Annotated in this window: 54 protein-coding genes (2 of these 54 cut by a window edge); 42 read left to right on the forward strand and 12 right to left on the reverse strand. The window is 64.1% G+C overall.

The features are described from left to right. Positions 1 to 864: the final stretch of a glutamate synthase-related protein gene (locus tag ACEN9G_RS13640; RefSeq protein ID WP_413340209.1), read on the forward strand. It extends 3864 nt beyond the left edge of the window; the window shows 864 of its 4728 coding nt (coding positions 3865-4728); the start codon falls outside the window, past its left edge; it ends in the stop codon at positions 862 to 864. A gap of 70 nt (positions 865 to 934) precedes the next feature. After that, on the forward strand, positions 935 to 2398 hold the full coding sequence (locus ACEN9G_RS13645) for a glutamate synthase subunit beta (RefSeq protein WP_413340208.1): 1464 nt from the start codon (positions 935 to 937) through the stop codon (positions 2396 to 2398). Between the two features lie 132 nt (positions 2399 to 2530). Here ACEN9G_RS13645 and ACEN9G_RS13650 read toward each other — a convergent pair whose 3' ends face one another. Further along, complete coding sequence (locus tag ACEN9G_RS13650) at positions 2531 to 3802, reverse strand: hypothetical protein (RefSeq protein WP_413340206.1); 1272 nt, start codon at positions 3800 to 3802, stop codon at positions 2531 to 2533. A gap of 105 nt (positions 3803 to 3907) precedes the next feature. Between ACEN9G_RS13650 and ACEN9G_RS13655 the strand changes: the two genes are divergently transcribed. Beyond that, positions 3908 to 4789 (forward strand): NAD(P)-dependent oxidoreductase, encoded by an 882-nt coding sequence (locus tag ACEN9G_RS13655; protein WP_413340204.1) that lies wholly within the window; start codon positions 3908 to 3910, stop codon positions 4787 to 4789. On the opposite strand, the gene ACEN9G_RS13660 is transcribed toward ACEN9G_RS13655, so the two are convergent. Next, positions 4790 to 5806 carry a CapA family protein gene (locus tag ACEN9G_RS13660; RefSeq protein WP_413340202.1) on the reverse strand — a complete coding sequence of 339 codons (1017 nt, stop codon included), beginning with the start codon at positions 5804 to 5806 and terminating at the stop codon, positions 4790 to 4792. Beyond that, positions 5796 to 6440, reverse strand: coding sequence for a dienelactone hydrolase family protein (locus ACEN9G_RS13665; RefSeq protein WP_440965591.1), 645 nt, complete (start codon positions 6438 to 6440; stop codon positions 5796 to 5798). The genes ACEN9G_RS13660 and ACEN9G_RS13665 overlap by 11 nt, the downstream gene beginning before the upstream one ends. Positions 6441 to 6807: 367 nt before the next feature. On the opposite strand from ACEN9G_RS13665, the gene ACEN9G_RS13670 reads away from it, so the two are divergent. The 24 genes from ACEN9G_RS13670 to tatC all read left to right on the forward strand — a co-directional run bounded on the left by ACEN9G_RS13670 (position 6808) and on the right by tatC (position 23894). Next, positions 6808 to 7611, forward strand: a complete 804-nt coding sequence (locus tag ACEN9G_RS13670; protein ID WP_413337560.1) for an ABC transporter ATP-binding protein — start codon at positions 6808 to 6810, stop codon at positions 7609 to 7611. Next, on the forward strand, positions 7608 to 8387 hold the full coding sequence (gene mlaE, locus ACEN9G_RS13675; RefSeq protein ID WP_371763178.1) for a lipid asymmetry maintenance ABC transporter permease subunit MlaE: 780 nt from the start codon (positions 7608 to 7610) through the stop codon (positions 8385 to 8387). Before ACEN9G_RS13670 ends, mlaE begins: the two co-directional genes overlap by 4 nt. A gap of 22 nt (positions 8388 to 8409) precedes the next feature. Continuing rightward, on the forward strand, positions 8410 to 8883 hold the full coding sequence (gene mlaD, locus ACEN9G_RS13680; RefSeq protein WP_413337559.1) for an outer membrane lipid asymmetry maintenance protein MlaD: 474 nt from the start codon (positions 8410 to 8412) through the stop codon (positions 8881 to 8883). Further along, positions 8880 to 9743, forward strand: a complete 864-nt coding sequence (locus tag ACEN9G_RS13685; RefSeq protein WP_413337558.1) for an MlaA family lipoprotein — start codon at positions 8880 to 8882, stop codon at positions 9741 to 9743. Before mlaD ends, ACEN9G_RS13685 begins: the two co-directional genes overlap by 4 nt. Before the next feature lie 77 nt (positions 9744 to 9820). Further along, complete coding sequence (locus ACEN9G_RS13690) at positions 9821 to 10474, forward strand: MlaC/ttg2D family ABC transporter substrate-binding protein (protein ID WP_413337557.1); 654 nt, start codon at positions 9821 to 9823, stop codon at positions 10472 to 10474. Between the two features lie 2 nt (positions 10475 to 10476). Next, positions 10477 to 10752 (forward strand): STAS domain-containing protein, encoded by a 276-nt coding sequence (locus tag ACEN9G_RS13695; protein ID WP_371760708.1) that lies wholly within the window; start codon positions 10477 to 10479, stop codon positions 10750 to 10752. 99 nt (positions 10753 to 10851) lie between these two features. Then, positions 10852 to 11784 carry an ABC transporter ATP-binding protein gene (locus ACEN9G_RS13700; protein ID WP_413337556.1) on the forward strand — a complete coding sequence of 311 codons (933 nt, stop codon included), beginning with the start codon at positions 10852 to 10854 and terminating at the stop codon, positions 11782 to 11784. After that, entirely contained in the window at positions 11781 to 12548 is a 768-nt protein-coding gene (locus tag ACEN9G_RS13705; RefSeq protein WP_413337555.1) for an ABC transporter permease, read from the forward strand. Before ACEN9G_RS13700 ends, ACEN9G_RS13705 begins: the two co-directional genes overlap by 4 nt. 6 nt (positions 12549 to 12554) lie before the next feature. Further along, on the forward strand, positions 12555 to 12791 hold the full coding sequence (locus ACEN9G_RS13710) for a BolA family protein (protein WP_105380128.1): 237 nt from the start codon (positions 12555 to 12557) through the stop codon (positions 12789 to 12791). Between the two features lie 14 nt (positions 12792 to 12805). Then, complete coding sequence (gene murA, locus ACEN9G_RS13715; RefSeq protein ID WP_413337554.1) at positions 12806 to 14056, forward strand: UDP-N-acetylglucosamine 1-carboxyvinyltransferase; 1251 nt, start codon at positions 12806 to 12808, stop codon at positions 14054 to 14056. Positions 14057 to 14106: 50 nt separating this feature from the next. Further along, on the forward strand, positions 14107 to 14781 hold the full coding sequence (gene hisG, locus ACEN9G_RS13720) for an ATP phosphoribosyltransferase (protein WP_413337553.1): 675 nt from the start codon (positions 14107 to 14109) through the stop codon (positions 14779 to 14781). Between the two features lie 5 nt (positions 14782 to 14786). Then, positions 14787 to 16112, forward strand: a complete 1326-nt coding sequence (gene hisD, locus ACEN9G_RS13725; RefSeq protein ID WP_413337552.1) for a histidinol dehydrogenase — start codon at positions 14787 to 14789, stop codon at positions 16110 to 16112. Then, positions 16109 to 16930 carry a DNA-methyltransferase gene (locus ACEN9G_RS13730; RefSeq protein WP_413337551.1) on the forward strand — a complete coding sequence of 274 codons (822 nt, stop codon included), beginning with the start codon at positions 16109 to 16111 and terminating at the stop codon, positions 16928 to 16930. Before hisD ends, ACEN9G_RS13730 begins: the two co-directional genes overlap by 4 nt. Continuing rightward, positions 16927 to 18021 (forward strand): histidinol-phosphate transaminase, encoded by a 1095-nt coding sequence (hisC, locus tag ACEN9G_RS13735; RefSeq protein WP_413337550.1) that lies wholly within the window; start codon positions 16927 to 16929, stop codon positions 18019 to 18021. The genes ACEN9G_RS13730 and hisC overlap by 4 nt, the downstream gene beginning before the upstream one ends. Positions 18022 to 18041: 20 nt before the next feature. Next, positions 18042 to 18632, forward strand: coding sequence for an imidazoleglycerol-phosphate dehydratase HisB (gene hisB, locus ACEN9G_RS13740; RefSeq protein WP_036233394.1), 591 nt, complete (start codon positions 18042 to 18044; stop codon positions 18630 to 18632). 8 nt (positions 18633 to 18640) lie between these two features. After that, positions 18641 to 19282, forward strand: a complete 642-nt coding sequence (hisH, locus tag ACEN9G_RS13745; RefSeq protein ID WP_413337549.1) for an imidazole glycerol phosphate synthase subunit HisH — start codon at positions 18641 to 18643, stop codon at positions 19280 to 19282. Between the two features lie 25 nt (positions 19283 to 19307). Further along, on the forward strand, positions 19308 to 20084 hold the full coding sequence (hisA, locus tag ACEN9G_RS13750; RefSeq protein WP_413337548.1) for a 1-(5-phosphoribosyl)-5-[(5-phosphoribosylamino)methylideneamino]imidazole-4-carboxamide isomerase: 777 nt from the start codon (positions 19308 to 19310) through the stop codon (positions 20082 to 20084). 143 nt (positions 20085 to 20227) lie between these two features. Beyond that, the gene (hisF, locus tag ACEN9G_RS13755; protein ID WP_413337547.1) at positions 20228 to 20989 is read left to right on the forward strand and encodes an imidazole glycerol phosphate synthase subunit HisF; all 762 of its coding nucleotides are present in this window, start codon (positions 20228 to 20230) and stop codon (positions 20987 to 20989) included. An 18-nt stretch (positions 20990 to 21007) separates the two neighbouring features. After that, positions 21008 to 21439 carry a phosphoribosyl-AMP cyclohydrolase gene (gene hisI, locus ACEN9G_RS13760; RefSeq protein ID WP_056126210.1) on the forward strand — a complete coding sequence of 144 codons (432 nt, stop codon included), beginning with the start codon at positions 21008 to 21010 and terminating at the stop codon, positions 21437 to 21439. Positions 21440 to 21446: 7 nt separating this feature from the next. Next, positions 21447 to 21788 (forward strand): phosphoribosyl-ATP diphosphatase, encoded by a 342-nt coding sequence (locus ACEN9G_RS13765; RefSeq protein WP_371763189.1) that lies wholly within the window; start codon positions 21447 to 21449, stop codon positions 21786 to 21788. A 50-nt stretch (positions 21789 to 21838) separates the two neighbouring features. Further along, positions 21839 to 22213, forward strand: coding sequence for a histidine triad nucleotide-binding protein (locus tag ACEN9G_RS13770; protein WP_413337546.1), 375 nt, complete (start codon positions 21839 to 21841; stop codon positions 22211 to 22213). A gap of 97 nt (positions 22214 to 22310) precedes the next feature. Further along, positions 22311 to 22553, forward strand: a complete 243-nt coding sequence (tatA, locus tag ACEN9G_RS13775; RefSeq protein WP_371761917.1) for a Sec-independent protein translocase subunit TatA — start codon at positions 22311 to 22313, stop codon at positions 22551 to 22553. Positions 22554 to 22595: 42 nt separating this feature from the next. Beyond that, the gene (gene tatB / locus ACEN9G_RS13780; RefSeq protein WP_056126151.1) at positions 22596 to 23102 is read left to right on the forward strand and encodes a Sec-independent protein translocase protein TatB; all 507 of its coding nucleotides are present in this window, start codon (positions 22596 to 22598) and stop codon (positions 23100 to 23102) included. A gap of 36 nt (positions 23103 to 23138) precedes the next feature. Then, entirely contained in the window at positions 23139 to 23894 is a 756-nt protein-coding gene (gene tatC, locus ACEN9G_RS13785; protein ID WP_371763190.1) for a twin-arginine translocase subunit TatC, read from the forward strand. A 19-nt stretch (positions 23895 to 23913) separates the two neighbouring features. Here tatC and ACEN9G_RS13790 read toward each other — a convergent pair whose 3' ends face one another. Then, positions 23914 to 24204, reverse strand: coding sequence for a hypothetical protein (locus tag ACEN9G_RS13790; RefSeq protein WP_413337545.1), 291 nt, complete (start codon positions 24202 to 24204; stop codon positions 23914 to 23916). A gap of 38 nt (positions 24205 to 24242) precedes the next feature. Between ACEN9G_RS13790 and ACEN9G_RS13795 the strand changes: the two genes are divergently transcribed. Further along, positions 24243 to 24614 (forward strand): hypothetical protein, encoded by a 372-nt coding sequence (locus ACEN9G_RS13795; RefSeq protein ID WP_413337544.1) that lies wholly within the window; start codon positions 24243 to 24245, stop codon positions 24612 to 24614. Positions 24615 to 24618: 4 nt separating this feature from the next. Here ACEN9G_RS13795 and ACEN9G_RS13800 read toward each other — a convergent pair whose 3' ends face one another. From ACEN9G_RS13800 to ACEN9G_RS13815, 4 genes are all read right to left on the reverse strand, one after another. Further along, the gene (locus ACEN9G_RS13800) at positions 24619 to 26673 is read right to left on the reverse strand and encodes an NHL repeat-containing protein (protein WP_413337543.1); all 2055 of its coding nucleotides are present in this window, start codon (positions 26671 to 26673) and stop codon (positions 24619 to 24621) included. Positions 26674 to 26676: 3 nt separating this feature from the next. Further along, positions 26677 to 28533, reverse strand: coding sequence for a DUF885 domain-containing protein (locus tag ACEN9G_RS13805; RefSeq protein ID WP_413337542.1), 1857 nt, complete (start codon positions 28531 to 28533; stop codon positions 26677 to 26679). Between the two features lie 144 nt (positions 28534 to 28677). After that, positions 28678 to 32850, reverse strand: a complete 4173-nt coding sequence (locus ACEN9G_RS13810; protein ID WP_413337541.1) for an SNF2-related protein — start codon at positions 32848 to 32850, stop codon at positions 28678 to 28680. Continuing rightward, the gene (locus tag ACEN9G_RS13815; protein ID WP_483126709.1) at positions 32847 to 34790 is read right to left on the reverse strand and encodes a dipeptidyl-peptidase 5; all 1944 of its coding nucleotides are present in this window, start codon (positions 34788 to 34790) and stop codon (positions 32847 to 32849) included. Before ACEN9G_RS13815 ends, ACEN9G_RS13810 begins: the two co-directional genes overlap by 4 nt. Positions 34791 to 34933: 143 nt before the next feature. Here ACEN9G_RS13815 and hemE point away from each other — a divergent pair, with 143 nt between their 5' ends. From hemE to ACEN9G_RS13830, 3 genes are all read left to right on the forward strand, one after another. Next, complete coding sequence (hemE, locus tag ACEN9G_RS13820) at positions 34934 to 36016, forward strand: uroporphyrinogen decarboxylase (RefSeq protein WP_413336815.1); 1083 nt, start codon at positions 34934 to 34936, stop codon at positions 36014 to 36016. Between the two features lie 562 nt (positions 36017 to 36578). Further along, positions 36579 to 38585, forward strand: coding sequence for a primosomal protein N' (locus ACEN9G_RS13825; protein WP_413336816.1), 2007 nt, complete (start codon positions 36579 to 36581; stop codon positions 38583 to 38585). A gap of 70 nt (positions 38586 to 38655) precedes the next feature. Continuing rightward, positions 38656 to 40092 carry a dihydrolipoyl dehydrogenase gene (locus ACEN9G_RS13830; RefSeq protein WP_413336817.1) on the forward strand — a complete coding sequence of 479 codons (1437 nt, stop codon included), beginning with the start codon at positions 38656 to 38658 and terminating at the stop codon, positions 40090 to 40092. Here ACEN9G_RS13830 and ACEN9G_RS13835 read toward each other — a convergent pair whose 3' ends face one another. Next, positions 40093 to 40578, reverse strand: coding sequence for an SRPBCC family protein (locus ACEN9G_RS13835; protein ID WP_413336818.1), 486 nt, complete (start codon positions 40576 to 40578; stop codon positions 40093 to 40095). It abuts the gene before it with no gap. 180 nt (positions 40579 to 40758) lie between these two features. Here ACEN9G_RS13835 and ACEN9G_RS13840 point away from each other — a divergent pair, with 180 nt between their 5' ends. After that, positions 40759 to 42819 (forward strand): UvrD-helicase domain-containing protein, encoded by a 2061-nt coding sequence (locus ACEN9G_RS13840; RefSeq protein ID WP_413336819.1) that lies wholly within the window; start codon positions 40759 to 40761, stop codon positions 42817 to 42819. 198 nt (positions 42820 to 43017) lie between these two features. Here ACEN9G_RS13840 and ACEN9G_RS13845 read toward each other — a convergent pair whose 3' ends face one another. Continuing rightward, positions 43018 to 43239: a hypothetical protein gene (locus ACEN9G_RS13845; RefSeq protein WP_413336855.1), complete on the reverse strand. Its 222-nt coding sequence runs from the start codon at positions 43237 to 43239 to the stop codon at positions 43018 to 43020. Between ACEN9G_RS13845 and ACEN9G_RS13850 the strand changes: the two genes are divergently transcribed. From ACEN9G_RS13850 to ACEN9G_RS13890, 9 genes are all read left to right on the forward strand, one after another. Continuing rightward, complete coding sequence (locus ACEN9G_RS13850) at positions 43129 to 45147, forward strand: DUF4214 domain-containing protein (RefSeq protein WP_413336852.1); 2019 nt, start codon at positions 43129 to 43131, stop codon at positions 45145 to 45147. The genes ACEN9G_RS13845 and ACEN9G_RS13850 overlap by 111 nt on opposite strands. Positions 45148 to 45232: 85 nt before the next feature. Then, entirely contained in the window at positions 45233 to 45436 is a 204-nt protein-coding gene (locus tag ACEN9G_RS13855; protein ID WP_413336820.1) for a SlyX family protein, read from the forward strand. 86 nt (positions 45437 to 45522) lie between these two features. Then, positions 45523 to 46692, forward strand: coding sequence for a GNAT family N-acetyltransferase (locus ACEN9G_RS13860; RefSeq protein WP_483126710.1), 1170 nt, complete (start codon positions 45523 to 45525; stop codon positions 46690 to 46692). A 42-nt stretch (positions 46693 to 46734) separates the two neighbouring features. Beyond that, complete coding sequence (locus ACEN9G_RS13865; protein WP_413336822.1) at positions 46735 to 47031, forward strand: DUF3144 domain-containing protein; 297 nt, start codon at positions 46735 to 46737, stop codon at positions 47029 to 47031. 387 nt (positions 47032 to 47418) lie between these two features. Next, on the forward strand, positions 47419 to 47850 hold the full coding sequence (locus tag ACEN9G_RS13870; protein WP_413336823.1) for a hypothetical protein: 432 nt from the start codon (positions 47419 to 47421) through the stop codon (positions 47848 to 47850). 17 nt (positions 47851 to 47867) lie between these two features. Next, positions 47868 to 48464: a TMEM175 family protein gene (locus tag ACEN9G_RS13875; RefSeq protein WP_413336824.1), complete on the forward strand. Its 597-nt coding sequence runs from the start codon at positions 47868 to 47870 to the stop codon at positions 48462 to 48464. Between the two features lie 186 nt (positions 48465 to 48650). Further along, positions 48651 to 50777, forward strand: coding sequence for a M3 family metallopeptidase (locus ACEN9G_RS13880; RefSeq protein WP_413336825.1), 2127 nt, complete (start codon positions 48651 to 48653; stop codon positions 50775 to 50777). A gap of 76 nt (positions 50778 to 50853) precedes the next feature. Beyond that, positions 50854 to 51135, forward strand: a complete 282-nt coding sequence (locus ACEN9G_RS13885) for a DUF4404 family protein (RefSeq protein ID WP_056126187.1) — start codon at positions 50854 to 50856, stop codon at positions 51133 to 51135. Between the two features lie 153 nt (positions 51136 to 51288). Continuing rightward, positions 51289 to 53475 carry a YgiQ family radical SAM protein gene (locus tag ACEN9G_RS13890; protein ID WP_413336826.1) on the forward strand — a complete coding sequence of 729 codons (2187 nt, stop codon included), beginning with the start codon at positions 51289 to 51291 and terminating at the stop codon, positions 53473 to 53475. A 78-nt stretch (positions 53476 to 53553) separates the two neighbouring features. Here ACEN9G_RS13890 and ACEN9G_RS13895 read toward each other — a convergent pair whose 3' ends face one another. Beyond that, the gene (locus ACEN9G_RS13895) at positions 53554 to 54690 is read right to left on the reverse strand and encodes an AI-2E family transporter (protein ID WP_413336827.1); all 1137 of its coding nucleotides are present in this window, start codon (positions 54688 to 54690) and stop codon (positions 53554 to 53556) included. Beyond that, the gene (locus ACEN9G_RS13900) at positions 54687 to 55169 is read right to left on the reverse strand and encodes a cyclic nucleotide-binding domain-containing protein (protein WP_413336828.1); all 483 of its coding nucleotides are present in this window, start codon (positions 55167 to 55169) and stop codon (positions 54687 to 54689) included. The genes ACEN9G_RS13895 and ACEN9G_RS13900 overlap by 4 nt, the downstream gene beginning before the upstream one ends. A gap of 247 nt (positions 55170 to 55416) precedes the next feature. Between ACEN9G_RS13900 and ACEN9G_RS13905 the strand changes: the two genes are divergently transcribed. Then, positions 55417 to 56458, forward strand: partial view of a GGDEF domain-containing protein gene (locus ACEN9G_RS13905; protein WP_413336829.1) — the 5' portion only. The gene runs 113 nt beyond the window's last position; 1042 of the gene's 1155 nt are visible here — the first part of the coding sequence; it begins with the start codon at positions 55417 to 55419; the stop codon falls past the right edge of the window.

Below are 56458 nucleotides of genomic sequence, written 5' to 3' on the forward strand. Positions count from 1 at the left end.
CAGGCCAAGGCCGCGCTGGAGAAGGGCGAGCGCGTCTCGTTCATCTCGCCGGTGAAGAACGTCAACCGCACGGTCGGCGCGATGCTGTCGGGCGAAGTCGCCAAGCGCTACGGCCATGCCGGCCTGCCGGACGACACGATCCACATCCAGCTGCAGGGCACCGCGGGCCAGTCGGCCGGCGCGTTCCTGGCACACGGCATCACGCTGGACCTGGTCGGCGAAGGTAACGACTACGTCGGCAAAGGCCTGTCGGGCGGCCGCATCATCGTGCGTCCGAACACGGAGTTCCGCGGCTGGGCCGTCGACAACATCATCGTCGGCAACACGGTGCTGTACGGCGCGATCGCCGGCGAAGCGTTCCTGAACGGCGTGGCCGGCGAGCGTTTCGCGGTGCGTAACTCGGGTGCAACTGCCATCGTCGAAGGCGTGGGCGATCACGGCTGCGAATACATGACCGGCGGTACCGTCGTCGTGCTGGGCGACACCGGCCGCAACTTCGCGGCGGGCATGTCGGGCGGCGTGGCGTATGTCTACGATCCGAAGGGCGACTTCGAGCAGAAGTGCAACACCGCGATGGTGGCACTGGAGAGCGTGCTGTCGACCAAGGAGCAGAGCGACAAGGCCAGCTGGCACGCACAGACCCGCAACGGCGAGCGCGAGTCGGACGAAGCGATCCTGAAGCGCCTGATCGAGCGTCACTTCAAGCACACCGGTTCGACCCGTGCGCGCAACCTGCTGGACGACTGGGCCAACAGCCGCAGCAAGTTCGTCAAGGTCTTCCCGACCGAGTACAAGCGCGCACTGGAAGAGATGCACAACAGCAGCATGGAAGAAGCCAACGACAAGATCGAACTGGCTGCCTGATGCTCACCGGCGGGCGTCCGACGCGCCCGCCGCATCTCTCTAGACTGAACCGAATACGATAGGAATACAAATGGGTAAGATCACCGGCTTCATGGAATTTCAGCGCCAGGAAGAAGACCACCTGGAACCCGCTGCCCGCCTCAAGAACTACAAGGAATTTTCGATCACCCTGACCGACGCGCAAGCGAAGGTGCAAGGTGCGCGTTGCATGGATTGCGGCATCCCGTTCTGCAACACCGGCTGCCCCGTCAACAACCAGATCCCCGACTGGAACGACCTGGTCTACCACGGCAACTACCGCTACGCCGTTGACAACCTGCATTCGACGAACAACTTCCCGGAATTCACGGGCCGCATCTGCCCGGCACCGTGCGAAGCCGCCTGCACGCTGGGTATCAACAATGAGCCGGTCGGCATCAAGTCGATCGAGCGCAAGATCGCCGACGCCGGCTGGGAACACGGCTGGATCGTCCCGCAACCGGCTGCCGTCAAAACGGGCAAGAAGGTCGCGATCATCGGTTCCGGCCCCGCAGGCCTGGCCGCTGCCCAGCAACTGGGCCGCGCCGGTCACGACGTGACGGTGTTCGAGAAGAACGACCGCATCGGCGGCCTGCTGCGCTACGGCATCCCCGACTTCAAGATGGAGAAGGACCTGATCGACCGCAGGGTTGAGCAAATGCGCGAAGAAGGCGTGAAGTTCCGCACCTCGACCCTGGTCGGCAAAGATTTCCCGGCCACCGTCAGCAACATGGCGCGCGAAACCATTTTCCCGGAAGACCTCGTCAAGGATTACGACGCCGTCGTCATGGCGGGTGGTGCAGAAGCACCGCGTGACCTGCCGGTCCCGGGCCGCGACCTGAAGGGCGTGCACTTCGCGATGGACTTCCTGCCGCAGCAGAACCGTGTCAACGCCGGCGACAAAGTCAAGGACCAGATCAAGGCCACGGGCAAGCACGTGATCGTGATCGGCGGCGGCGATACCGGCTCCGACTGCGTGGGCACGTCGAACCGCCACGGCGCCGCATCGGTGACCCAGTTCGAACTGATGCCGATGCCGCCGGAACAGGAAAACAAGCCGCTCGTGTGGCCGTACTGGCCGACCAAGCTGCGCACCTCGTCGTCGCATGAAGAAGGCTGCGAGCGCGACTTCGCCGTCGCCACCAAGCGCTTCGAAGGCAAGGGCGGTAAAGTGGAAAAAGTCATCGCCTGCCGCGTCGAGTGGAAAGACGGCAAGATGACGGAAGTGGCCAACTCGGAATTCGAACTGAAAGCCGACCTCGTGCTGCTGGCCATGGGCTTCGTTTCGCCGGTGCAGCAGGTGCTGGACGCGTTCGGCGTGCAAAAGGATGCGCGCGGCAACGCACGCGCCACGACCGATGGCGACGTCTGCTACCAGACGTCGGTGCCGAAGGTCTTCACCGCCGGTGACATGCGCCGCGGCCAGTCCCTGGTCGTGTGGGCGATCCGCGAAGGCCGCCAGTGCGCGCGCGCCGTGGATGAATTCCTGATGGGTTCGTCGGTGCTGCCGCGCTGATCGGTTAGCTAAGTCGCAATCAAGGAACGGCCCGGGTCTGCCGCCCGGGCCGTTTTTTATTATCTTGAGCAGGTAATTCGTCTGACTGAAAAACTAATTTGCTTTGATTTCATATTAGAAGTCATACTGTTATTAAAGATGCTGCCAAAAGCTTTGATCTACTAATTTGGCCGAGTTTTTATTTTCAATGGTTAAGTAGAGCGGATTATAAATTAGGCCGTTTGCTTCGCCGTTATTTACTGCATGGGTCATTCGTGTTGCCAAGACAACAGCATTAACACGTGTGTTGGCGCCTCCATCCATTTCGGCTTGCAACAATTTAACGGCTTTTTCTCCGGCTTTTTCAATTTCATTGCTCCAAGAATTATCTGGGATACGTATCCAGATCGCTCCCGGTTTTTCTTTCGATAATTGGCCTACCGCAGACTTAAATGCGTTGACGATTCCGGAAACGCGATCAGAAGGCTTTTCGTTTGCCATCCCTATCACTATCGGTCTCTTCCAAAACGGAAGGTCGTTTTCGTCGACTCTCCCATCGCAGAGCATTGTGACATGATCGAACTCTTCACGAACAAAGAAATTGAACGCTTCCTGCTGGGCTTCCTCATCTGGCCTCATCCAATTGTTGACAACAACTTGGTATTTCCCCGAAGGATCAGTTGAATAGATGAGATCGCCCGTTGCTCGGTCGTATTTTCCACATCCCCCCATCTTGTATTGCTCAATGATAAAGTTTTTTAGTGAGGGAACATCTTTAATTTCAAGGTCATTTTGGGATTTCACAAACACTGCGAAACTTATTTTTTGCGGGCCGAACTCACCCAAAATGCCTTTTTGCAGTCCATCCCATGCTTTTTTTAATTTCTCATCACGCTCTGTGAGCAAATCTCTGCATTTGCATTCAACGTAACCATCAAGACCATCTGCGCGCTTAACGTACAAGTCAGGTGTGCGATTGCTGCCTTCTTCAATAAATCTTACCGAAAATCCTTTGTGACTATACATGGCGGCAACCTCTGCTTCAAAGAACGCAGAGAAAAAGCTGTCCTTCTGTTTTAGGCGGTCAGTCAACTTTTCGAGTCCAGACTCATGTTGGCATCGCTCTAGAATTTTTCCTAAAGTATAGAGCTTTAATATGGATTCGTTGGGAGTGAATTCATGTGTTTCGCGAGCATGGGTAAGGAGCTTTTCTAAATCTAGAGCCCACTCAATTAGAGGGTGCGGATCAGGTTTAAATAAATAGCTATGTTTTCCGTTTTCGGATATTTTCTTAAACTCTTCGATCTTCCGCTTTTCATGTGCCATTTTTTTCATCACCCAATCTCCTCCAATTACAGAGGAGATAACCTGCACTGAACCCATGAGCTCTGGAATAGTTAAGCTTGGTAGCTCGAATTTATTCATTTCTTCTCCAAGTAAATGGGAACTACAGATCAGCTCAGGCAGAGCTAGCTGGACTTATCTGTTAGCATGCATGATTCCGACAATTTGTACAATTTTGGAGACGGCATGAATATCGGCTACGTCGGCCTGGGCGGCATGGGCCATGCCATGGCAAGCAACCTCATTAGTAAGGGCCATACGCTGCGCGTGTGGAACCGCTCGCCCGGCAAGGCGGCCGGCCTCGTCGGGCAAGGCGCCACGCTGGTCGAGCATCCCGGCCAGGCCGTGGCCGGCGACGGCATCGTGTTCACGATGGTGGCCGATGACGCGGCGCTGGAGCAGGTCGTCGGCGGCGCGAACGGCATCGCCGCGACGCTGGGCCCGGGCGGCATCCACGTGTCGATGAGCACGGTGTCGCCGGAGACCACGCGCAAGCTCGCCGCCCTGCACGCCGAGCGCGGCGCCGCCTTCATCGCCGCGCCCGTATTCGGCCGCCCGACCGCCGCGGCCGCCGCCATGTTGTTCATCCTGGCCGCGGGTGACGCCGCCGCGCGCGACAAAGTCCTGCCCCTGCTGGAGACGATGGGCCAACGCGTGTTCCCGCTGGGCGACGATCCGGTCGCGGCCAGCATCGTCAAGCTGAGCGGCAATTTCATGATCATGGGCGTCATCGAGGCGATGGCGGAAGCGGCGACGCTGTGCGAGAAATACGGCGTCTCGCGTTCGGCCATGCTCGACGTGATGACGCAATCGATCTTCGCCACGCCGCTGTACGTCAATTACGGCAAGCTGATCGCGCAGCATGATTACGCCAATCCCGGCTTCAAGCTGTCGCTGGGGTTCAAGGATGCGAACCTCGTACTGGATGCCGCCACGAAGGCGCGCGTGCCGATGCCGCTCGCGAGCATGATGCACGACCGTTTTCTGTCCGCTCTCGCGAAGGACCGCGGCGAGCTCGACTGGACGGCGGCCGCGTTGAACGTGTCGGAAGAGGCGGGTCTCCGTTGATCACTCGTGCGGCGTGACGGCGTCCGGTTCGATGACGAGCATCTCGCCGTCCAGCCGCGCCGTCGTGCCCAGGTCGCGGCACAGCGCCTGCATGCGCGTATAGATCCAGGTGCGTTGCGTGTGGTCGGCCGGCAGCGCGCGGCCGTGGCGGACGAACACCGGGTGCAGCACGATGCGGCGCAGGGCGTCCTCGCCCAGGTGCACTTCGAACAGCAGTTGATGGTCGTTGCGCAGGTCCGCGTCGACGGCGTAGTCGTCGACGAGGTCGCCGGTCGCGTACAGGATCGGCCAGCCCCGGTACAGCTCGATGCCGTGGAAGATGTGGGCGCTGTGGCCGTAGACGATCTTCCAGCCGACGTCGATCGCGGCGTGTGCGAGGCGGCGCAGGTGCGGTGCGGGCGCCGTCACCATGTTCGGACCCCAGTGCAGCGACAACACCGGCCAGCGCACGCCGGCCGCGCGCAGGGGCGCGAGCGCGCGTGCGAAGGCGTCGGTGGCGGCCGTTTCGTCGTGCAGGCCGAGCCAGGCGATGCCGGGGTGATCGTCCGTCGCGGCGAAATCGGCCTGGTGGTCGCAGAACGCCGCCATCCCGACGAGCACGTCGCCGCACGCCACGACGGCCGGGGACAGCGCCCATGCGAGGTCCGGACCGGCGCCGGTGTGGGCGATGCCGTGTGCGTCGAGGATGCGCAGCGTATCGGCCAGCCCTTGCACGTCGTAGTCGAGACTGTGATTGTTGGCGAGGCTGATCATGCGGATGCCGGCGTCAAGCAGCGCCTGGCCGGCCGCGGAGGGCGCCGCGAAGTAATACGCCTTGGGCACGCCGTGCCAGCGCCCGGTACTGTCAGTGAGCGCGCACTCCAGGTTGACGATGGCGACATCGGCCGCACGCAGCAGCGGCGAGATTGCTTCCAGCGGCGCGTGGATGCCGTCGCGCAGCATGACGTCGCGCACGTGGCGGCCCAGCATGACGTCGCCGCCGAACACGAGGCGCAAAGGGCGCAGATCAGGGCTCATGGACGAACCAGCTCGTGAACCAGTCCGCCGCCAGCCGCGCCACCTCTTCCAGCGTGCCAGGTTCCTCGAACAAGTGCGTCGCACCGGGCACGAGCGCCAGCCGTTTTACGCAGCCCAACTCGCCATAGGCCTGCCGGTTCAGCGCGATGACGGGTTCGTCGGCACCGCCCACGATGAGGAGTGTCGGCGCCTCGACGGCGCGCAGGGCGTCGCTGCCGGCGAGATCCGGCCGCCCGCCGCGCGACACGACGGCCGCGATGGGCACCGCCGGGTCGGCCGCCAGCTGCAACGCGGCGGCCGCGCCCGTGCTGGCGCCGAACAGGCCCAGCGGTAACGGGGCCGTCGCGTCCTGCGCGCCCAGCCAGCTTGCTGCCGCGCGCAGGCGGCCCGTCAGCAGGGAGATATCGAATCGGTTATGGTATTGACGGTCTTCGTGCGGCGTGAGCAGGTCCAGCAGCAGCGTACCGATGCCGGCGTCGCGCAGCACGTGCGCCACGTGGTTGTTGCGCGGGCTCAAACGGCTGCTGCCGCTGCCGTGCGCGAACAGCACGACGCCGGAGGGAGTGTCGGGCAGCTCGAGCATGCCTTCCATCGTCGCCGCGCCGCTGTCGATGTGGACCAGGGCTTTTGTCATGATCGTTAGACCATCTGGCAGGGGCAAAGATTCGGCATCCGATTGTTAAATGGGGAGTGACCGAAAGTCCGGCATTTGCCCGTTCCCGAGGTCCGGGACAGGACGCCGAATCGCGATGTAGTGGATCTTCAGGATGTCCCCGTAAAAGGGTTTCTTTCCGGCATTTGTAAAGATTGTTTACTGATGTGAAACAATGTGTTGTATGCATAAGTTATTAAAAACAAGCACTTATGTCGCAAAATATCTGACTCTTCGTTTAGTAATGTTGTAATATCACGTCGATAACATCCCCGGAATCGGGCCGTGTCCTGCAGGCCTTGCCGTTTCTGCACTACAATACGGGATTCTCCAAATACCAATATCCACTGTGTCCAACCTCGTCGAAATTCGCGATCTGCATTTTTCGTATGGCGATCGCCCGATCCTGCAGAACCTGAGCATGGACTTCCCGCGCGGCAAACTGATTGCCGTGATGGGCGGCTCCGGCTCGGGCAAGACGACGGTCCTGCGCCTGATCGGCGGCCAGATCAAGCCGCAGCGCGGCACCGTCGCCGTGAATGGCGAGGTGGTGAACCAGCTCGACACCGAAGGCCTGTACAGGTTGCGGCGCAAGATGGGCATGCTGTTCCAGTTCGGCGCGCTGTTCACCGACCTGACCGTGTTCGAGAACGTGGCCTTTCCGCTGCGCGAGCACACGGAACTGCCGGAAGAACTGATCCGCGACCTGGTGCTGATGCGCCTGAATGCCGTCGGCCTGCGCAATGCCGCGGACCTGAAGCCGAACGAGATCTCGGGCGGCATGGCGCGCCGCGTGGCGCTCGCCCGTGCCGTCGCACTCGATCCGGCGCTGATCATGTACGACGAACCGTTCGCCGGCCTCGACCCGATCTCGATGGGCGTGACCGCCAACCTGATCCGCAACCTGAACGACGCGCTCGGCTCGACGTCCATCCTCGTCTCGCACGACGTGAACGAAACTTTCTTGATCGCCGATTACGTGTATTTCCTGTCCGCGGGCCGGATCGTCGCTTCGGGCACGCCGGACGAGATGCGCCGCTCGACCGATCCGTACGTCAAACAATTCGTGAACGCCGAGCCGGATGGCCCGGTGCCGTTCCATTACCCCGGCAAATCGCTGGCCGAGGACCTGGGCCTGGGAGGCAAGCGATGACCAATCCTCTCGCACTCCTCGGGGGCTTCGTCCTCGACACTTTCGCCCGCGTCGGCTTCGTCACGCGTTCGTTCGGCGGCCTGCTCGGCAAGGCGCCGGGCGCGCTGCGCCGTCCGACCCTGATCTCGGAACAGGTCCACTTCATCGGCAATTACTCCTTGCTGATCATCACCGTGTCCGGCCTGTTCGTCGGCATGGTGCTGGGCCTGCAGGGCTATTACACGCTGAGCCAGTTCGGCGCCGAGGAAAAGCTGGGCCAGCTGGTGGCGCTGTCGCTGCTGCGCGAACTGGGGCCGGTCGTGACGGCGCTGCTGTTCGCGGGCCGCGCCGGCACGTCCCTCACGGCGGAAATCGGCCTCATGAAGGCCGGCGAGCAACTGACCGCGATGGAAATGATGGCCGTCAACCCGATCCAGCGCGTGCTGGCGCCCCGGTTCTGGGCGGGCCTGATCGCCATGCCGGTGCTGGCCGCCGTGTTCTCCGCCATCGGCGTGGTCGGCGGCTACCTCGTCGGCGTGCAGCTGATCGGCGTGGACGAAGGGGCGTTCTGGTCGCAGATGCAGGCGAACATCGACGTGCGCCGCGACATCATGAATGGCGTCATCAAGAGCTTTGTATTCGGCATGGCCGTGACGTTCACGGCCCTGTTCCAGGGCTATGAAGCGCAGCCGACGCCGGAAGGCGTGTCGCGCGCCACCACGCGCACCGTCGTGATCGCGTCGCTGATGGTGCTGGCGCTGGACTTCGTCATGACCGCCTTGATGTTCAACAAGTAATCTGAAGAGTTGGGAAAAATTTATGCATCGTAAATCCATTGACGTCTGGGTCGGCCTTTTTGTCCTGTTGGGTGCGTTATCGCTCCTTTTCCTGGCCCTCAAGGCCGGTAACATGAGCACGATCTCGTTCAGCAAGACCTATTCGATCACGGGCAAGTTCGACAACATCGGCGGCCTGAAGCCGCAGTCGGCCGTCAAGAGCGCGGGCGTGGTCGTGGGCCGCGTGGGCGACATCTCGTTCGACGATAAAAGCTTCCAGGCGATCGTCCGCCTCGATTTGAATCCTGCTTACAAGTTCCCGAAGGACAGCTCCCTGAAGATCCTGACCTCGGGCCTGCTCGGTGAGCAATACATCGGCATCGAGGCCGGTGGCGACACGAACAATCTCGTCGAAGGCGACCGCATCACCCGTACGCAATCGGCCGCAGTGCTCGAAGACTTGATTAATCAATTTATCTATAGCAAGGCAGCCGAAGGAAAGGACAGTAGCAAATGACGAACCGCAATGACTCCGCCTCGCCGCGTACCCGCACTGGCCTGGCGCTGGCACTCGGTGCAGCCGTATTGCTGAGTGGCTGTGCGACGACCGCCAACCCGAAAGACCCGTTCGAGAAGTTCAACCGGGCCATGTTCAGCTTCAACGACACGGTCGACCGCGTCGCCCTGAAGCCGGCCGCCACCGCCTACAAGAACGTTACGCCGACCTTCGTGCAAACGGGCGTGAACAATTTCTTCGGTAACTTGACCGATTTGTGGAGCTCGCTGAACAATTTTGCCCAGCTGAAAGGGCAAGACGGCTTGAACGATTTCATGCGTTTTGCCGTGAACTCCACGCTGGGTCTCGCCGGCGTGCTGGACATCGCCACTCCGGCCGGCATGCGCAAGCATAACGAGGACTTCGGCCAGACCCTCGGATATTGGGGCGTGCCGAGCGGTCCCTACTTGATGTTGCCGCTGCTGGGCCCATCTACGATCCGTGACACCGCGACCTTGCCCGCCGACTGGTGGGGCGATGCGTGGACCCACGTGAACGATGTGCCGTGGCGCACCAGCGGCATCGTCCTGCGTGCGGTCGACCAGCGTGCCAGCGTGCTGGACGCGTCGAACCTGCTGGAAGACGCCGCCCTCGACCGTTACGAATTCATCCGTGACGGCTACATGCAGCGCCGCAACAGCAAGGTGCTCGACACGGACAAGGCGCAGGAACGCGCCGACAAGGTCCACGAAAAACTGGAAAAGGTCCAGGAAAAGGTCGAATCGAAGCTGGGCGTGAAACTGGGCCCGAAACCGGTGCCCGAAGATGGCGCGGAAGAGCCCGCAGCGGCGCCCGTGTCATCCGAACCGGCCAGCAAATAGTTAACGACGGTACAGCCAGGCCGTCCGCGCAGCACGCGGGACCGCTTGGCCAGACCCAACCAAATTAAAGGAAGCGTATGAAGCCCATCGCAAAACTGATCGTGACCGCCGCCGCCGTGGCCATGTCCACCGCCGTTCTCGTCGCGCCGGCCCGTGCCGCCGTCGAGGCACCGGATGCCCTCGTGAAACGCGTCTCCACCGACGTCATCGAGAGCGTCAAGGCCGACAAGGACATCCAGGCCGGCAACAACAGGAAAATCATGGATCTGGTCAACAGCAAGATCCTGCCGTACGTCGATTCGGACAAGATGACGGCCCAGGCCGCCGGCCGCTTCTGGCGCCAGGCGACGCCGGAGCAGCAAAAGCAGCTGGCGGCCGAGTTCCGCACGCTGCTCGTGTACACCTATGCCGGTGCGCTGTCGCAGATCAAGAACGAAACCATCGAGTTCAAGCCGTTCCGCGCCGACCCGGCCGACACGGAAGTCGAGGTGAAATCGCAGGTCAACCTGACCCGCGGCGAGCCGATCACCCTGAACTACCGCCTGGCCAAGGGCCCGCAGGGCTGGAAGATCTTCGACCTGAACGTGCTGGGCGCGTGGCTGGTGGAAACCTACAAGAGCACCTTCGCGTCGGAAATCGGCAAGAACGGCATCGACGGCCTGATCAAGAAGCTGCACGACCGCAACGAGCAGCTGGCCAACAAGCCGCTGACCAAGTCCGCGCAGAAGTAAGCATGGCGGAAGCGAATCCCATGCTCTCGCTGGAAGCCCTGACGTTCGACAACGCGCAAGCGGCGTTGGCGCAGGGCTGTGCCGCCGTGTCCGCCGGCGAAACCGAGTTCGACCTCGGCGGCGTCAAGGCCGCCGACTCCTCGGCCCTGGCCCTGATGCTGGCCTGGCAGCGCCGCGCGCAGGGACAGGGGCGCAGCCTGAAGTTCATCAATGTGCCGGCCAACGTCGATGCGTTGGCAAAGTTATACGGCGTCGACGGCTTGTTGGGCCGCGCGTAACCGCACCGCCGAAAACGCCACGGCCCGGAACGCCGTGGCGTTTTCTTCTATAATGGCTCGTTTCACCCGCACGGTTCCGGTCCTTCGGATCCCCAACGCATGACAGCAGCCATCCAGATCGACAGCGTCGAGAAAAGCTACAAGGGCTTCAAGGCCCTCAAGGGCGTTTCACTGAACATCGAACAAGGCGAATTCTTCGGCCTCCTCGGCCCGAATGGCGCCGGCAAGACGACCCTGATTTCGACCATCGCCGGCCTCATTCGTCCGGACGTCGGCAGCGTGCGCATCCACGGCCGCGACGTCGTGCAGGATTTCCGCGAGGCGCGCATGAAGCTGGGCGTCGTGCCGCAGGAACTCGTGTTCGACCCGTTCTTCACCGTGCGCGAGACCCTGCGCCTGCAATCCGGCTATTTCGGCCTGAAGAACAACGATCCATGGATCGACGAGGTCATGGAAAACCTCGACCTCACGCCCAAGGCGGACGTCAACATGCGCGCGCTGTCCGGCGGCATGAAGCGCCGCGTGCTCGTCGCCCAGGCCCTCGTCCATAAACCGCCCGTGATCGTGCTGGACGAACCGACGGCCGGCGTCGACGTCGAACTGCGCCAGACACTGTGGAAGTTCATCGCGCGCCTGAACCGCGAGGGTCATACGGTCGTCCTGACGACGCACTACCTGGAAGAAGCGCAGGCCATGTGCCAGCGCGTGGCCATGCTCAAGACGGGCAACGTCGTCGCGCTGGACACCATGTCGCAGCTGCTGCGCCGCGTATCCGGCTCGTCGCTTGTCGTGCACCTGAAGCACGGCGGCCTGCCGGAAGGCCTGCGCCACCTCGTCGCGCACGATGAACGTGATGAAGGTAAAAACAGCGGCGGCAACAAGTACACCCTCCGCGTGAACGAGTACAGCGAGGTGGAAGGCATCCTCGCGCGCCTGCGCGAATCCGGCGCCGAGATCGACGAGATGCAGCTGCAGCAGGCCGACCTGGAAGACATTTTTATCCAGATCATGGAAGGGAGCCCGGTACGATGAACGCGTTTTCCGTGGGTTTCCGCACCCTGTTTTATAAAGAAATCCTGCGCTTCTGGAAGGTCGCGACGCAGACCATCGCCGCGCCCGTCGTCAGCGCAATGCTGTATCTGCTGATCTTCGGCCACGTGCTCGATGGCCGCGTCGAGATGCTCGATGGCGTCAGCTACACGTCGTTCCTCGTCCCCGGCCTCGTGATGATGAGCGTGCTGCAGAATGCGTTCGCGAACTCGTCGTCGTCGCTGATCCAGTCGAAAATCACGGGCAACCTCGTGTTCATCCTGCTGCCGCCGCTGTCGCACGTGGAGATCCTGTCCGCATACGTGACGGCGTCCGTCGTGCGCGGGCTGGCCGTCGGTTTCGGCGTGTTCATCATCACGGCCTGGTTCGCGCACCTGTCGTTCGTCGCGCCGCTGTGGATCATCGTGTTCGCGCTGCTGGGCGCCGGCATCCTGGGCACCCTGGGCGTCATCGCCGGCATCTGGGCGGAAAAATTCGACCAGCTGGCCGCATTCCAGAACTTTTTGATCACGCCTGCAACATTTTTGGCCGGTGTGTTCTATTCCATTAAGAAACTTCCGCCGTTCTGGCTTGCAGTCTCGCATTTCAACCCGTTCTTTTATATGATTGACGGGTTCCGCTATGGTTTCTTTGGCCAGTCCGACGTGTCGCCCTGGTTAAGCCTGGCAATCGTCGCCATCTTCTTCGGGCTTCTTTCCGCAATCGCAATCAATCTGCTTCGCCGCGGCTACAAGCTGCGTCACTGAAAAAACATGGTTACTACACCCGAACTCATCCACGGCTACATCCAAAAGGGCCTGGAATGCACCCACCTGGAAGTGGAGGGCGATGGCCAGCATTTCAGCGCCGTCATCGTCTCGCCCGCGTTCGCCGGCAAGAGCCGCATCCAGCGCCACCAGATCGTCTACGCCGCCCTGGGCGACCGCATGCGTGAGGAAATCCACGCGCTGTCGATGAAGACGCTGACCCCGGACGAATACGGTAACTGAGCCAAGGATAATCGATGGACAAGCTCCAGATCGTCGGCGGCAAGCGCCTGAACGGTGACATCCCCATTTCGGGCGCCAAGAACGCGGCGCTCCCGATCCTGTGCGCGGGCCTGCTGACGGCCGGCGACCTCGCCCTGTCGAACGTGCCGCGCCTGCACGACGTGCGCACGATGCTGCGCCTGCTCGAGCAGACCGGCCTGAAGGTCACGCAGGACGACGAGAACGTCGTGCTGAACGGCTCCGCCATCAACACCCTCGTCGCACCTTACGAATTGGTGAAGACGATGCGCGCATCGATCCTCGTGCTGGGTCCGATGCTGGCGCGCTTCGGCGAAGCCAAGGTGTCGCTGCCGGGCGGCTGCGCGATCGGTTCCCGCCCCGTCGACCAGCACATCAAGGGCCTGCGCCAGATGGGCGCCGACATCACGATCGAGGGCGGCTACATCTACGCGAAGGTATCGCGCCTGAAGGGCGCCCGCATCCACACGGACATGATCACCGTGACGGGCACGGAGAACCTGCTGATGGCCGCCACGCTGGCCGACGGCGAGACGATCCTGGAAAACGCCGCGCGCGAACCGGAAGTGACGGACCTCGCGAACATGCTCGTGGCGATGGGCGCGAAGATCGACGGCATCGGCACCGACCGCCTCGTGGTCCAGGGCGTCGACAGCCTGCACGGCACTGAACATGGCGTCATTTCCGACCGCATCGAAGCGGCGACGTTCCTGTGCGCCGTGGCGGCGACGGGCGGCGACATCCGCATCACCCGCACCCGCACCGACATCTTCGACGTGGCCATCGACAAGCTGCGCGAGATGGGCGTCCAGCTGACCGTGGAAGGCGACAGCATCCGCGCGCGCATGGACGGCCGTCCGCAACCGGTGTCGTTCCGTACCACGGAATACCCGGGCTTCCCGACCGACATGCAGGCCCAGTTCATGGCCGTGAACACGATCGCGAACGGCTCGAGCCGCGTCACCGAAACCATCTTCGAAAACCGCTTCATGCACGTGCAGGAAATGAACCGCCTGGGCGCGCAGATCTCCACCGAGGGCAACACGGCCTTCATCAAGGGCGTCGACCGCCTCGTGGGCGCGCCCGTGATGGCGACCGACCTGCGCGCCTCGGCCTCCCTCGTGATCGCCGGCCTGGCCGCCGAGGGCACGACCCTCGTCGACCGCATCTATCACCTCGATCGCGGGTATGACCGGATGGAGGCGAAGTTGTCGGCGGTGGGCGCGGATATCGTCCGTATTAAATAAAACAACGTCGTTCCCGCGCAGGCGGGGACGACGGAAACGAACGCAGTCACATGAATGACACTACTCGGGACAGCTCGCAGCTGATCCTCGCCCTCTCGAAGGGCCGCATCTTCGAAGACACGCTGCCGCTGCTGTCCGCGGCCGGCATCGAGGTGCTGGAAAATCCGGAAACCTCGCGCAAGCTGATCCTCGCCACCAACGATCCCGGCATCCGCGTGCTGATCGTGCGCGCCAGCGACGTGCCGACCTATGTCCAGCATGGCGCCGCCGACTTCGGCGTGGCCGGCAAGGACGTGCTGCTCGAGCACGGCGGCGAAGGGCTGTATCAACCGATCGACCTGCGCATCGCCTGCTGCCGCATGTCCGTGGCCGCCAATGCCGGCTTCGACTACGACAACGCCGTGCGCCAGGGCGCGCGCCTGCGCGTGGCCACCAAGTTCGTGCACACGGCGCGCGAGCACTTCGCCAAGAAGGGCGTGCACGTCGACCTCATCAAACTGTATGGATCGATGGAGCTGGCGCCGCTGGTCGGCCTGTCCGACGCCATCGTCGACGTCGTGTCGACGGGCGGCACGCTGCGCGCCAACAATCTCGTTGAAGTCGAAAAGATCATGGAGATCTCGTCGCGCCTCGTCGTCAACCAGGCCGCGCTGAAGCTGAAGCGCGAGCGCCTGCAACCGATCATCGACGCGTTCGACCGCGCGTCCAAGCAGCAGCAATGCTAACGACCATGTCCATCACGATCCGCAAACTCGATTCCGCCGCCGACGGCTTCCAGCAGACCCTGAACACGCTGCTCGCGTTCGAAGCTGAGACCGACGACGCCATCGAAACCGCCGTGGCGAAGATCCTCGCCGACGTGAAGGCGCGCGGCGACGCCGCCGTGCTGGAATACACGAACAGGTTCGATCGCATCCCGAATGGCGGCGCCACCAGCATGGCCGCCCTCGACGTCGGCCAGGCCGAGCTGGATGAAGCACTGGCATCGCTGCCGGAATCGCAACGCGCGGCACTGCGCACGGCCGCGGAACGCATCCGCGTGTTCCACGAGCGCCAGAAGCAGGAACTGAACGGTTTTACGTACACCGAGCCCGACGGCACGGTGCTGGGCCAGCGCGTCACGCCGCTGGACCGCGTGGGCATCTACGTCCCGGGCGGCAAGGCCGCGTATCCGTCGTCCGTGCTGATGAACGCGATCCCGGCGCAAGTCGCGGGCGTGAAGGAAATCGTGATGGTCGTGCCGACGCCGGACGGCGTCAAGAACCGCATGGTGCTCGCGGCCGCCGCGATCGCCGGCGTTACGCGCGTGATCACGATCGGCGGCGCGCAGGCCGTCGGCGCACTGGCTTACGGCACGGCGACCATCCCGCCGGTGGATAAAATCGTCGGCCCGGGCAATGCGTACGTCGCCGCCGCCAAGCGCCGCGTGTTCGGCACGGTGGGCATCGACATGATCGCGGGCCCGTCGGAAATCCTCGTGCTGTGCGACGGCACGACGGACCCGGACTGGGTCGCGATGGACCTGTTCTCGCAGGCCGAGCACGACGAACTGGCGCAGGCGATCCTGCTGTGCCCCGACGCCGACTACATCGCCAAAGTGGAAGCGAGCATCCACAAGCTGCTGCCGACGATGCCGCGCAAGGACACCATCGCCACGTCGATGACCGACCGCGGCGCGCTGATCAAGGTGCGCGACATGGATGAAGCGTGCGCGATCGCGAACGCCATCGCGGCCGAGCACCTGGAGATCTCCGCCGAGGAACCGCAGCAGTGGGCCGATAAAATCCGTCATGCAGGCGCGATGTTCCTGGGCCGCTTCTCGTCCGAATCGCTGGGCGATTATTGCTGCGGCCCGAACCACGTGCTGCCGACGTCGCGCACGGCGCGCTTCTCGTCGCCGCTGGGCGTGTACGATTTCCAGAAGCGCTCGTCGATCCTGTTCGTGTCGCAGGCCGGCGCGCAAACGCTGGGCCGTGTCGCGGCCGAACTCGCGTACGGCGAGGGCCTGCAGGCGCATGCGCGCAGCGCAGAGCTCAGGATCCAATCGGAATCATGACGGCCTGGCTCGATCAGGTCTTCTGCGAGGATGCGCTGGCCGGCATGGCGCGCATCCCCGACGGCAGCATCGACCTGATCCTGACGGACCCGCCTTATAATCTCGGCAAGGATTACGGCAACGGCTCGGACCAGCAGAGCGTGGAGGATTACCTCGCGTGGACCGAGCGCTGGATCGATTGTGCGCTGCCGAAACTGAAAGACAACGGCAGCCTGTACATCTTTCTCACGTGGCGCTTCGCGCCCGAGATCTTCGTCATGCTCAAGCGGCGCATGACGATGATGAACGAGATCATCTGGGACCGCCGCGTCCCCTCGATGGGGGGCAGCACCAGGAGCTTCAGCTCGGTGCACGACACCATCGGCTTCTTCGTGAAGCGCAAGGATTATTATTTCGACTTGGACTCCGTGCGTATCCCGTACGACGCCGAGACGAAGAAGGCGCGATCGCGCTCGATCTTCGTGGGCGCCAAGTGGCTGGAGGTGGGTTACAACCCGAAGGACCTGTGGAGCGTGTCGCGCCTGCATCGCGAACATGCGGAACGGGTCGACCATCCGACCCAGAAACCGCTCGAGATCATCGAGCGCATGGTCAAGGCGTCGTGCCCGCCGGGCGGCGTCGTGCTCGACCCGTTCATGGGCAGCGGCACGACGGCACTGGCCGCCAAACGCCTCGGCCGGCATTTCACCGGTTTCGAGCTGAACCCCGCCTACTGCGCGACCATCGCGGAACGTTTGTCCGCTCCCGCGCAGCCGGCCACGAAAAAACGCAAAGGCGCCCGTACGGACGCCACCACCGAAGGAGTGAACCAAGCATGACCAGCATCGACAACCTCATCGCCAACACGATCCGCGAAGACGTCCGTGCCGGCCATATCTACAACGTGCCGGATTCGAGCGGCTACATCAAGCTGGACGCGATGGAAAACCCGTACCAGCTGCCGGATGCGCTGCGCGGGGAGCTGGCCCAGCGCCTGGCGGACGCCGTCCTGAACCGCTATCCGCTGGCGTCGTACAGCACGCTGAAGGAAAAGATCCGTACCAACCTCGGCGTGCCGGCCGGCTTCGACGTCATCCTCGGCAACGGCTCGGACGAGATCATCTCCATCCTGTGCACCGCCTGCTCGCGGCAGGATAAACGCGCGGTCGTGCTGGCACCGAGCCCGGCGTTCGTCATGTTCCAGCGCTCCGCCCAGTTCGCGGGCATGGATTACGTCGGCGTCCCGTTGAAGGCCGACTTCTCGCTGGACCGCGCCGCCATGCTGGCCGCGATCGCCGAGCACAAGCCGAGCCTCGTGTTCCTGGCTTACCCGAACAACCCGACCGGCAACCTGTACGATGAAGCCGACATGGTCGCGATCATCGACGCGCTGGGCGAGAACGGCATCGTCGTGGCCGACGAGGCGTATCACCCGTTCGCCCGCACGAGCTTCATGGACAAGCTGCCGCAGTATCCGAACCTGGTCGTGATGCGCACGCTGTCGAAGCTGGGCCTGGCCGGCATCCGCCTGGGCTACCTCGCTGCCGCACCGGCGCTGCTGGAACAGTTCGACAAGGTGCGGCCGCCGTACAACGTCAACGTATTGACGCAGGTGGCCGCCGAATTCGCGCTCGACCACGTCGAGGTGCTGGACGAGCAGGCCGCCCGTTTGAACGAGGCGCGCACGGAACTGGCCGCCGCCATGGCCGCGCTGCCGGGCGTGACCGTGTTCCCGTCGAGTGCCAATTTCATCACCTTGCGCGTACCCGACGCTGAAAAGACCTGCGCTAAACTGTTCTCAGAACGGGTACTGATTAAAAATTTGAGTAGAATGCATGAATTGCTGGCCAATTGCATCCGTGTTACGGTCAGCACCCCGGAAGAAAACTCCGTATTCCTGAATGCCCTGAAGGCTTCGCTGCAAGCCTGAACACCGCCGAGCACCTAGCAATGACCCGCACCGCAGAAATCACGCGCAACACCAGCGAGACGCAGATCCGCGTCGCGCTCAACCTGGACGGCACCGGCCGCCAGAAACTCAATACCGGGGTGCCGTTCCTCGACCACATGCTGGACCAGATCGCGCGCCACGGCCTGATCGACCTCGAAGTCGAGGCCGTCGGCGACCTGCACATCGACGACCACCACACCGTCGAGGACACGGGCATCACGCTGGGCATGGCGGTCGCCAAGGCCATCGGCGACAAGAAGGGCATCCGCCGCTACGGCCATGCGTACGTCCCGCTGGACGAAGCGCTGTCGCGCGTCGTGATCGACTTTTCCGGCCGCCCGGGCCTGGAATGGCATGTGCCGTTCACCCGCGCGACCATCGGCCGCTTCGACGTCGATCTCACCATCGAGTTCTTCCGCGGCTTCGTCAACCATGCGGGCGTGACGCTGCACGTGGATAACCTGCGCGGCGTGAACGCGCACCACCAGTGCGAGACCGTCTTCAAAGCGTTCGGCCGCGCGCTGCGCATGGCGTCCGAGCTGGATGCGCGCGCCGCGGGCACGATCCCGTCCACCAAGGGCAGCCTGTAAAGAGAATCATGAACAAGATTGTTGTTGTCGACTACGGCATGGGCAACCTGCGTTCGGTTGCGCAGGCCCTGCGCGCCGTCGCGCCCGAAGCCGACGTCCAGATTTCCGGCGACGCGGCCGCCATCGACGCGGCCGATCGCATCGTCCTGCCCGGCCAGGGCGCCATGCGCGACTGCATGCGCAGCCTGCGTGAATCGGGCGTCGAGGACGCCCTGCTGCGCGCGGCGAAAACCCGTCCGATGATGGGCGTGTGCGTGGGCGAGCAGATGCTGTTCGATTCGAGCGACGAGAATGGCGGCGTGCCCGGCCTGGGCCTGTTGCCGGGCAAGGTCGTGCGCTTCGAACTCGACGGCAAGCTGCAGGCCGACGGCTCGCGCTTCAAGGTGCCGCAGATGGGCTGGAACCGCGTGCACCAGAAGCGTGCCCACCCGCTGTGGGACGGCGTCGCCCCGGACAGCTATTTTTATTTCGTGCACAGCTATTACGCGCAGCCCGCCGAGGCGCAGGACGCCATCGGCGAGACCGACTACGGCGGACAATTCTGCTGCGCGGTCGCGCGCGACAACATCGTCGCCACCCAGTTCCACCCCGAGAAAAGCGCGGCCGCCGGCCTGCGCCTGTATCGCAATTTCGTCCACTGGAATCCCTGAGTTACCTAATCAACCGACTACGACCATGCTGCTGATCCCCGCCATCGACCTGAAAGACGGTCACTGCGTTCGCCTGAAACAGGGCGACATGGAACTCGCCACCGTGTTCTCCGAAGATCCCGCCGAGATGGCGCTGCACTGGCTCAAGAAGGGTGCGCGCCGTCTGCACCTGGTCGACCTGAACGGTGCGTTCGCGGGCAAACCGAAGAACGAAGAGGCGATCAAATCGATCCTGCAAGTCGTGCAGGAGTACGCCGAAGACAACGACCTGGACGAGATCCCGGTCCAGCTGGGTGGCGGCATCCGCGACCTGGACACCATCGAGCGCTACCTGGACGACGGCATCACCTACATCATCGTGGGCACCGCGGCCGTCAAGAACCCGGGCTTCCTGCACGACGCCTGCGGCGCCTTCCCGGGCAGCATCATCGTCGGCCTGGATGCCAAGGACGGCAAGGTCGCGACCGACGGCTGGAGCAAGATGTCCGGCCACGAAGTCATCGACCTGGCCCAGAAATTCGAAGGCTACGGCGTGGAATCGATCATCTACACCGACATCGGCCGCGACGGCATGATGGGCGGCGTGAACATCGAAGCGACCGTGCGCCTGGCGCAGTCCGTCAAGATCCCGATCATCGCTTCGGGCGGCCTGCACAACCTGGCCGACGTGGAAGCCCTGTGCGCCGTGCAGGACGAGGGCATCGAAGGCGTGATCTGCGGCCGCTCGATCTACGAAGGCACGCTCGACCTGGCCAGTGCGCAGGAACGCGCGGATGAACTCACCGAGGGCGCGCAGGCGTAATTCGCCCCTCAACCCGTCGTTCCCGCGAAAGCGGGAACCCATGCCGAGTGCGATAACGTCACGTCAGCATGGATCCCCGCCTGCGCGGGGAGTCGGTTCCGGCAATGCCGGGACCGACGAATGAATACCACTAGATAAATTTTATGCTCGCAAAACGCATCATCCCCTGCCTGGACGTCACCGGCGGCCGCGTGGTCAAGGGCGTCAACTTCACCGAACTGCGCGATGCCGGCGACCCCGTCGAGATCGCACGCCGCTACAACGAGCAGGGCGCCGACGAGATCACCTTCCTCGACATCACCGCCTCGAGCGACGGCCGCGACCTGATCCTGCCGATCATCGAAGCCGTGGCATCGACCGTGTTCATTCCGCTGACCGTGGGCGGCGGCGTGCGCAAGGTCGAGGACGTGCGCCGCCTGCTGAACGCCGGCGCGGACAAGGTGTCGATGAACACCTCGGCCGTCACCAACCCGCAACTCGTGTACGACGCGTCGCAGAAACACGGCGCGCAGTGCATCGTGGTCGCCATCGACGCCAAGCAGGTCGCGCCCGGCAAGTGGGAAGTCTTTACCCACGGCGGCCGCAACGCGACCGGCATCGATGCCATCGAATGGGCCCGCAAGATGGAAAGCCTGGGCGCCGGCGAACTGCTGCTGACCAGCATGGACCGCGACGGCACCAAGTCCGGCTTCGACCTGGGCCTGACGCGCGCCGTGTCGGACGCCGTCGGCATTCCCGTGATCGCCTCGGGCGGCGTGGGCGGCCTGAAGGATCTCGCCGATGGCGTGCAGGAAGGCCATGCCGACGCCGTGCTGGCCGCGAGCATCTTCCACTACGGGCAGCACACGGTCGGCGAAGCCAAGCGCTTCATGGCGGACCGCGGCATCCCGATGCGCCTCGACTGATTGATGGAACCGACGACCATGGTGACCCCGCCCACCCCCCCGACGATCCCGGCCCAGCCCTGGCTCAAGAAAGTCCAATGGGACGAGCACGGCCTCGTGCCGGTGATCGCCCAGGAAGCCGCCACCGGCGACATCCTGATGTTCGCCTGGATGAACCGCGAAGCCCTGGCCAAGACCGTGGAGCTTGGCGAGGCCGTGTACTGGAGCCGCTCGCGCAAGAAGCTATGGCACAAGGGCGAAGAGTCCGGCCACGTGCAGAAAGTGCTGGAAATCCGCCTCGACTGCGACGAAGACGTGGTGCTGCTGAAGGTCGAGCAGGCCGGCGGCATCGCCTGCCATACCGGCCGCCATTCCTGCTTCTTCCAGAAGTTCGAGGACGGCGACTGGAACAGCGTCGAGCCCGTGCTGCAGGATCCGGACACCATCTACACCAACCAGAAGAAGAAATAGCGCACACATGAGCACGCAACTGGAACGCCTCGCGGCCGTCATCGAATCCCGCAAGCCGGCCAACGGCGGCGACCCGACGGCCTCGTACGTCGCGAAACTGTTCGCCAAGGGCGACGACGCCATCCTGAAAAAGATCGGCGAGGAAGCCGTCGAGACCGTGATGGCAGCGAAGGACGTGCGCGCCGGCGCGGATGCGTCGAAGCTGCTGTACGAGACGGCCGACCTGTGGTTCCATTCGATCGTCCTGCTGGCGCAGTTCGGCCTCACGCCGCAGCAGGTGCTGGACGAACTGGCGCGGCGCGAAGGCATTTCCGGCATCGAGGAAAAGGCGTCGCGTCCGAAAGACTGAGCCCGGCTGTCACGCCGGCGTCATCCCGTATCGATAGAATGTGAGAGAACATGGATAACTGCATCTTCTGCAAGATCGTCGCCAAACAGATCCCGGCCAGCGTGGTGTACGAGGACGACGAGCTGCTCGCGTTCAAGGACATCAACCCGGCCGCGCCCGTCCACCTGCTGGTGATCCCGAAGCAGCACGTGGCCAGCCTGTCCGACTGCACCGACGCGCATGCGCCCGTGCTGGGCAAGATGCTGGCGCTGGCGCCGAAGCTGGCGCTTGAACACGGCATCGCGGTGAAGACCGGCCCGGACGGCGAGCGCAGCGGCGGCTACAAGACGCTGTTCAACGTCGGTCCGGACGGCGGGCAGGAGGTGTATCACCTGCACCTGCACGTCTACGGCGGTCCGCGTCCGTGGCGTGGCCTGGGAACGTAATTCCCTAAAGGAAAGAGGGCATTCCGGCCCTAAACCGCTTATACTGGCGTAGCTTTAGCTTACGCTGATCGGGCTGCTGCCCGGCAAGGAGAAAACAATGGGTTCGATGAGTCTCTGGCACTGGTTGATCGTGCTGGTCGTGGTGGTGGTGGTGTTCGGTACGAGCAAGCTGCGCAATGCGGGCTCGGACCTGGGCAAGGCCGTCAAGGGTTTCAAGGATGGCATGAAGGGCGAGGAAGACGGCAAGACGCCTGCCAGCCAGACGGCGCAACAGACCGCGCAGCAGGTGGCCGACAAGTCGACGATCGACGTCGATGCGCGCGAAAAAACGCGTCACTAAGCGCGCCACTAAGCCCGCCACTAAGCCCATGCCTGACCCCGCATGATCGATCTCGGTCTTACCAAACTCGCCATCATCGGCGCGGTGGCGCTGGTTGTGATTGGCCCCGAGAAACTGCCTAAGGTGGCGCGCATGGCCGGCACCCTGTACGGCCGCGCCCAGCGCTACCTGCACGACGTGAAGTCGGAGGTCTCGCGCGAGATCGAAATGGAAGAATTGCGCAATCTGCACAAGGATATCCAGGACAGCGCGCAAAGCTTCAAGTCCGAGGTCGAGACGTTCAAGTCCGAGGTCGAGAACACCGTCTCGACCCACATGGACGAGGTCGAGTCCGCCTGGCGCGGCGACACGGCCGTAATGCCGACGACGGCCTCGACGGACGACATCGAGCGCAAGGCGCGCGACTTCCGCCGCAAGAAGCTGGCGAAGACGTCGAGCATGCCGGCCTGGTACAAGAACCGCCAGGGCACGCGCCAGCATGTGCTGTCCGGTGCCGCACGCGTGCGCAAGTTCCGTCCCGGCGCCACTTCCAACACCAAATTTTTCTGATGACGGCCGCCGTTGGGCGCCGCCTCCTAGCGCCAGATGACTGAAGAAACCGCGGGCGAAGAAACCTTCATCTCCCACCTGGTCGAGCTGCGCGACCGCCTGATCAAGGCGACGTACGGCATCGTCCTCGCCTGTATCGTGCTGATGCTGTGGCCGGGCCCGGCACAGATCTACGATTTCCTCGCCGCCCCGATGCTGGCCGCGCTGCCGGCCGGCTCCAAGATGATCGCCACCGGCGTCGTCTCGCCGTTCCTCGTGCCGATGAAGGTCACGCTGCTGATCGCCTTCATCCTCGCGCTGCCGTGGGTCTTTTATCAGGTGTGGGCGTTCGTCGCACCGGGGCTGTACGCACACGAAAAGCGGCTCGTGCTGCCGCTCGTGATCTCGTCGTCGTTCCTCTTCATCGCGGGCGTCGCGTTCTGCTACTTCTTCGTGTTCGGCCGCGTGTTCCACTTCATCGGCAACTTCTCGCCGACGTCCATCGCCGTGATGCCGGACATCGAGAACTACCTCGACTTCGTGATGTCCATGTGCCTTGCGTTCGGCGCCACGTTCGAGGTGCCGGTCGTCGTCGTGATCCTCGTCCGGATGGGCATCGTCAGCGTCGAGAAGCTGCGCTCGATCCGTCCGTACGCCATCGTCGGCGCGTTCGTCATCGCCGCCATCGTCACGCCGCCGGACGCCGTCAGCCAGCTGGCGCTGGCCATTCCGATGTGCCTGCTGTTCGAGCTCGGGTTGCTGATGGCGCCGATCTTCGTCAAGGCGACACAGGCGCCGCAGGAACAGTCCTGATCGCCGCTATTTTTTCGCGCTATTTTTTCGATTTTGCGGCCACTTCTTTTTTCAACACCAGCTCGACCGTCAGCTTCGCACTGGCCGGATAACTCGTGCTGGAGATCTTCTTGAAAAAATAGGCGAGGTCGTCCGGATGGCCGTCGTCGCTTTCGGTCAGCCGGTACCAGCGCACCGGTGCATGCCCTGCTGTTGCGACGACACGCTGGCGCCGGCGCGCGGCGCGCCGAAGGCCATGCAGGCAGCGAGTACGACGGTTCCAAGAAGTTTGTTCATCGTGAGTCGTTCGTGAAATCGAAAAACTCAGCATGATACAATTCTTTTTGTTGCGACAAGAATATCGAATCGATGCGCAAGACACTGCTGGCCATCGCCGGGGCGATCGTGGCGTCATGGCTCGCGTTGTTCGTGAACGCTGTTACGCTGCCGGTCGTCTTCCTGCATTACTCCGCCCAGGCCGTCGCGCCCGTGACCTATTTCTTCAACGAAGACAACGACATCGTCAAGGATCACCTGGGGCCCGGAGCAAGCATCGAGTTCCGTACCGCCCGCCGTCTCCATACCGACTACTTCATCGACGTGAGCCTGCCACTCGCCAGCCGCGACGGCGTGGAAATCAGACGGCCGTTCAGCCGCGTCGATGTCTATATCGGGCCCGATACGAAGATCGAGCGCACCGTGGTGAAAACCGACTTCCTGGCACGCGTCGCTTTTGAATGAGTGCTTATTCCACCGTGATCGGCAGATCCCGCCCCTCCAGCGCCACCTGTCCCGCGAAATCCGCCGCGTAGATCCGTAGCACGTAATCGCCCGGCTCGAGACCGTCCACCTTCCACGTGCCGGGCAGTGCCACGCCATCGTGCAGCGTGTTGTTGACGGCATAAGCGAACACCGTGGCCTTGCTGCCGTAGACCGTGATGCCGCTGTTTTCCGCATACAGCAGCTTCACCGCTTCGCGCTCGCGCGGCAGGCGGTCGTAGACCTGCGTGATGCGCGGCGTCTCGAATCCGGCGACGGGGCTGCCGTCCGCATGGAGCAGCTGGTAGCCCAGCTTGTACAGGCCGAGGCGGCGGCGCGCCAGGTTGCCGTCCATCTGGTCGTAGGCGGCGGCGACGATCGTGAGGGCGCCGAGCGTGCGCGCCACGTGCAGGCGCTGGCCCTTCTTGCGCGGCAGGCGCTGGCCGCTCGCATCGTACAGCGCGATGCTCTGGATGCGGGGCGGCACCGTGTCGCGCAGGCCGACGAAGGGCAGGGCCAGCGCGTTGACCGCGCGGCCGCCGGGGTAGTACTCCATGTGCACGTGCGCCATCGGATTGATCGTGCCGAGCGCGTCGCCGACGGCGAACCGCGTGCCGCGCCGTATGCGCACGCGTTCCGGCTTGCCGTTCGCGCCGCGCAGCACCTGGAACCGCGGATCGAGCGCATTGCCCCTGGCGTCGCGGCCCACGCGCATGTGGATGTACGACAGCGGCCCGATGCTCATGCCTTCGCCGAGTTCGCCGAACGCCCAGTTGGGATACGGATCGCCGACCGTCGCCGGCAGGACCGCCAGCACGCGTGCGCCGACGTCGGCGCGGATGTCCAGGCCCGCATGGAAGTGGTCGCGGTTTTCGCCATCGTAGCTGCCGCGCACCTCGCCCAGCACGCCGACGACTTCGTGCGGTTCCGCTTGCGGGCCCACGGGCCAGGGCATCGATGCCACTGCGGGCAGTACCTGCGGCCGCGCCTGCGGGGGTGGCGTGCCCGGTTGGGGCGGGGCCAGCACGAACATCTGCTGCGCCTGGCCATCGGCCACCACCAGCGCACCGTCGCGTTTCACGGCGATGCCGCGCGGCGCATACAGGCGCACGCTGCCGTCGCTCGCATAGCTCGCACCTTCGGGGTGGTCGACGTCCGGCAGGGCGTGATACTGCCCGCTCGGGTCGAACTGGAGGATGCGCCCACCCGCGCCGCTCGCATACAGGTAGCCGTCATGCGTCAGTGCCAGCGCGACGGGACGCCGCAGCAGCGGACGCTGTTCGTCCTCGGGCGCGCGCGCGAGCGTCGTCACTTCGCCATTCTTGTCGATGCGCCGGATCGCATTGTTGCCCGTGTCGGCGACGAACAGCACGCCGTGCTTGTCGACCGCGATGGCGCTGGGTGTGTCGAATCCGGCCGCGGTGCCCATGCCGTCCAGGTGGCCGGGCGTGCCGCTGCCGGCCACCGTCGTCACCGCGCCGTCCTTGCCGATGCGGCCGATGCGGTCGTTGTAGGTGTCGGCCACATACACGTTGCCGTCGCGGTCGACGGCCACGCCGACCGGCCCGTCGAAGCCGGCGGCGCTGCCCGCCAGCGTGCTCACGCTGCCGTCGGGCGCCACCTTGCGGACCGCGTTGTTGTGCGTGTCGGCGACGTACAGGTTGCCGAGGCGGTCGATCGCCAGCGCCGATGGCGTGTCGAATGCCGCGGCGGCGCCGACACCGTCCGCGAAGCCCGCGTGCCCACCGGCGAAGAGGGTCACCTGTCCGTCCGGCGCGATGCGGCGGATGCAGCTGCAGTCGCCACCGTCCGCGACGAACACGTTGCCGTGGCCATCGACGACGGTTCCGAACGGATCGCCGAAGCGGTCCGGCAGCGGCGTCACGCGTGCGGACCATGCGGGCCTGGTCGGCGCGTCGGCGGGACGCCAGAACGCGCGTCCCGGCGTCGCATCCTGGCGCGCGTTGAAGACGTACAGGGCCGCGCCGCCGGCCAGCACGGCGACGCCCGCGAGCGCCGCGACGATCGTGATGCGCTTCACGCGTTACTGCATCAGCTGGCCGATGATCTTCACCGGCGCATTCCCGTAACCGAGGAACTGGTCGTGGAATTGCTTGAGGTCGAAGCGCTCGCCCAGCTGTTCCTTGCGGCGCTCACGGAGTTCCATGATGTCGCTGTAGCCGCTGAAATAACTGGAGAGCTGCACGGACGACAGCTGCGCGCGTTTCCACTTCTCGGCCGCTTCCTGCGGGGTCTGGAACGCCTGGCGCACGAGCAGGTCGATCGCCTGTTCGCGCGTCATGCCCAGCACGTGCACGCTGTAGTCGAGGATCGTGTTGGAGACGCTGCGCAGGTTCCACTTGCACCACATCAGCCACAGCTCCGGCGCGTTGTCGCCATAGCCCGATTCCAGCATCATGCGCTCGCCGTACACGGCCCAGCCTTCGACCATGGCGCCGTTGCCGAACAACGCCTTCACCAGCGACGGCGAACGGTTCGCGTTCATCAGCTGCGTGTAGTGGCCGGGGATCGCCTCGTGGATGTTCAGGATTTGCAGCATCCAGTTGTTGTACTCGCGCATGCTGCTTTCGGCCTGCTCGGGCGTGAGGCCGTCCAGCGGCGTCACGTTGTAATAGGTTTTATCCTTCGGACGGTACGGCCCCGGCGCGTCGATGCTGGCGCCGGCCACGCCGCGCTGGTACAGCGGCGTCTCGCGCACGACGAGCGGCTTGCTCGGGTCGATCGTCACGAGGTTGTTCTTGATGACGTACTCCTGCAGTTGCGGGATCTGGCGGCGGATCTCGGGCAGGAAGTTGGCGGGCGTCGTGTGCTGCAGCGAGAGCTTGTCGATCACCATGCCGATTTTTTGATAACGGTCCGCGGGCTTCGCGGCGGCGCCCATCGTCTTGTCCCACAACTGGTCGGCGAGGCCGTCCATGCGCGTGAGGAGTTCGTCGCGCGCGGCCAGGGCCTTGCGATACGTCTGCTCGCCCGTGCTGGCGGACTGGATCTCGAACGCGAATTTTTGTTCGTACAGGTCCTTGCCGATGCGGAACGAGCGCGCGTTCTGCATCTGCCCCTGCGACTTGTCGAGGTCCGTCAGGAAGTCGACCCACGCCACCACCGCCGTGCCGGCGTTCGCGATGCGCTGCGCGAAGATCGCCTTCTCCTGCGGCGTCAGGATCGATTCCTGCGCGGCCTTGCCGAGGTCCGCCAGCACGACGAGCGTGCCCGGCGCCTGCTGGATCGCGAGCTGCGTGTGTTCGTGCGTCGGGTTGACGATGGACGCTTGCGCGGCCTGGTAGTACGCCGGCACCTCGGCCAGGCGTTTCAGGATCGTGCGCAGGCGCTGGGCCTTCGCGGCGTATTCCGTCGTCAGGATCAGGTCGAACGTCTGCGCCACGTTGTACTCGGCCGGGTTCCATTCGAACTCGCGGAACGTGGTCAGCTGCCAGCGCTCGTAATTCAGCTTGTTGAGGAGGACGGCGAGGTCGGTGCGCTGGTTCGGCGACAGTTTGTCGGCGTTCAGCTTGCCGAACTTGTCGAGCCACTCGTCGATGAACGCGAGCTTTTTCGCGCGCGTGGCGGCGTCGGGAATCGTCAGCCTCGCCGCGGCGTCGAACTTGCCGACGTAGATGCCGTCTTCCGGATCGATGCGCCACAGCGCGGTCACGAATTGCATGGACAGCGAGTCCATGTAGCGGTCATTGCGGTTCTGTGGCGTGGCGGCGGCGACGTGCGCGGCGGCCTTCCGTACCGGCTTGGCGGCGGCTTTGGCCTTCGGCTTGCTCTTGGCTTTGGCCGTGCTGGCCGCCTTGTGATGCGTCTTGGGACGCGCACTCGCCGGCGCCAGTGCGACGCTGGTCAGCAGGACGGCCAGTGCGATTTTCGATTTCATCATGTTCTATCTGCCTGGTTTATGGATGGGCCAGATGGGGGGCGTCAGATTAGCATCATTTGGCGCTTTTGCGGGCGTCTGAAACAATACGTCACGCGCGCGTCGTGACGTGATCCGTCGCCAACGCGCCCGCAACGGCATGCATCCTCACCCGGTTTGCCACTCTTCGACGGATGGCGGACGCGGGCCCGACGACCCTGCGAGCCCCGCCTGCAGCATGGCCAGCATGTCCGCCGGCGACAGGCGCGCGGCGACGTCCGTCCCTTCCAGCAGGCTGTCGGCCAGGTCGCGCTTGTGGCGGTGCAGGTCGACGATGCCTTCCTCGATCGTGTGGCGCGCGACCAGCCGGTAGATCGTCACGGGCCGCTGCTGGCCCATGCGGTGCGCGCGGTCGCTGGCCTGGTCTTCCACGGCCGGATTCCACCACGGGTCCATGTGGATGACGTAATCGGCCGCCGTCAGGTTGATGCCGACGCCGCCCGCCTTCAGCGAGATCAGGAACAGGTCGCCGTCTCCGGCCTGGAACGCATCCACGCGGCGCTTCCGTTCCTGCATTGGAGTGCTCCCGTCGAGGTACTGGTAGCGGATGCCGCGCTCGTCCAGATGCTTGCGGATCAGCGTGAGGTGGTCGACGAACTGGCTGAACACGAGCGCCTTGTGGCGGTTTTCCAGCAATTCATCCGCGAGGCGCGCGAACGTCTCCAGCTTGCTGCTGCGGATGCCGCTCTCCGGCGCGACGAGCGCGGGATTGCAGCACGCGCGGCGCAGCTTCATCATCTCGGCCAGGATCTGGATCTGTTTCTGCGATTGCGGTGCCTCCAGTGCGGCGATGCGTTCGAGCGCTTCGCGCCGCAGCGATTCGTACAGCGCCGTCTCTTCTTCCGACAGCTGCACCGGCAGATTGACCTCCGTGCGCGGCGGCAGTTCGGACAGCACCTGCGCCTTCGTGCGGCGCAGGATGAACGGCTGCGTGAGGCGGCGCAGGCGCGTGCGCGCCGCCAGTTCCGCGCGCTTGTCCGATGCCTTTTCGATCGGGCCGGAGAAGCGCAGCTGGAACTGGTCGCTTGTCCCGAGCAGGCCCGGATTGATGAAGCGGAACAGGTTCCACAACTCGCCCAGGTGATTCTCCAGCGGCGTGCCGGTGGCGACCATTTTGAAATCGCCCGTGAGCGCCATCACGGCGGCCGAGCGGCGCGTGTACGCGTTCTTGATGGCCTGCGCTTCATCGAGCACGATCGTGTGCCAGCGGATGCCGTCGAACAGCGCGGACTCCAGCTGCAGCAGGCCGTAGCTGGCGACGATCACGTCGAACGGTCCAGCGTCCTTCAGCATCGCGGCGCGGTCGCCGGGCCCGAACAGCTTCACGTTCAGCGTCGGCGCGAAGCGCTCCGCTTCCGCCAGCCAGTTCGTCGCGACGGACGTCGGTGCCACGACGAGCGTCGGCCCGCCCGGCGCGCGCGACAGGATCAGCGCCAGCGCTTGTAACGTCTTGCCGAGGCCCATGTCGTCCGCGAGGCAGGCGCCGACGCCCCAGTGCGCAAGGCGCGACAGCCATTCGAAGCCTTCGACCTGGTAATCGCGCAGCTCCGCCTGCAAGGTGTTCGGCAACTGCGGCCGGTATTCGGCGTTCTCCTGCATGTGCTTCAGGTGCGCGCGCCACGCTTTATCCGCGTCGACGCCGCCCGCTTCCAGCGCCATCTCTTCCAGCGCGAAGCTGGCGAGCGGGTGGAAGCGCAGCGCCTCCTGGTCCGCATCGCTGTAGGCAGAGAGATCCATCAGGCGGCGGTGCAGCTCGTGCGTGAGCGCGAGAAACTGGTTGTCGCCGAGGGCAATGAAACGGTCCTCGCGCACGCGTGCGAGCAGCTCGCGCAGGTCCATCACCTTGTTCTCGTCGACCTGCACTTCGCCGTTCGCGGCGAACCAGTCCTTGTCGCGCCGGATCTGGAGGCGCACGGACTTCGACGTGATCTTCTTCGACACGCGGAACGATTCGCCCTCGGGCCACGCGACGACGACCTTCGCTGCATCCAGTTCCTGCAGCTGGACGACGAGTTCCAGGCAGTGGATCGGCGCCGCGAGCAGCCATTCGCCATGCTCGTCTTCCGCGTGCTCCAGCGCCGGCAGGTCGGCCAGCAGCTGGCGTTCGGCCTCGCGTTCGGCATTCAGGTCGCGGCGCGCTTCCGTGCGCACGCCGCCCACGTCGGCGATCACGCTTTCCGCGCCGTCGCCCGGGCGGAAGTAGGGGCCCGCATCGGGCAGCGGCCGCACCATCACCTGGATGCGCAGGCCCTGCTGGTAAGGCAGCAGGTTGATGTGCAGGCGCGGATCGGCCGTCACTTGCTCGATGTCCGCCGCGCTGCCGCCGATATCCGACTGCACGGTGACGATGGACGAGATGGCGCTGATCGCCTGCAGCACGCGCTTCTCCGCTTCCAGCGGCACTTCGAGCCCGTCGCCGACGATGGCGCCGATGCGCCGGTGCTCGTCTTTTACCCGCACGATGCGCAATCTCGTCGGCGTCTCCTTCGTGACGACGACCTCGCCCTGCTGCTCGCGCAAGGGTGGCACCAGCGTGATCATGACCTTGCCGCCGCCGGCGCGCACGACCAGTTGCGGCTCGCCCGGCAGCAGTTCGATGCGCGTGCCCGGCGCATCCATCCAGAACAGCAGCGGGTGGCCGGCCAGCGCGGCCACGGCCTTGTCCAGGTCGAATTCGTAGCGCGTGCCCGTGCCGCTGTAGTAGCGGTAGGCGCCGATGCTGCTGGCGACCTGCACGTCCTGCGCGGTCAGGAAGTCCAGCTCCGCCGCCTCTTCCGCGAGACGCTTGAGGCCCAGCGGACGGCCGCGCGTCCAGCCGCCCTGCACGTCGCGCTTCTGTTCTCTCGGTTCGATGGCGCGGATGCCGAGGTGCGCGTCCCAGCTCACGAGCCACGCGAGTCGCGATTCCTTCACCACCTCCACGTTCACGGCGGGCTGCAGGTTGATGAGGGCGTTCAGCTGGCGCTCCCACGGCTGCTCGCGCTCGAACCACAGCGCGAGGTCGACGAAGCGGTGCCGCTGGCGCAGCGCGATCGCCTGCTTGTCGATGCCGACCATGCCCAGCTGCCCCAGCACGGACGCGATCTGCGCCGCGATGAAGTCGAAGCCCGCTTTCCCCGCTTCTTCGAACTGCTGTTCCAGCATGGCGCGCTGGTCCGCCAGCTGCGGCATGCCGAGCCACCAGTGCAGCAGGGCGCGGAACATCACGGGTTGCAGGCTCGTCTCCCAGTTGCGCGACGGGAGCACCTCCGCATCGACCGTGCCGCCGCGGATCTGGCGCAGCATCGACAACTGCTGGTACACGGCCGTATCGTGGCTTTGCACGGCGCGCGTGGCGCTGTCCAGATACGACTCCACGGCCTTCGCATGCCTGGTGTCGGCGCTCCTCAGCAGCGCCGTCACGTACAGATGGCCGCCGATGCCCTCGAAGATGGCCTTGCGTTTGCCCGTCTCGCGCCGCAGCGCTTTCAACGCCTTGTCGAAGCCGGCCAGCGCGGGTTCCGTGTCGCCGCGCAGCAGTTGCAGCACGCTGCGGTAGTACAGCGTGGCGGATTCGTCGAGGTCGACGAGCAGGTCGGCCGCCGCGTCGAGGCGCCCGCACAGGATCAGGTGCTCCGCCAGGGCCGTGCGCAGCGCCATCGATGCGCCGCCCTGTGCCACATGGTCTTCCGCATACGCGCGGATCGCGGGCGCGCTGGCCGGCTCGCGCTGCACGTGGTTGACGAGGACCGCGAGCACGTCGTCGCGTACAAGCCCGTTGATGCGCTCCATCAGGTCCGGCTCGAACGGCCGCGCGCAGATGTCGACGAGCGGATGCAGGTACGCCGCTTCGTGGCAGCGCAGGCACGCGGCCAGCAGCGGCGCGACGGCTTTCGGGCCATCGCCGGCGAGCAGGGCGAAACGCAGCAGCGCGACGCCCTGGCGGTAGCTGCGCAGCATGGGCGTGCCCTGCCAGTCCACGCGCAGCGGCGTCACCTGCTGGTAGACCTCGCGCAGCTCGTTGAGCCGGCGCGTGCGCAGCGCCCACTGGATGGCGGGCCAGGCGACATCGGCGGCGATCGTGTAGCCGCGCGACGGCAACTCGCCGACCAGGCCATCGGCGCGCAGGCGCTCCATCGGCTCGGCCAGTTTTTGCTCGCCCGCGCTGGCCTCCAGCGGCGCCAGGTGTTCGTGGATGCGCCGCCGTCCCATCGGCTCGCCGGCCAGCGCCAGCAGCGCGAGGATCAGCTTGCGTTGCTCGTCGCAGGCTTCCACGACCGCGTGTAACACCTCATCGCTCATGCAGGGAGATTCTCGATCTCGACGGCTGGCAGGCTTTCGGGGACGGGGATGCCGAACACGCGCAGATAAAAATACAGCTCCGCTTCCAGCGTGCGCACGATGCTGTCCGCCTTGCGGAAGCCGTGGCCCTCGCCGGCCAGCGTGATGTATGCGACGGGCACGCCGCGCGCGCGCAGCGCGGACACCATCACTTCGGATTGCGGCGGCGGCACGACCTTGTCGTCGAGACCCTGGAAGAAGATCATCGGCCGGTGCAGTTTATCGGTGTGGTTGATCGGCGAGCGCTCGGCGTAGACGCGGTCGGCGCTTTCCTTCGGCGCGATCAGGTATTCGTTGTAGTGCGATTCGAACTTGTGCGAATCCGCGTCCAGGCCTTTTAGATCGGACACGCCGTAGTAGCTGGCGCCGGCCTTGAACACGTCGTGGAAGGCGAGGGCGCACAGGGTCGTCAGGCCGCCCGCGCTGCCGCCGCGGATCACGAGGCGCTCGCGGTCGACGAGATCGTTGTCGACGAGGTGCTGGGCACCCGCGACGCAATCCTCGACGTCGACCACGCCCCATTGACCCTTCAGCAGGTCGCGGTAGGCGCGGCCGAAGCCCGTGCTGCCGCCATAGTTCACGTCCAGCACGGCGATGCCGCGGCTCGTCCAGAACTGCGTGGCCAGTTTGAGCGTGCTGGCCGCCATGCTCGTGGGGCCGCCGTGGCCGATCACCATCAGCGGCGGCAGTTCGCCCGGCTGCGGCGCGAAATCCCTGTTCGTGGGCGGGTAGAAGAACGCGTACGCCGTTCTCCCATTCATACTCGGGTAGCGGATGCTTTGCGGGACCGACAGATAGCTCACGTCGGGCAGCTGCTCGATCGAGCGCGCGAGCACGTCGCGCCGGCCGGTCGCGAGATCGATGCACGCGATTTCCGCCGCCAGCGTGGGCGCGCCGCCCAGCAGCGCCACCGTGTCGCCTTCGATCTTCAGTTCGCTGATCTGTTCGTAAGGCGTGGCGATGGGTGTGAGGTGGCCACTGCGCGCATCGAGGCGTGCCAGCTTGCTCACGCCATCTTCGATGAACGTGCAGACGATTTCCGTGGCCGAGCGGAAGCCGTACATGCTGTTCCCGAAGACCCAGTGCGGGCCGCCGAATTCCGCCGCGCGCGGGCACACGGGATCCACGACGCCGTGCTCGTAGCGGTACAGGTTCCACCAGCCGCTGCGGTCGGACACGAAGTGGAGTGTCCCGTCCGGCGACCATTCCGGCTGCACGATCGCTTCGTCTGCCCCGCCGGCGATCAGGCGGCCGTCCAGCGGCGTGCCGTCGTCGCCGATCTCGGCCAGCCACAGTTCGGTGCCCTGCCACGGCATGCGCGGATGGTCCCAGCTCAGCCACGCGAGGTGTTTGCCGTCGGGGGAGATGCGCGGCGACGAATAAAAATCGTTGCCGTCGACGAGCGTGGTGACCGTGCCGTCAGCGCCGAGTGCACTCAGCGTGTTATCCGGATACGTGCCGCCGGCAGAGTGGTCTTCGCGCACGCCGATCAGGCGCCGGTGCGCGCGGTCCAGCACGAAGTCGGCCCAGCGCTCGCCGCCGCCCGCGCTGACGGGGATGGGCTCGCCGCTGCCCGCGCGGTCGAGGCGGTAGACGCGGTTGTCGGCGAAGTTCGAGAACCAGATGTGGCTGTCCGCGACGAGCGTGGCGCCGCCGCCGTACTCGTGCACGCGGGTGCGGACGTTGAACGGGGCCGGCGTCAGTTCGTCGACCTGGCCGCCGCGGCGGCGCAGCAGCGTGTTGCGGCCGCCTTCGCTGGCGCGGCCGGCCAGCCAGAACACGTCGCCGCCGTCGAGCAGCACCTGCGACAGCGGCGTGGCGCCGGCCGCGACGACGGCGGCGGTGATCGGGGAGGTCCAGGTGCCGCAGGGCGCGGCCTGTTTGCGGGTGGTGTCGGTCATGGTCGGTTCTGGAGACGGGCAGCGGGAAGACAGCCATTATAAGTGTCTGCCGCGCGGGGGTATGTCCACGCGGATGCGGTACGGGGGGCCAGTGATGCGATAATAGAGGTTTGCCCACTCAACCCGCGAACGGATTGTCAGCCATGCCACAATTTGCCCCGCTCCAGAACGACACCTTCCTGCGTGCGCTGCTGCGCCAGCCGACGGACTACACGCCGGTGTGGCTGATGCGCCAGGCGGGGCGCTACCTGCCGGAATACCGCGCCACGCGCGCGAAGGCCGGTTCGTTCCTGGGCCTGGCCAAGAATCCGGACTTCGCGACCGAAGTCACGCTGCAGCCGATCGACCGCTATCCGCTGGACGCGTCGATCCTGTTCTCCGACATCCTGACCGTGCCGGACGCAATGGGCCTGGGCCTGTATTTCGAGGATGGCGAAGGCCCGAAATTCGAGCGCACCGTGCGCACGGAAAGCGATGTCGCCGCCCTGCGCGTGCCCGACATGGCCTCGTTGCAGTACGTGTTCGATGCCGTGACGTCGATCCGCACGGCGCTGAACGGCCGCGTGCCGCTGATCGGCTTTTCCGGCAGCCCGTGGACCCTGGCCTGCTATATGGTGGAAGGCGGCGGCTCGCGCGAATTCCACACGATCAAGAAGATGCTGTATTCGCGTCCGGACCTGATGCACCGCATCCTGGAGATCAACGCGGAAGCCGTCGCGCAATACCTGAACGCCCAGATCGACGCGGGCGCGCAGGCCGTCATGATCTTCGACTCGTGGGGCGGCGCGCTGGCCGACGGCGCTTATCAACAGTTCTCGCTCGCGTACATGGAGAAGGTCGTCGCGAAGCTGCAGCGTGAAAAGGATGGCGTGCGCATCCCGGCCATCGTGTTCACGAAGGGCGGCGGCCTGTGGCTGGACGCCATGGCCGATATCGGCGCCGACGCGCTGGGCCTGGACTGGACCGTCAACCTGGGCCGCGCCCGCGCGCAGGTGGGCGACCGCGTCGCCCTGCAGGGCAACCTCGATCCGGCCATCCTGTTCGCCGGCCCGGACCAGATCCGCACCGAAGTGGAAAAGGCGTTGGCCAGCTACGGCACGCCGTCCGCGGGTCATGGCCACGTGTTCAACCTGGGCCACGGCATCTCGCAATTCACCCCGCCGGAATCCGTGACGGCGATGGTCGACGCGGTCCACGACTTCAGCCGCCGCCAGCGCGCCGCCTGATCGTTCCACAGCAGCCGTGCTGCATTTTGTGCAGCACGGTGGCAGGCAATCACACTTATTCACAAAAAATCGGATTCGATCAGCGTGGACTGTAGAAATGTACAGTGCCCGCCAAAATATGGTAAGTGATTGATTTTATTGGATTTAATGCTGGGCCAAGGGCGGCCTGGCGAGGTGCTCCCAGAGGAGTGACCAGTTATCCACCGAAGCTGTCAGCCTATTGTTCACAAAGTTATGCACAGGTTCTGTGAATAATCCGGAAAAGTGCTTGGTTTACCGTGGTTTACGAGTTTTCTTCAAGTGTTGTATCAAGAATTTGCTGCACTGCGCTCAAGTTTTTCACCGGAAAGGCACAGTTATGCACAGAAGCGCGCAAGCGATGGGATATTTCACCCGTTCAAAGTGGAAAATCGTAAGTCATTGAATTTATAGCGAAAATTTCAGACTTTATGTAGAGAATTTCCTAACGTTTTGATCTAGCGTAAACCTTCTCCACGGTCAACTTTTCCATTTTCCACAAAGTTTTCCACAGTTTTCCACAGCTTCTCGACAAGGTACCGGATTGTCCCACTGCATCCTGCAAATCGCGCTCGACACGCCGCTCGACAGCCTGTTCGACTACCGCTGGGCATGCGAACCCGGCAGCGAGCCGGAAGTCGGGCAACTGGCGCTCGTGAACTTCGGGCGGCGCGAGGCGGTCGGGCTGATCGTCGCGGTCAAGCACGAGACGGACGTCCCGGCCGACAAGCTGAAGGATGCGCTCGCCGTACGCAGCCAGTTGTCCCCGCTGCCGGAGCGGTGGATCGCGCTGGCGCGCTTCGCCGCCGCGTACTACCACCGGCCGCTGGGCGAGGTGGCGATGCCGGGCTTGCCGAAGAATCTGCGGCTGTCGACGACGGTGGCGCTGGACCGGGCGCTGAAAAAACTGAACAAGGTCGAAGACGCCCACGATCCCACGCCGGCCGATATGCCCGTCCTGAACGCGGCCCAGCAGCTGGCGGCGGATGCGATCGGCGGCGCGCAAGGATTCAGTCCGCTGCTGCTGTACGGGGTCACGGGCAGCGGCAAGACCGAGGTCTATCTGCAGGCGTGCGCCCAGGTACTCGCGCGCGATGAAGACGCGCAGATCCTGATCCTGGTCCCCGAGATCAACCTGACGCCGCAGCTGGAAGCGAACATCCGCGCACGCTTCCCCGGCGTGATGCTGGCCACGCTGCACAGCAGTCTCTCGGAAGGCGAGCGCATGCTGCACTGGCTCGCCGCGCACACGGGCCGCGCGCGCATCGTGCTCGGGACGCGGCTGGCGATCCTCGCGTCGCTGCCGAATCTGAAGATGATCGTGATCGACGAGGAGCACGACCCGTCGTACAAGCAGCAGGAAGGCCTGCGCTATTCGGCGCGCGACCTGGCCGTGTGGCGCGCGCGCCAACTGGGCATCCCCATCGTGCTGGGCTCCGCGACGCCGTCGCTGGAAAGCTGGCACCACGCGCAGACGGGCCGCTACCGCAGGCTCGAACTGCGCGAGCGCGCCGTGCGCGACGCCGTGCTCCCGCGCGTGAAACTCATCGACATGGAGCGCGACAAGCCGAAGGAGGGCCTCACGTCGGCGCTGATGCAGGCGCTGCGCCTGCGCATGGAACGGGGAGAACAGTCGCTGCTGTTCCTGAACCGGCGCGGCTATGCGCCCGTGCTGTGCTGCGAGGCGTGCGGCTGGATCAGCAACTGCACGCGCTGCACCGCGTTCATGGTCCTGCATCGTCCGGAGCGGCGGCTCCGCTGCCACCACTGCTCGCTCGAACTGCGTATTCCGCACGCGTGCCCGACCTGCGGCAACATCGATTTGCAGCCGCTGGGCCGCGGCACGCAGCGCATCGAGGAAGGCCTGCAGGCGCTGTTCCCGGACGCGCGCATCCTGCGCATCGACGCCGATTCCACGCGCCGCAAGGGCAGCGCGCAGGAGGCGTTCGACACGGTGCACCGGGGCGACGTCGACATCCTGATCGGCACGCAGATGGTCGCGAAGGGCCACGATTTCAAAAGGCTGACGCTCGTCGGCGTGCTGAATCCCGACACGGCGCTGTTCTCGCAGGACTACCGCGCCAGCGAGCGGCTGTTCGCGCAGCTGATGCAGGTCGCGGGCCGCGCCGGTCGCGCCGGACTGGAATCCGAGGTGCTGATCCAGTCGCGCTACTGCCAGCATCCGCTGTACGGCGCCGTGATGCGGCACGACTATGACCGCTTTGCCGGCAGCCTGCTGGAAGAGCGTCACCAGGCGGCGCTGCCGCCCTACATGTACCAGGCGCTGCTGCGTGCCGAGGCGCCCGAGCTGGCGACGGCGATCGAATTCCTCGGGGCGGCGCGCGACGCGGTGCCGTCGGACACGGTCGTCATCAACGAGCCGATCCCGATGACGATGACCCGCGTGCACAACGTCGATCGCGCGCAGCTGCTCGTCGAATCGAATTCGCGGCCGGCGCTGCAGGCGTTTTTGACCGAGTGGGTCGACGTGCTGCGGGCGATGAAGTCGCGGGTGCGGTGGTCGCTCGAGGTGGATCCGCTCGACATCTGAAATTACTCACGTCCAAGCCGAGTTCTTGAAAACAGCGTATCGTCACGCTCGTGAACTTCCCGGAGGTCAGATGAAAAAACTGAAGGTCGATGTCGCCGTGATCGGCGCCGGTACCGCCGGCCTCGTCGCCTACCGCGCCGCGAAGGCGCAGGGGGCGCGGACGGTGCTGATCGAACGCGGCGTGTACGGCACCACGTGCGCGCGCGTGGGCTGCATGCCCAGCAAACTCCTGATCGCGGCCGCCGAGGCTGCCCACATGCTGCACCTGGCCCCCCAGTTCGGCGTCCATCCCGGGACGACCCGCATCGACGGCGTCGCCGTGATGGAGCGCGTGCGGCGCGAACGCGACCGCTTCGTCGGCTTCGTGGTCGAAGGCGTCGACGCGATGCCGGATGAAGACAAGGTGCGCGGCCATGCCCGCTTCGTCGATCCGCACACGCTGCAGGTCGACGACCACACGGAGATCGACGCCCGCCGCATCGTCATCGCCACCGGGTCCAGCCCCACGCGCCTGCCGACGCTGGAAAACGTGGGCCCCGGCGTGATCACGAGCGACGACGTGTTTTACTGGAACGACCTGCCGCGGTCCGTGGCCGTGATCGGCACGGGCGTCATCGGCCTGGAAATCGGCCAGGCCCTCGCGCGGCTGGGCGTGCGCACGCGCGTGTATGCGCGCGGCGGCAGCGTGGCACAGTTGTCCGATCCGGTCGTGCTCAGGACGGCGTCGCGCGTGCTGTGCGAGGAACTCGACATCCATTTCCAGTCGCGCATCCTGAAAGCGGAACAGGACGGCGACGACGTCGTGCTGACGACGGGCCGCCATGACGAGGCGATCACGGAACGCTTTCAATATGTGCTGCAGGCGGCAGGCCGCACGCCGAACGTGCACGACCTGGGCCTGGAAAACGCCGGCATCGCGCTCGACGCCAGCGGCGTGCCGGTCTTCGACCCGCGCACCATGCAGTGCGGGAACAGCCACATCTTCATCGCGGGCGACGCCAACCAGGAGCGCCCCGTGCTGCCGGAAGCGGCCGACCACGGCAAGATCGCGGGCGACAATGCCGGCCGCTTCCCGGACATCCGCCCCGGCCTGCGCCGCGCGCCGCTGACGGCCGCGTTCACGGAACCGAACATCGTCACCTTGGGCGCCAGCTACAAGGCCCTGTGCGCGCCGGGCAAATCGAAGTTCGCGGTGGGGCAGGTGTCGTTCGAGAACCAGGGCCGCAGCCGCGTCATGTTGCAGAACAAGGGCATGCTGCGCGTGTACGGCGAATACCGCACGGGACGCTTCCTCGGCGCCGAGATGATCGCGCCGCGCGGCGAACACATCGGCCACCTGCTCGCCTGGGCCGTGCAGTCGCGCCTGACGGTGGACCAGATGCTGGAGATGCCGTTCTACCACCCCGTGATCGAGGAGGGCGTGCGCACGGCGTTGCGGGATCTCGCCGCCAATCTCGCGAAGGGAGAAAGCGATATCGATCCCGACTCGGTCGAGCCGGGAACCTGATCAGTTGAGCAGCGAAGCGTCCAGCTTCCCTTCGGACGCCAGCTGCCGCACGATCTTGATCGTATCGATGTCGGCTTCCTGATACGCCGACTTCTTGAAATCCTCGTACATGCGGCCCGTCTCGTCGGTCGCCGACGCATTGCCGTCGTCGTACAGGAAACGCACCCACAGCACACCTTCGGACGGCGCCTCGATGGTCATGGTCAGCAGCGACTGGGCAATATCTCCCTGCGCCGGCACTTCGTAGCGCACTTCGTGCAGCGGGTGCAGGACCACCTTGTCGTCGATGACGAGGTCGCCGTAGCGCAGGCGGCGCATGAAGCTGCCGCATTCGCGCTCGCTGATCGTGCATTCGTCCAGGTGCGGCACGAACATCTTCGGATCTTCGGCGCGCAGCACGAGGCCGCGCCACAGTTGTTCGCGTGTCATGGTGTCGGCCAGCGGATTCAGCGGGTCGTTAATCTCGATCAGGTGTTCAAATTTCATGTTGTATTCCTCGTTGGCGCTGCAAGGCCCATCTTAGCGTAAGCGGCGCAGGACCGATGCAAAAGGCACATGTGGAGGCGGCTTGCGGTTTACTCAAGCGGCGTCGTGGATTCGACACGAACGTTACGCATGAGCTCCCAGCTTCGCTACAATGCTGGGCTGTCCCCTCCAATATTTCCAATGTCCAACACCCCGAATTTCGGCCTGAACGGTCCGCAAAGCGAAGCCGTGCTCTATCTCGACGGTCCGTGCCTGGTGCTGGCGGGCGCCGGGTCGGGCAAGACGCGCGTCATTACGCAAAAGATCGCCTACATGATCGAGCACCGCGGCTACGACCCGCGCACGATCGCGGCGCTCACCTTCACGAACAAGGCCGCGCTCGAGATGCAGGAGCGTATCGCCAAGCTGCTCAAGCAACCCAAGCAGGCCAAGCAGCTGACGGTGTCCACGTTCCACTCGCTGGGCGTGAAAATCCTGCGCCAGGAAGCGGCCGGCGTTGGTTTGAAGGACAAGTTTTCCATCATGGACAGCGACGACTGCTACACCATCGTCTCCGACCTGGCCGTGACCACCGACAAGCAGGAAATCCGCCGCATCCAGAACGCCATCTCGCTGTGGAAGAACGGCCTCGTCGACCCCGAGGACGCGATCCGGGACGCACGCGACGAGGACGAGGCCCAGGCCGGCCGCATCTACCGCAGCTATGTCGCGACCCTGCAGGCCTACCAGGCCGTCGACTTCGACGACCTCATTCGCCTGCCGGTGGAATTGTTTCGCAATAACGAGCCGATCCGCGACCGCTGGCAGCGCCGCCTGCGCTACCTGCTGATGGACGAGTACCAGGACACCAATACCTGCCAATACGAACTGGTCAAACTGATGGTGACGGGACTGGGCAAGAAGCCGATGTTCACGGCCGTGGGCGACGACGACCAGGCGATCTATGCGTGGCGCGGCGCGTCGGTGGAAAACCTGCGCACGCTGCAGACGGACTTCCCCGACCTGAAAGTGATCAAGCTGGAGCAGAACTACCGCTCCACGACGCGCATCCTGCAGGCGGCCAACGCCGTCATCGGCAACAACCCGAAACTGTTCGAAAAATCGCTGTGGTCCGAGCACGGCTTGGGCGAGCCCATCAAGGTTCTCGGCATGCCGAACGACGAGACGGAAGCGGACCAGATCGCGATCATGATCTCGGCCGACCATTTCCAGCGCAAGAACAAATGGTCCGACTTCGCGATCCTGTACCGCGGCAACCACCAGGCCCGCGTGATCGAGCAGGCGCTGCGCAAGGAGCGCATCCCGTACACGATCTCGGGCGGCCAGAGCTTCTTCGACAAGGCCGAGATCAAGGACATCATCGCCTACCTGCGCCTGATCGCGAACCAGGACGACGACCCGGCCTTCATTCGCGCCATCACCACGCCCAAGCGCGGCGTCGGCATGACCACGCTGGAAAAGCTGGGCGAATTCTCGCGCCAGTGGAATTGCTCGCTGTTCGAGGCGGCGCGCAAGGGCGGCATCGAAGCGCTGCTGCAGGAGCGCCAGCTGTACCCGCTGCGCGAGTTCTGCCACTGGATCGACGAACTGGAATCGCGCGCCACGCGGCCCGGCCCGTCCGGCAGCGGAGACAATGCCGCCGAGCTCATCGACGACATGATGAAGGAGATGAATTACGAGCACTACCTGTACGAAAACTTCGACGACAGGGCCGCGCAGGGTAAATGGCAGAACGTGCTCGAGTTCCTGAACTGGCTGAAGGAGAGAGGCCGCGGCGGACGTGACCGCGACGGTGAAGAGAAAAACCTGCTGGAACTGACGCAGATGGTGGCGCTGATGTCCATGCTCGAGGGCCAGGACGAGGAGCCGGACGCCGTCCGCATGTCGACCCTGCACGCCTCCAAGGGCCTCGAGTATCCGCACGTCTACCTCGTCGGTTGCGAGGAGGGCATCCTGCCGCACAAGGGCGATCCGGACGACCCCGTCGAAAAGATCGCTGCCCGCATCCAGGAAGAACGGCGCCTGATGTACGTGGGCATCACGCGCGCCCAGCGCAGCCTGCACGTCACGTGGTGCAAGAAGCGCAAGCGGGCAGGCGAGCTCGTGCATTGCGAGCCGTCGCGCTTCATCAAGGAAATGGCACTCGACGTGGGCGATGCGCCGCCGAAGGAAAACGAAGTCCTCACGCCCAAGGAACGTCTTGCCAGCCTGAAGGCGTTGCTGGCCACGCCGAAAGTGTGACGTTCACCCGCAGGGGGTGCGCACGATTGAAATTCTTATTTGACTTCAACTGTTGCGCGGGAAATACTTTCATGAATCAATTTTCAAGCAGCAAGCATCGTTAATTTCATGGCTACCGTATCTGACATCACGACCACGCCCGTGTCCGGGTTGAACCACATCGATGCCCTGCTCGATACCGGTCCAGACTGGAACTATTTAACGGATGAATTTGGAAAGCCCGTCTATCAGCTGACTTACACGTTTTCCATCGCGTCCGGTAACGAAGATCCAAAAGATACGCAAAAGAATTTCACGGGCGCCCAGCAGATATTCACCGCTACACAGCAACAGGCTGCTCGAGCCGCCTTTGACTATCTCAAGCAAGTCACGGGCATCGAGTTTGTCGAGACCCCCATAGGTAGCGATGCGCAGATTCATCTGTCGTACGCTAACCTGATAGCCACGAACGTGACCGGCCTGTGCAGCTGGCACAGCAGTTTCACCAACTATCAAAGTGGTCAGCTGGTGACTTACGACGCGGACGCCTACGTCTACCTCGACAACGATGCGACCTGGGGCGCACAGAACGCGAACCTGAGCAAAGGCGGCGACGGCTACGAGACGCTGCTGCACGAGCTGGGCCATGCGCTGGGTTTCAAGCACCCGTTCTATGAGCCTGACTACACAGGCGACAACAAGGCCGTGCTGCCGGATGCACAGGACAACACGGCCTATACCTTGATGTCCTACGACGCCAATGGCGGCCCGTACGCGACATACCGCGACTACGACCTCGCCGCATTGCACTGGCTGTACGGGGACGATGGCCTCGGTGGCGCGCAGGGCATGAACTCGACCGGCGGAGGGCGCTACATCACGGGAACCGGCGGTACGGACACCCTCACCGGAACGAGCGCCGATGACAAGCTTGCTGGAAATGGAGGAAACAACATGATCGACGGAGGAGCAGGAAACGATACCGCCGTATTCAGCGGCGCGCGCATCGATTACACGTTCACGAAGCTTGCCGACGGCGACTTGCAGGCCGTCGACAAGACCGGTACCACGACATTGCATTCGATCGAACTGATCCAGTTCGGCAGCAGCAAGTCCGTCAGTGCCAGCACGGTCCTCAGCAGCGACACGACGCCGCCCGGCGCGCCCGTGATGGCGGTCACCCGCAACGGCGCCGGTTATGCGCAGGGCAGCCAGCCGTACGTGAGCGGCACCGCGGAAGCCAATGCCGTGGTCAAGATCTACACGGCCAACAACGTGCAGGTGGGAACCGCCCAGGCCGATGCGAAAGGCGTGTGGAGCACGAACCTGAGCCCGTTCGCCGACGGGCTCGGGTACACGATCTACGCGACCGCCACCGATGCGGCCGGCAATACCTCGACGCACAGCGGCACGGCGACGTTCAACGTCGACGCGACTCCGCCCGTCATCCCGACCTTCAGCATGCAGTACGCGTCGGGCGACAACATCGCCACATTCAGCGGCACCGGCGAAGCCGGCACGCTGATCCAGGTCGTGCGCGCGGGGGCGACCGTCGACGACTACATCGACATCGCCACCACCACCGTCCGCCTGGACGGCTCGTGGTCGGTGACCACGTCGCCGCTGCCCAATGCCGGCTACCAGGTCAACGTCGTCTCGTCCGACAAGGCGGGGAACGCCACCGCCAGCTTCAACAGCGCAACGTTCACGGTGGCGAACAGCGCCTTCCAGGGCGGTACGGCCAAGGACGACGTGATCAAGGTGACGGCTGCGAACGGCGGTCACGCGATCGACGGCGGCGCGGGGCGCGACACGGCGGTTATTGCGGGCAAGTTTGCTGATTACAAGGTGGGCAAGGAAACCTGGGGCTACGGGGTCACGGACAAGCTGGGCAGCGGCGGACACGATTCGCTCATCAACGTCGAGCGTCTGCAATTCAACGATGTCAATGTCGCGCTGGACATCGATGGTCCCGCGGGCCAGGTCTACCGGCTGTACAAGGCCGCGTTCGACCGTGAACCCGATCCCCAGATCAATTACTGGATCGATCGGGTCGACCATGGCCTGCAACTGGAAGACATGGCGAAGGAGTTCATGACCAACCAGCCCGAGTGGGACAGGATGTACGGCAAGACCCCGTCCAACGCGGACTTCCTGACGAACCTGTATGCCCATGTCCTGCACCGCGGGCCGGACGGCGAAGGTTACGCATTCTGGCTGAATGCGCTGGACACCAAGATCGCCACGCGCGAACACCTGCTCGCCTTCTTCAGCGAAAGCCCGGAAAACCAGTTGCAGGTGATCGGCTCGATCGAGAACGGCTTTACCTATACGCCTTTCGGCGCGTGACGCCGATGCACGCAGAAGGCCGCCGCGACTGGCGGCCTTTTTTTCGCCCACGTATCATGCAGCTTTTACTTCACCGGACATCCACGTGAGCGACGAGAACCGTTTCATCGACATCGAAATCAAGCTGGCCGACCAGGAAAACCTCGTCGATACCCTCAACCGCACGATCTACGAGCAGGGACGCCGCATCGACCAGCTGGAAGCCATGGTGGCCAAGCTGGCCGACCACGTGCGCGCGCTGCGTGACGCGGGGCAGGGCCCGATCAACGACCGGCCGCCGCATTATTGACGCATCACCGGCAGTTCATATCGATTTTTACAAGATGTCACCCGCGGTCCTTGCCTAATCTGTGATTTTTTTGGCGGGGGGCTGACATGATGGCCATACGGAGTCTCGGGACGAGTTCGCGCGCGCTGCCTGCGCCTTGGGAAGCGCGTCCCCGCGCGGCGCGCTGCCCGGACAGGTTCGAGCTGAACGTCGCGACCGCCTATCACGACCGCCCGGACATCCTCGCGGCGTGGCACCGGATGCTGGCTGCGGCGGCCGGTCCGGAAACGCTGTACCAGTCGCCCCAATTCTTCAACCACCTGATCGACATGGATCACGGGCGGGATGCGAACCATGAATTGTTCCTCGTCCGCCGCAGTGTCGATTACGCGATCGTCGGCTTCATTCCCGTGCGCATCCTGCCGTGCCGGATCGCGTTCCATGCCGGCCCCGTGCCGCTGTTCGGGCGGACATTGCGAGCCTGCCAGATCCTCGGCAGCGTTCCGTTGCTGGACCCGGCGGAACCGGGCCTCGCCGAATTCATCGCGCGGCAGCTGCTCGTCCGCTTTGCGCAATGCCACGTGCTGTACCTGCAGGCCGTGCCGCAAGACGGCTGGAAAGGCATCGCGGGCGTGGCGGCGTACGTGCTGAACGGCTGGCGCGCGTGCCATACGCAGCCGCTGCCGGACGGCGTCGACGCCTATTTGAAGCATTTCAGCGCCAAGAAGCGCTACAACCTGTCGCGCCAGGTCCGCCTGCTGACGGAAGCGGCCGGCTCGTTGCACGTGCTGCGCATCACCCAGCCCGGCCAGGTCGGGGCCATGTTGGACGCCATGGTCGCCACCGACGCCTCCCGCGCCGCCGGGCGCGCCGGCGAGCAGGCGCGCCTGCAGAGCCTGGCGCGCCATGGCCTGCTGCTGTCCTACGTGATCCGTTGCGGCGAGAACGATGTCGCCGTCGTGTACGGCATGCGCTCGGCGTCCGTCTGGCATGTCTACAAGATCCTGTGCCGGCAGGACTATATGCATCTGTCGGTCGGCACCAGCGCGATCCACCTGGCCGTGCAGGACGTGCTGGCCCATTTCACGTTCGACCATATCGACTTCGGCTACGGCACGCCGCACGCGGAATTCCGCTCCACGCACGTGCTGGAGACGCGCGGCCTGGTCCTGCTGCACCGCGCGCGCAGCGGGACGGCCTGGCTGCTGAACGTCCACGGCCGGTACGATGCGCTGAACGGCGCGCTGATCCGCCAGGTGAAGCGGTTCCGGAAATGACTGTTATAGTGGCGGCACCTCCACCTCAAGCCACGATGACTCATGATTGACAACGCCCCCAGCCCGGAATTCTTCGACCGCGCCAATGCCCTTATCAACCTGGCGAACGACCAGTGCGCGTCGACCCATCCGAGCGAAGTCAGCGCATCGACGCTGTACGCCTCGGCGCGCTTCAACGCCTTCATCGTCGCGGCAACGACCGGCAACGCGGAGACCATGACCTCGGAAAAGGCGCGGGCGCTGGAGTATTTCACCGACCAGTTCCGCAAGATGATGGAAGCGAATCTCGACGATTTCGTCGAGAACTTCGACACCTACATGAAGCGGGCGGACAAGTAAGCGCCTGCGCTCTACACATGGCCGCCGCGTGCGGCCATTTTTTTTGGGCAGGGAGATGGCGTTCAAGCGGTGCGCCCGTGACGGCGGTTATCATGATGTCATTGTGAACTGAAGAGGTATCGATGGTGCAATTCGAATTCAGGCCGCAGTGGAAAGAGGAACTGCTTTGCTCTTGCGCCCTTGGTTCATTCACGTTGGACATGCCGATGGGCGTCATGTCCGTGTACCTGCCAATCAAGGCGTGTTGGCATGAAGTTGCGCCACCATGGGCATCGGAACTTTGGGACACGTTGCACCAGCAATTGCGAGCGTGGTGTGAGGAGAGAAACATTCCTCTTTATTTTTGTTAGTGCCACAACAATTAGCTGTCAACCACAAGGATTTCGTATGAAACCTGCTGAATCGGTACAAGCATTCCGGGACTTCGCCGCATCAAAAGGCATTGATTTGAATGCGTCAACGCCCCGAGTAGGTATTGAAGCAATGCTTGAGTTTCGCGCCCAGGCCGCATGCGCTGCATGTTCCGATGATATCTTGCTGTACCAGTGGGGAACCTACGACTGGGGAAACGGAAAATACTTCGAACTTGACATCACGCGTCAATTCATCGAAGCAGGGCTCGAGGATGACGACGCGATCAGCCAGCTGAGTCTTACATACAAGTACCAGCCAGGCGCTGAGCTGGATGCGCTCGGAACGAGTAACTGCTGGGAGGATGCAACACCGGACTTTCGCCGGTTCATCCTTGAGTCCGCTTCATTTATTTCGGTTGCAGACGCTAAAGCGGAGCAGATCGATCTCCGCCATTCTTACGTATAACGTTCACGAGAAAAGAGATGGGCAAAAACCGGCTGGAAGCCTTCAGCGACGGCGTCATCGCCATCATCATCACCATCATGGTGCTGGAACTCAAAGTCCCGCACGGCGCCACGTTCGACGTGCTGCTGCCGCTGTGGCCCGTCTTCATGAGCTACGTGCTCAGTTTCATCTACGTCGGCATCTACTGGAACAACCACCACCACATGCTGCACGCCGTGAAGGAAGTCAGCGGCGGCGTCCTGTGGGCCAATCTGCACCTGCTGTTCTGGTTGTCGCTGATCCCGTTCGTCACCGCGTGGATGGGCGAGAACCATTTCGAGAGCGGGCCGACCGCGGCGTACGGCTTCGTCCTGTTCATGTGCTCCGTCGCCTATTTGATCCTGGTGCAGGTGTTGACGGCGAATCATCCGAAGAACGCGGCGCTGGCCGAGGCGATCGGCAAGGATCGCAAGGGCAAGCTGTCGTGCGTTCTGTATCTGTGCGGCGTCGCCCTGTCGTGGTTTGGCGCCTGGCTCGGGTTCCTCGTCTATGCCGCCGTCGCCATCGTGTGGCTGATTCCGGACCGGCGCATCGAGGACAAAGTGGCACAGGAAGAGCAATCGGAGCGGGGCTGAGCCTCCCGCAAAGCCTTTTTTTAGGCCGTAAATATGTAACTTACGGCAATATCCCTGCTATCCTTAGGGCGCACTTCGCCGCCGGGTTCGTCCCGGCGGTTTCCATTATGGAGTGCACGAGCAAGAAGAGATCGGTCCGTGGCACAAGCACGGTCGGATCCGACAACCCTCCGGAGAGCCCAAAGAATGAACCGTTCGCACATCCTGGCCGTCGCTGTTACCGCAGCCGTCGCCAACCTGGCCCATGCCGCCCCTGCTTCGCTGCTGCCGGCGTCCAACCCGTTCGCCAAGCCGAGCACCCTGCAGTTCCAGTACCCGGCCTTCGACAAGATCAAGAACGAGGACTTCGCGCCGGCGTTCGAAGAAGGCATGCGCCAGCAGTCGCTTGAGATCGATGCCATCGCCGCTAGCCGTGCAGCACCGACCTTCGACAACACGATCGTCGCGATGGAGCGTTCGGGACTGCTGCTGAACCGCGTCTCGACCATCTTCTACAGCCTCGTCGGCGCCAATACCAATCCCACGCTCGACGCGCTCGACAAGGATCTCGCGCCGAAACTGGCCGCCCACAGCGACAAGATCCGCCTGAACGACAAGCTGTTCAAGCGCATCCAGACGCTGTACGACAAGCGCGCCAAGCTGCACCTCGATCCGGAATCGGCCTACCTGCTCGAGCGTTATCACACCGACTTCGTGCGCGCCGGCGCGAAACTGTCGGCCGCCGACAAGGAAAAACTGAAGGCCTATAACGGCAAGATCGCCGCCCTGCAGACCCAGTTCAGCCAGAACGTGCTGAAGGAAGCGAATGCGTCGGCGCTCGTCGTCGACACGCGCGCAGAACTCGCCGGCATGTCCGACAAGGCCATCGACGCCGCCGCCGCGCTGGCGAAGAAGGATGGTCTCGACGGCAAGTTCAAGGTGCCGGTCGTGAACACGACGCAGCAGGCGCCGCTGTCCGTGCTGACCAACCGCGCGACGCGCGAAAAACTGCTGGCCCTGTCGCTGGCCCGCGGCAGCCACGGCGGCGATTATGACAACCGCCAGGTCGTGCTGGACCTGGCCAAGGCGCGCGCCGAGCGCGCGAAGCTGCTGGGCTATCCGAACCACGCCGCGTACATGCTGGAAGACCAGACGGCCAAGACGACGGACGCCGTCAACAATCTGCTTTCCGAGTTTGCCAAGCCGGCCGTGCGCAACGCGAAGAAGGAAGCGGCCGAGATCCAGAAGGTCATCGATGCCGACGGGGGCAAGTTCCAGGCGACCGCCTACGACTGGAACTACTACACGGACAAGGTGCGCCAGGCGCGCTACGCGTTCGACGAGAACCAGCTGCGTCCCTATTTCGAGTTCAACAACGTGCTCGTGAACGGCGTGTTCTTCGCCGCCACCAAGGAATACGGCATCACGTTCAAGGAACGCCACGACCTGCCGGTGTACAACCCGGACGTGCGCGTGTTCGACGTGTTCGATGCCGACGGCAAGCAGCTCGCGATCTTCCTGCACGATCCGTATGCCCGCTCGAACAAGCGCGGCGGCGCGTGGATGAATGCGTATGTCGGCCAGAACAAGCTGCTGGGCACACACCCGGTCGTCGCGAACCACCTGAACATCCCGAAACCGGCCGCGGGCGAGCCGACCCTGCTGACGTACGACGAAGTGCGCACGATGTTCCACGAATTCGGCCACGCGCTGCACGGCATGTTCTCGAACGTGAAATACCCGTGCTTCTCGGGCACCCGCGTGCCGCGCGACTACGTCGAGTTCCCGTCGCAGGTCAACGAGATGTGGATGGCCTGGCCGGAAGTGCTGGCAAATTACGCCAAACACTACCAGACGGGCGCGCCCATGCCGAAGGAGCTGCTGGACAAAGTCCAGGCCTCGTCCAGGTTCAACGAGGGTTATCGCACGACCGAATACCTGGCCGCAGCTATCCTCGACCAGAAATGGCACCAACTGGGCGCCGCGCAAATCCCGACCGACGTGCTGGGCTTCGAGGCGACGGCGCTGCACGACGCCGGCGTCGACTTCCCGCTCGTCCCGCCGCGCTACCGTACGACGTACTTCTCGCACGTGTTCTCGGGCGGCTATTCGGCCGGCTACTACGGCTACCTGTGGGCCGAGAAACTGGACGCGGACACCGTCGAATGGTTCAAGGAACACGGCGGCCTGACGCGCGCGAACGGCGACCGCTTCCGCCAGATGCTGCTGTCGCGCGGCGGCACGATGGATGCGATGGACATGTACCGCAACTTCCGCGGCCGTGATGCGAAGATCGAGCCGCTGCTGGAGCGCCGTGGCCTGACGGGCGAATAATCGCGACGACAAGGGCGGCGCGCCAGGCCGCCCTTATCGGTGTAGACTTCTCACAACATCATGACGTGAGAAAGCCATGCTGCCCGAAAACGAAAATACCCTGAAAGCGCACCTCAAGACGCTGCACCGCAGCCTCGAGGAAACCGGCGAAGTCGATGACGAACTGGAAATGCTGCTGCGCCAGCTCGACGGCGACATCAAGCACGTGCTCGACAAGCGCTCCCAGGATCCGGACGCGAACACATACGGCCTGGCTTCGCGTACGCAGGAGCTGACAGCGCGCTTCGCCATCCGCCATCCGCACCTGGAACCGGCCCTGCGTGAGCTCGGCAACATCCTCGCGAGCATGGGGATTTAACGACAAGCCATTGAAAATTAAGCCATTTTTCGAGGGGTCCGCAGCTTAAACAGGCGTTTTCCGGTAAAATGCCGGCCAATGAACTCCCCTGCCAATCTTTTCGCGAACGTCGCCAAGCGTTCCAGCCGCGCCCCTGCGGCCCCGTTCCTGCCCATGTCCCGTGCCGAAATGGACAAGCTGGGCTGGGATTCGTGCGACATCATCCTGATCACGGGCGACGCCTACATCGACCATCCGAGTTTCGGCATGGCCCTCGTCGGCCGCCTGCTGGAAGCGCAGGGGTACCGCGTCGGCATCATCAGCCAGCCGGACTGGACCTCCGTGGAACCGTTCCGCGCGCTGGGCAAGCCGAACCTGTACTGGGGGATCACGGCCGGCAACATGGATTCGATGGTCAACCGCTACACGGCCGACCGCAAGATCCGCTCGGACGACGCCTACACCCCGAACGCCGAGCCCAATAAACGTCCGGACCGCGCCGTGACCGTCTACTGCCAGCGCGCGCGCGAAGCGTTCCCGGGCGTGCCCGTCATCGCCGGCTCGATCGAGGCGTCGCTGCGTCGCATTGCCCACTACGATTACTGGTCGGACAAGGTGCGCCGCTCGGTGCTGTTCGAATCGAAGGCCGACCTCGTCATCTTCGGCAACGCCGAACGCGCGCTCGTCGACGTCACCCGCCGCATCGCGGCCGGCGAGAACATCAAATCCATCCGCGACCTGCGCGGCACGGCGTTCCTCGTGCCGCACGGCTGGCTGCCGGATGAAGAGTGGACGGTGCACAATTCCACCCGCGTGGACGTGCCGGGCCGCATCGACGCGCAGCCGAACCCGTACGCGATGGCACTGGAAGATCCGAAGCAGTGCGCGCTGGACAATGCGCAGCCGGAACCGGAAGTCAAACCGATCGTCATCATGACGCGCGAACAGCGCCAGGCCGCCGCGCGCGAAAAGGCGCAGAAGACCGTCGTCCGGCTGCCGTCGTTCGAGACCGTCAGCGAGGATCCGGTGATGTACGCGCACGCGTCGCGCGTGTTCCACCTTGAATCGAACCCGGGCAATGCGCGCGCGCTCGTGCAGCAGCACGGCGACCGCGACGTCTGGCTGAACCCGCCGCCGCTGCCGCTCGCGATGGACGAGATGGACGGCGTCTACGACCTGCAGTACGCGCGCGCGCCGCACCCGAGCTATGGCAAGGCGCACATCCCGGCGTGGGAAATGATCCGCTATTCCGTGAACATCATGCGCGGTTGTTTCGGCGGCTGCACGTTCTGCTCGATCACGGAACACGAGGGCCGCATCATCCAGAGCCGTTCGGAACCGTCGATCCTGCGCGAGATCGAGCTGATCCGCGATACGACAAAGAATTTCGCCGGCACCATCACGGACCTGGGCGGCCCGACCGCGAACATGTACCGCCTCGCGTGCAAGGACAAGAAGATCGAGGAAACGTGCCGCCGCCTGTCGTGCGTGTACCCGACCATCTGCAGCAACCTGGGCACGGACCACAGCAAGCTGATCTCGCTGTACCGCAAGGCGCGCGCGATCCCGGGCATCAAGAAGATCCTGATCGGCTCGGGCCTGCGCTACGACCTGGCCGTGCGCTCGCCGGAGTACGTCAAGGAACTGGTCACGCACCACGTTGGCGGCCTGCTCAAGATCGCGCCGGAGCACACGGAAGAGGGCACGCTCTCCAAGATGATGAAGCCGGGCATCGGCGCGTATGACGAGTTCAAGGCGCTGTTCGACAAGTACTCGCGCGAAGCGGGCAAGAAGCAATACCTGATCCCGTACTTCATCGCCGCGCACCCGGGCTCGACGGACGAGGACATGCTGAACCTGGCCCTCTGGCTCAAAAAGAACAATTTCCACCTCGACCAGGTGCAAACGTTCACGCCGACGCCGATGGCCATGGCGACAACGATGTACCACTCGGGTAAAAATCCGCTGCACAAGGTCACCGAGGATTCGGAAGAGGTCCTCACCGCCAAGAGCGGCAAGACGAGGAAACTGCACAAGGCGTTCCTGCGCTACTACGACCCGGAAAACTGGCCGGTCCTGCGCGAGGGCCTGAAGCGCATGGGCCGCGGCGACCTGATCGGCAACGGCGAGCGCCACCTGGTGCCGCCGGCCGGCTCCGAACAGGAAGTCGCGCCGCAGCGTGGCGAGCGCCGGCCGCCGGTGGCGCCGCGTAGCGAGGCGCCGAAAGGCCGCGTGATCGAGGTCGCGACCCGGCGTAAAGGGCGCGGCAGCGAACCGGCACCGTTCATGGCGCCGCCGTCGAAAGCGAAGGCGGGGATTTTGTCGACCATTAAGTCGAAGCCCAGGGCCGGGCGCAAGTAAGCCCAGCACCGGGGTCAGAGCCCGTTTTTTGGCATAAGCTCAAAAGCTATTGCCAATATTCGGGCTCTGACCCCGGTTTCAAACACTCAAATCCGCGCTGGCCTGCTTGTCCCTCAACCTGCGCGCATACCGATGCCTCGCCCTCAGCCTCGGATTGGTCATGAGCCGCCCCATGGTCTCTCCAACGACCATCACGACCCCCAGCAGCGGCAGCACGAGCATCAACCCGGCCACGCCGGACAGTGCCCCGCCGATGAAGATCATCAGCACCGTCACCAGCGGGTGAATATGCAGGCTGCGCCCCAGGGTCAGCGGCATGAAGACGAAATCGTCCAGCAGGCGCGCGAGAATGAAGACGACGATCGCGCCATACGCGATCAGCGGATTGTTCGGCGCGTCGGTGGCTGCGACGACCACGACCATCATGCAGCCCACGACCGAGCCGACGAACGGCACCCACGCCAGCAGCGCGGAAATAAAACCCAGCAGCAGCGGCGACGAGACGCCGATCACCCACAGGCCAAAGCCGAGCACGATGGTGTCCAGCACGGTCAGCTTCAATAAACCCTCGAAGTAGCGGCGCGCGGTCTGGTCGACCTGGTGCAGCAGGAACAGCGTCCGTTCGAAATAGGCGTTCGGCACGGCGCGGGCGAGGAATTTTTTGAAGCGCAGGCCGTCGCGCAGGAAGAAGAAGGCGAGGAACGGGGCCAGCAGCAGCGACGGCAGCCAGCCTGCGGCGCCCAGCAGGATGGTCGTCAGGTGGCGCTGCGCGAAATTGTCCGTGTAGGCCTTGAAGCGCTTGTTCATGATCGACGTCAAATGCATCTCGGCCAGGATCGGGAACTTCGCTTCCAGCAGCGTCATCGTGTTGCGCACGAAGGCTACGCCGCCGTCCAGGTACAGGGCGCCCGTCTCGTGCCAGCTGTCCGTATCGCCGGGCGTGCCGGTCCAGGTCATCGCCGCCATCACCAGCAGGACGCTGGCGCCGTAGAACACGATGCACACGAGCGTCGCGGAGACGTTGCGTGTAAAACCGGCGCGCAGCAGGCGTTGCATCGGGCCCAGCAGGATGTAGTACATGACGGTGCCGAGGATGAAGGGCAGCACCAGCCACAGCATGTGCTCGAGCAGCACCAGCAGCAAACACGTCACGCCGATGATGCCGGTCCAGACGAAGGGACCGCTGCGCTCGTCGCGGAGGGCACCGTGGATCACAGCGCCTCCACCTGGGCGTTGCCGTCGAGCCAGCCGCGCAGCCGCTGGCCGATGTGGCGGGCCAGGGCGAGCGAGATCTTGTAGCCGATCACGGCATCCGTTTCCATCAAGGCGAGAAAGTCGTCGCGGAAGAAGACGGCCAGTTCGCACGTGTCGAGGGCGCGGACCTGGGCGCTGCGCGGGGAATTGTCCAGCAGGGCGAGGTCGCCGAAGAAACTGCCGGCGCTCATTTCGCCCACGATCTGGCGGCCCCGGCTGTGGCTGCGGCTGATCTGCACGCGGCCGCTCATCACGAGATACAGCGCCTGCCCTTCCTCGCCTTCGTCGAACACGATCTCGTCCGGCAGGTAGCGGCGCTCATGCATGAGGCCGTCGACAAACTTGATTTCCAACGGTTTGAGGGAACGGAACAGCGACGTGTTCTGCAGCCGAAGCTGGCGGGGGGACAGCGTGGACGATTTCAGGAAACCAAAGATCACGAATGCTCCAGGACGATGCAGCCGAGTGGCTGCTTTGTCAATTATGAACGATTCATTTGTGCTTGCGCAGCAACGAATGATCAGTTGATTGGACGCGACACAACACCCTCCAGCCGCTGTGCATACCGCCCAACCATTGGTGCAAATCGTGCGTGCACCTGCTTGAGAAACGTGTAATATAGTTCCTTTGGGAAATATTAATTACATTCATGGCATCATCTCACCACTTCCTGCCAGGAGGAATCGAGTGATCGATATCCAGACCTTCATGCTGGCGCTTGGCGTCGGCAACACGGCGTTTGCGTTGCTGATGGCGGGTTACATGCGCGGTGCGGCGCCCAATCCGGGCCTGCGCACCTGGATGTGGGCGCGGCTGTCGTCCGGGCTGGCACAGATCTGCTGCTGGGTGGCGCCGCATGTCGGGTTGCCCATCGTGGAGGAACTGGCCGCGTTCGGCTGGGTAGGCGGCGTCGCGCTGGAACTGGCGTCGTACTGCGTGTTCTTCGGCTTCCGCAACTGGCGCCGCATTCTTGCGCCCGCGGCCGTTGCGGCATTGATCATCGTCGCGGCCGCGGCGCTGGTGCAGGCGTCGCGCGAGCAGATGACGCAGGTGGTGGCCGTGATCGTTGCCCTGTTCGCCTCCGGCGCCGCCGCGATCCTGCTGCGTCCGCAGGCCGATGCGCCTTTGCTGCAGCGGATCATCGGCGTCAACGATGCCCTGTTCGCCATCGCGATCTGGATCTGGATGGCGGTGGCCAATGGCGGCGTGGGCCCGTTCAATGCGAATCCGGTGTATGGCTTCGCGTACCTCGCCAGCTATCTGCTGATGATCGTCAACGGGTTCGGTTTCCTGTTGCTGTGCAAGCTGAAGGACGACAAGCGCATGCAGCGCCTGGCCACGATCGACGGCCTGACGGACATGCTGAACCGCCGCGCCTTCTTCGAGCGAGCCGAGAGCGCCCTGCAGACGGCGGTTCGCCTGCGCAAGCCGATCGCGTTGATGATGCTCGACCTTGATCATTTTAAGCAGCTCAACGACGGCTTCGGCCATGCCTGCGGCGACGAGGCCCTGCGGTTGTTTGCGGACACGGCGCGCGCCACCTTGCGCGAGAACGACGTGATCGGCCGGCTGGGTGGGGAAGAGTTCGCGCTGGCGATGCCCGGTACGTCGCTGGCGGGCGCGCAGTATGCGGCCGAGCGCCTGCGCATCGCCGTCGCCGAAGCACCTGCGCTCACCTGCGCCGCGTCCTATCGGATGACGGTCAGCATCGGCCTCGTGATGATCGATC

It is taken from the genome of Massilia sp. Masssp94, from assembly GCF_059491305.1.

Excerpts from the sequence above, each read along its gene's own strand:
- ACEN9G_RS13870 (WP_413336823.1), top strand. The coding sequence starts at position 47,419 with ATGAAACCTGCTGAATCGGTACAAGCATTCCGGGACTTCGCCGCATCA.
- hisD (WP_413337552.1), top strand. The coding sequence starts at position 14,787 with ATGTCCATCACGATCCGCAAACTCGATTCCGCCGCCGACGGCTTCCAG.
- tatC (WP_371763190.1), top strand. The coding sequence starts at position 23,139 with ATGACTGAAGAAACCGCGGGCGAAGAAACCTTCATCTCCCACCTGGTC.
- ACEN9G_RS13765 (WP_371763189.1), top strand. The coding sequence starts at position 21,447 with ATGAGCACGCAACTGGAACGCCTCGCGGCCGTCATCGAATCCCGCAAG.
- murA (WP_413337554.1), top strand. The coding sequence starts at position 12,806 with ATGGACAAGCTCCAGATCGTCGGCGGCAAGCGCCTGAACGGTGACATC.
- ACEN9G_RS13685 (WP_413337558.1), top strand. The coding sequence starts at position 8,880 with ATGACGAACCGCAATGACTCCGCCTCGCCGCGTACCCGCACTGGCCTG.
- ACEN9G_RS13815 (WP_483126709.1), bottom strand. The coding sequence starts at position 34,790 with ATGACCGACACCACCCGCAAACAGGCCGCGCCCTGCGGCACCTGGACC.
- hisG (WP_413337553.1), top strand. The coding sequence starts at position 14,107 with ATGAATGACACTACTCGGGACAGCTCGCAGCTGATCCTCGCCCTCTCG.
- ACEN9G_RS13865 (WP_413336822.1), top strand. The coding sequence starts at position 46,735 with ATGATTGACAACGCCCCCAGCCCGGAATTCTTCGACCGCGCCAATGCC.
- hisB (WP_036233394.1), top strand. The coding sequence starts at position 18,042 with ATGACCCGCACCGCAGAAATCACGCGCAACACCAGCGAGACGCAGATC.
- hisA (WP_413337548.1), top strand. The coding sequence starts at position 19,308 with ATGCTGCTGATCCCCGCCATCGACCTGAAAGACGGTCACTGCGTTCGC.
- ACEN9G_RS13770 (WP_413337546.1), top strand. The coding sequence starts at position 21,839 with ATGGATAACTGCATCTTCTGCAAGATCGTCGCCAAACAGATCCCGGCC.
- ACEN9G_RS13790 (WP_413337545.1), bottom strand. The coding sequence starts at position 24,204 with ATGCTGAGTTTTTCGATTTCACGAACGACTCACGATGAACAAACTTCT.
- mlaD (WP_413337559.1), top strand. The coding sequence starts at position 8,410 with ATGCATCGTAAATCCATTGACGTCTGGGTCGGCCTTTTTGTCCTGTTG.
- tatB (WP_056126151.1), top strand. The coding sequence starts at position 22,596 with ATGATCGATCTCGGTCTTACCAAACTCGCCATCATCGGCGCGGTGGCG.
- tatA (WP_371761917.1), top strand. The coding sequence starts at position 22,311 with ATGGGTTCGATGAGTCTCTGGCACTGGTTGATCGTGCTGGTCGTGGTG.
- ACEN9G_RS13710 (WP_105380128.1), top strand. The coding sequence starts at position 12,555 with ATGGTTACTACACCCGAACTCATCCACGGCTACATCCAAAAGGGCCTG.
- ACEN9G_RS13805 (WP_413337542.1), bottom strand. The coding sequence starts at position 28,533 with ATGATGAAATCGAAAATCGCACTGGCCGTCCTGCTGACCAGCGTCGCA.
- ACEN9G_RS13810 (WP_413337541.1), bottom strand. The coding sequence starts at position 32,850 with ATGAGCGATGAGGTGTTACACGCGGTCGTGGAAGCCTGCGACGAGCAA.
- ACEN9G_RS13665 (WP_440965591.1), bottom strand. The coding sequence starts at position 6,440 with ATGACAAAAGCCCTGGTCCACATCGACAGCGGCGCGGCGACGATGGAA.
- ACEN9G_RS13885 (WP_056126187.1), top strand. The coding sequence starts at position 50,854 with ATGCTGCCCGAAAACGAAAATACCCTGAAAGCGCACCTCAAGACGCTG.
- ACEN9G_RS13890 (WP_413336826.1), top strand. The coding sequence starts at position 51,289 with ATGTCCCGTGCCGAAATGGACAAGCTGGGCTGGGATTCGTGCGACATC.
- ACEN9G_RS13705 (WP_413337555.1), top strand. The coding sequence starts at position 11,781 with ATGAACGCGTTTTCCGTGGGTTTCCGCACCCTGTTTTATAAAGAAATC.
- ACEN9G_RS13845 (WP_413336855.1), bottom strand. The coding sequence starts at position 43,239 with ATGAATCTGCGCATCGCTACCTATGGGGGTCTCGACAAACTCGATGCC.
- ACEN9G_RS13830 (WP_413336817.1), top strand. The coding sequence starts at position 38,656 with ATGAAAAAACTGAAGGTCGATGTCGCCGTGATCGGCGCCGGTACCGCC.
- ACEN9G_RS13795 (WP_413337544.1), top strand. The coding sequence starts at position 24,243 with ATGCGCAAGACACTGCTGGCCATCGCCGGGGCGATCGTGGCGTCATGG.
- ACEN9G_RS13860 (WP_483126710.1), top strand. The coding sequence starts at position 45,523 with ATGATGGCCATACGGAGTCTCGGGACGAGTTCGCGCGCGCTGCCTGCG.
- ACEN9G_RS13880 (WP_413336825.1), top strand. The coding sequence starts at position 48,651 with ATGAACCGTTCGCACATCCTGGCCGTCGCTGTTACCGCAGCCGTCGCC.
- hisF (WP_413337547.1), top strand. The coding sequence starts at position 20,228 with ATGCTCGCAAAACGCATCATCCCCTGCCTGGACGTCACCGGCGGCCGC.
- ACEN9G_RS13655 (WP_413340204.1), top strand. The coding sequence starts at position 3,908 with ATGAATATCGGCTACGTCGGCCTGGGCGGCATGGGCCATGCCATGGCA.
- mlaE (WP_371763178.1), top strand. The coding sequence starts at position 7,608 with ATGACCAATCCTCTCGCACTCCTCGGGGGCTTCGTCCTCGACACTTTC.
- ACEN9G_RS13690 (WP_413337557.1), top strand. The coding sequence starts at position 9,821 with ATGAAGCCCATCGCAAAACTGATCGTGACCGCCGCCGCCGTGGCCATG.
- ACEN9G_RS13660 (WP_413340202.1), bottom strand. The coding sequence starts at position 5,806 with ATGAGCCCTGATCTGCGCCCTTTGCGCCTCGTGTTCGGCGGCGACGTC.
- ACEN9G_RS13875 (WP_413336824.1), top strand. The coding sequence starts at position 47,868 with ATGGGCAAAAACCGGCTGGAAGCCTTCAGCGACGGCGTCATCGCCATC.
- hemE (WP_413336815.1), top strand. The coding sequence starts at position 34,934 with ATGCCACAATTTGCCCCGCTCCAGAACGACACCTTCCTGCGTGCGCTG.
- hisC (WP_413337550.1), top strand. The coding sequence starts at position 16,927 with ATGACCAGCATCGACAACCTCATCGCCAACACGATCCGCGAAGACGTC.
- ACEN9G_RS13835 (WP_413336818.1), bottom strand. The coding sequence starts at position 40,578 with ATGAAATTTGAACACCTGATCGAGATTAACGACCCGCTGAATCCGCTG.
- ACEN9G_RS13700 (WP_413337556.1), top strand. The coding sequence starts at position 10,852 with ATGACAGCAGCCATCCAGATCGACAGCGTCGAGAAAAGCTACAAGGGC.
- hisH (WP_413337549.1), top strand. The coding sequence starts at position 18,641 with ATGAACAAGATTGTTGTTGTCGACTACGGCATGGGCAACCTGCGTTCG.
- ACEN9G_RS13730 (WP_413337551.1), top strand. The coding sequence starts at position 16,109 with ATGACGGCCTGGCTCGATCAGGTCTTCTGCGAGGATGCGCTGGCCGGC.
- ACEN9G_RS13695 (WP_371760708.1), top strand. The coding sequence starts at position 10,477 with ATGGCGGAAGCGAATCCCATGCTCTCGCTGGAAGCCCTGACGTTCGAC.
- ACEN9G_RS13650 (WP_413340206.1), bottom strand. The coding sequence starts at position 3,802 with ATGAATAAATTCGAGCTACCAAGCTTAACTATTCCAGAGCTCATGGGT.
- ACEN9G_RS13645 (WP_413340208.1), top strand. The coding sequence starts at position 935 with ATGGGTAAGATCACCGGCTTCATGGAATTTCAGCGCCAGGAAGAAGAC.
- hisI (WP_056126210.1), top strand. The coding sequence starts at position 21,008 with ATGGTGACCCCGCCCACCCCCCCGACGATCCCGGCCCAGCCCTGGCTC.
- ACEN9G_RS13840 (WP_413336819.1), top strand. The coding sequence starts at position 40,759 with ATGTCCAACACCCCGAATTTCGGCCTGAACGGTCCGCAAAGCGAAGCC.